The organism is Acinetobacter sp. MD2 (assembly GCF_035615575.1).
GTDB lineage: Bacteria > Pseudomonadota > Gammaproteobacteria > Pseudomonadales > Moraxellaceae > Acinetobacter.
Map to the genome: position 1 here is coordinate 173,015 of NZ_VTDK01000001.1, position 57,671 is coordinate 230,685.

57 protein-coding genes (1 of these 57 cut by a window edge) are annotated in these 57,671 nt (G+C 39.4%); 32 read left to right on the forward strand and 25 right to left on the reverse strand.

Annotated elements, in window-relative coordinates:
* Window positions 1–380: 380 nt before the first annotated feature.
* The 3 genes from FXN70_RS00800 to FXN70_RS00810 form a co-directional block, all read right to left on the reverse strand.
* Window positions 381–1,181, reverse strand: coding sequence for a hypothetical protein (locus tag FXN70_RS00800; protein ID WP_324645519.1), 801 nt, complete (start codon window positions 1,179–1,181; stop codon window positions 381–383).
* Between the two features lie 14 nt (window positions 1,182–1,195).
* Window positions 1,196–2,098 carry a 50S ribosomal protein L11 methyltransferase gene (prmA, locus tag FXN70_RS00805; protein ID WP_324645520.1) on the reverse strand — a complete coding sequence of 301 codons (903 nt, stop codon included), beginning with the start codon at window positions 2,096–2,098 and terminating at the stop codon, window positions 1,196–1,198.
* Between the two features lie 116 nt (window positions 2,099–2,214).
* On the reverse strand, window positions 2,215–2,430 hold the full coding sequence (locus tag FXN70_RS00810; protein WP_324645521.1) for a hypothetical protein: 216 nt from the start codon (window positions 2,428–2,430) through the stop codon (window positions 2,215–2,217).
* 601 nt (window positions 2,431–3,031) lie between these two features.
* Here FXN70_RS00810 and FXN70_RS00815 point away from each other — a divergent pair.
* The gene (locus tag FXN70_RS00815) at window positions 3,032–3,196 is read left to right on the forward strand and encodes a hypothetical protein (RefSeq protein WP_324645522.1); all 165 of its coding nucleotides are present in this window, start codon (window positions 3,032–3,034) and stop codon (window positions 3,194–3,196) included.
* Window positions 3,197–3,229: 33 nt separating this feature from the next.
* A complete protein-coding gene (locus FXN70_RS00820) occupies window positions 3,230–4,537 on the forward strand; it encodes a solute carrier family 23 protein (protein WP_324645523.1) in 1,308 nt (435 codons plus the stop codon).
* Window positions 4,538–4,619: 82 nt separating this feature from the next.
* Here FXN70_RS00820 and trmA read toward each other — a convergent pair whose 3' ends face one another.
* Window positions 4,620–5,705: a tRNA (uridine(54)-C5)-methyltransferase TrmA gene (trmA, locus tag FXN70_RS00825; protein ID WP_324645524.1), complete on the reverse strand. Its 1,086-nt coding sequence runs from the start codon at window positions 5,703–5,705 to the stop codon at window positions 4,620–4,622.
* Between the two features lie 180 nt (window positions 5,706–5,885).
* Window positions 5,886–9,650, reverse strand: a complete 3,765-nt coding sequence (gene putA / locus FXN70_RS00830) for a trifunctional transcriptional regulator/proline dehydrogenase/L-glutamate gamma-semialdehyde dehydrogenase (protein ID WP_324645525.1) — start codon at window positions 9,648–9,650, stop codon at window positions 5,886–5,888.
* A 114-nt stretch (window positions 9,651–9,764) separates the two neighbouring features.
* On the opposite strand from putA, the gene FXN70_RS00835 reads away from it, so the two are divergent.
* Entirely contained in the window at window positions 9,765–10,256 is a 492-nt protein-coding gene (locus FXN70_RS00835) for an Lrp/AsnC ligand binding domain-containing protein (RefSeq protein ID WP_324645526.1), read from the forward strand.
* A 38-nt stretch (window positions 10,257–10,294) separates the two neighbouring features.
* On the opposite strand, the gene putP is transcribed toward FXN70_RS00835, so the two are convergent.
* Window positions 10,295–11,788: a sodium/proline symporter PutP gene (gene putP, locus FXN70_RS00840; protein WP_324645527.1), complete on the reverse strand. Its 1,494-nt coding sequence runs from the start codon at window positions 11,786–11,788 to the stop codon at window positions 10,295–10,297.
* Between the two features lie 129 nt (window positions 11,789–11,917).
* On the reverse strand, window positions 11,918–12,484 hold the full coding sequence (locus FXN70_RS00845; RefSeq protein ID WP_324645528.1) for a PadR family transcriptional regulator: 567 nt from the start codon (window positions 12,482–12,484) through the stop codon (window positions 11,918–11,920).
* Between the two features lie 168 nt (window positions 12,485–12,652).
* On the opposite strand from FXN70_RS00845, the gene FXN70_RS00850 reads away from it, so the two are divergent.
* A complete protein-coding gene (locus tag FXN70_RS00850; protein ID WP_324645529.1) occupies window positions 12,653–14,680 on the forward strand; it encodes an NADPH-dependent 2,4-dienoyl-CoA reductase in 2,028 nt (675 codons plus the stop codon).
* 76 nt (window positions 14,681–14,756) lie between these two features.
* On the opposite strand, the gene FXN70_RS00855 is transcribed toward FXN70_RS00850, so the two are convergent.
* Complete coding sequence (locus FXN70_RS00855; RefSeq protein ID WP_324645530.1) at window positions 14,757–15,233, reverse strand: hypothetical protein; 477 nt, start codon at window positions 15,231–15,233, stop codon at window positions 14,757–14,759.
* Window positions 15,234–15,460: 227 nt separating this feature from the next.
* Between FXN70_RS00855 and FXN70_RS00860 the strand changes: the two genes are divergently transcribed.
* From FXN70_RS00860 to ispD, 5 genes are read left to right on the forward strand one after another with little or no spacing between them, the layout of a single operon-like run.
* Window positions 15,461–17,101: a CTP synthase gene (locus tag FXN70_RS00860; RefSeq protein WP_324645531.1), complete on the forward strand. Its 1,641-nt coding sequence runs from the start codon at window positions 15,461–15,463 to the stop codon at window positions 17,099–17,101.
* 28 nt (window positions 17,102–17,129) lie between these two features.
* A complete protein-coding gene (gene kdsA / locus FXN70_RS00865; protein WP_324645532.1) occupies window positions 17,130–17,987 on the forward strand; it encodes a 3-deoxy-8-phosphooctulonate synthase in 858 nt (285 codons plus the stop codon).
* A gap of 44 nt (window positions 17,988–18,031) precedes the next feature.
* A complete protein-coding gene (gene eno, locus FXN70_RS00870) occupies window positions 18,032–19,321 on the forward strand; it encodes a phosphopyruvate hydratase (RefSeq protein ID WP_324645533.1) in 1,290 nt (429 codons plus the stop codon).
* Window positions 19,322–19,326: 5 nt separating this feature from the next.
* Window positions 19,327–19,725, forward strand: coding sequence for a cell division protein FtsB (ftsB, locus tag FXN70_RS00875; protein ID WP_324645534.1), 399 nt, complete (start codon window positions 19,327–19,329; stop codon window positions 19,723–19,725).
* Window positions 19,694–20,413 (forward strand): 2-C-methyl-D-erythritol 4-phosphate cytidylyltransferase, encoded by a 720-nt coding sequence (gene ispD / locus FXN70_RS00880; RefSeq protein ID WP_324645535.1) that lies wholly within the window; start codon window positions 19,694–19,696, stop codon window positions 20,411–20,413. The genes ftsB and ispD overlap by 32 nt, the downstream gene beginning before the upstream one ends.
* On the opposite strand, the gene FXN70_RS00885 is transcribed toward ispD, so the two are convergent.
* Complete coding sequence (locus FXN70_RS00885; RefSeq protein ID WP_324645536.1) at window positions 20,410–21,069, reverse strand: A1S_1983 family putative colistin resistance protein; 660 nt, start codon at window positions 21,067–21,069, stop codon at window positions 20,410–20,412. The two genes, ispD and FXN70_RS00885, sit on opposite strands and share 4 nt — an antisense overlap.
* A gap of 98 nt (window positions 21,070–21,167) precedes the next feature.
* Between FXN70_RS00885 and ispF the strand changes: the two genes are divergently transcribed.
* The gene (ispF, locus tag FXN70_RS00890; protein WP_324645537.1) at window positions 21,168–21,650 is read left to right on the forward strand and encodes a 2-C-methyl-D-erythritol 2,4-cyclodiphosphate synthase; all 483 of its coding nucleotides are present in this window, start codon (window positions 21,168–21,170) and stop codon (window positions 21,648–21,650) included.
* Here the strand turns inward: ispF and FXN70_RS00895 are convergent.
* From FXN70_RS00895 to FXN70_RS00915, 5 genes are all read right to left on the reverse strand, one after another.
* Window positions 21,647–22,198 (reverse strand): protein tyrosine phosphatase family protein, encoded by a 552-nt coding sequence (locus FXN70_RS00895; protein WP_420714345.1) that lies wholly within the window; start codon window positions 22,196–22,198, stop codon window positions 21,647–21,649. The two genes, ispF and FXN70_RS00895, sit on opposite strands and share 4 nt — an antisense overlap.
* A 24-nt stretch (window positions 22,199–22,222) precedes the next feature.
* Window positions 22,223–23,314, reverse strand: coding sequence for a 3-deoxy-7-phosphoheptulonate synthase (locus FXN70_RS00900; protein WP_324645538.1), 1,092 nt, complete (start codon window positions 23,312–23,314; stop codon window positions 22,223–22,225).
* A gap of 106 nt (window positions 23,315–23,420) precedes the next feature.
* The gene (locus FXN70_RS00905) at window positions 23,421–24,299 is read right to left on the reverse strand and encodes a sulfite exporter TauE/SafE family protein (RefSeq protein WP_324645539.1); all 879 of its coding nucleotides are present in this window, start codon (window positions 24,297–24,299) and stop codon (window positions 23,421–23,423) included.
* Window positions 24,300–24,691: 392 nt separating this feature from the next.
* Window positions 24,692–26,242: a PepSY-associated TM helix domain-containing protein gene (locus FXN70_RS00910; protein WP_324645540.1), complete on the reverse strand. Its 1,551-nt coding sequence runs from the start codon at window positions 26,240–26,242 to the stop codon at window positions 24,692–24,694.
* Window positions 26,243–26,631: 389 nt separating this feature from the next.
* Window positions 26,632–28,755 (reverse strand): TonB-dependent siderophore receptor, encoded by a 2,124-nt coding sequence (locus FXN70_RS00915; RefSeq protein WP_324645541.1) that lies wholly within the window; start codon window positions 28,753–28,755, stop codon window positions 26,632–26,634.
* Window positions 28,756–29,055: 300 nt separating this feature from the next.
* Here FXN70_RS00915 and lpxB point away from each other — a divergent pair, with 300 nt between their 5' ends.
* Window positions 29,056–30,243, forward strand: coding sequence for a lipid-A-disaccharide synthase (gene lpxB, locus FXN70_RS00920; protein WP_324645542.1), 1,188 nt, complete (start codon window positions 29,056–29,058; stop codon window positions 30,241–30,243).
* Between the two features lie 109 nt (window positions 30,244–30,352).
* Here lpxB and FXN70_RS00925 read toward each other — a convergent pair whose 3' ends face one another.
* Complete coding sequence (locus FXN70_RS00925) at window positions 30,353–31,225, reverse strand: DUF2797 domain-containing protein (protein ID WP_324645543.1); 873 nt, start codon at window positions 31,223–31,225, stop codon at window positions 30,353–30,355.
* A 38-nt stretch (window positions 31,226–31,263) separates the two neighbouring features.
* On the opposite strand from FXN70_RS00925, the gene FXN70_RS00930 reads away from it, so the two are divergent.
* Complete coding sequence (locus tag FXN70_RS00930) at window positions 31,264–31,728, forward strand: DUF6231 family protein (protein ID WP_324645544.1); 465 nt, start codon at window positions 31,264–31,266, stop codon at window positions 31,726–31,728.
* A gap of 168 nt (window positions 31,729–31,896) precedes the next feature.
* Window positions 31,897–32,469, forward strand: coding sequence for a YidB family protein (locus FXN70_RS00935; RefSeq protein ID WP_324645545.1), 573 nt, complete (start codon window positions 31,897–31,899; stop codon window positions 32,467–32,469).
* 70 nt (window positions 32,470–32,539) lie between these two features.
* Here the strand turns inward: FXN70_RS00935 and FXN70_RS00940 are convergent, their stop codons facing one another.
* Entirely contained in the window at window positions 32,540–32,959 is a 420-nt protein-coding gene (locus FXN70_RS00940) for an HIT family protein (protein ID WP_324645546.1), read from the reverse strand.
* A 24-nt stretch (window positions 32,960–32,983) separates the two neighbouring features.
* Window positions 32,984–33,256, reverse strand: a complete 273-nt coding sequence (locus FXN70_RS00945; RefSeq protein WP_420714355.1) for a YARHG domain-containing protein — start codon at window positions 33,254–33,256, stop codon at window positions 32,984–32,986.
* Between the two features lie 344 nt (window positions 33,257–33,600).
* Here FXN70_RS00945 and FXN70_RS00950 point away from each other — a divergent pair, with 344 nt between their 5' ends.
* From FXN70_RS00950 to FXN70_RS00985, 8 genes are all read left to right on the forward strand, one after another.
* A complete protein-coding gene (locus FXN70_RS00950) occupies window positions 33,601–34,788 on the forward strand; it encodes an O-succinylhomoserine sulfhydrylase (RefSeq protein ID WP_324645548.1) in 1,188 nt (395 codons plus the stop codon).
* Window positions 34,789–34,804: 16 nt separating this feature from the next.
* The gene (locus tag FXN70_RS00955) at window positions 34,805–35,134 is read left to right on the forward strand and encodes a YbaB/EbfC family nucleoid-associated protein (protein ID WP_324645549.1); all 330 of its coding nucleotides are present in this window, start codon (window positions 34,805–34,807) and stop codon (window positions 35,132–35,134) included.
* A gap of 12 nt (window positions 35,135–35,146) precedes the next feature.
* Window positions 35,147–35,743: a recombination mediator RecR gene (gene recR, locus FXN70_RS00960; RefSeq protein ID WP_324645550.1), complete on the forward strand. Its 597-nt coding sequence runs from the start codon at window positions 35,147–35,149 to the stop codon at window positions 35,741–35,743.
* Between the two features lie 217 nt (window positions 35,744–35,960).
* Complete coding sequence (locus tag FXN70_RS00965; protein WP_324646041.1) at window positions 35,961–37,103, forward strand: ribonuclease D; 1,143 nt, start codon at window positions 35,961–35,963, stop codon at window positions 37,101–37,103.
* A gap of 142 nt (window positions 37,104–37,245) precedes the next feature.
* Complete coding sequence (locus FXN70_RS00970; RefSeq protein WP_324645551.1) at window positions 37,246–37,539, forward strand: YcgL domain-containing protein; 294 nt, start codon at window positions 37,246–37,248, stop codon at window positions 37,537–37,539.
* Window positions 37,532–37,930 (forward strand): hypothetical protein, encoded by a 399-nt coding sequence (locus FXN70_RS00975; protein ID WP_324645552.1) that lies wholly within the window; start codon window positions 37,532–37,534, stop codon window positions 37,928–37,930. The genes FXN70_RS00970 and FXN70_RS00975 overlap by 8 nt, the downstream gene beginning before the upstream one ends.
* Window positions 37,931–37,956: 26 nt before the next feature.
* Window positions 37,957–38,808, forward strand: coding sequence for a MoxR family ATPase (locus tag FXN70_RS00980; RefSeq protein WP_324645553.1), 852 nt, complete (start codon window positions 37,957–37,959; stop codon window positions 38,806–38,808).
* Window positions 38,809–38,816: 8 nt separating this feature from the next.
* Window positions 38,817–40,004 (forward strand): vWA domain-containing protein, encoded by a 1,188-nt coding sequence (locus FXN70_RS00985; RefSeq protein WP_324645554.1) that lies wholly within the window; start codon window positions 38,817–38,819, stop codon window positions 40,002–40,004.
* A gap of 49 nt (window positions 40,005–40,053) precedes the next feature.
* Here the strand turns inward: FXN70_RS00985 and FXN70_RS00990 are convergent, their stop codons facing one another.
* Both FXN70_RS00990 and FXN70_RS00995 read right to left on the reverse strand, forming a co-directional pair.
* Window positions 40,054–40,485, reverse strand: a complete 432-nt coding sequence (locus FXN70_RS00990) for a CBS domain-containing protein (protein ID WP_324645555.1) — start codon at window positions 40,483–40,485, stop codon at window positions 40,054–40,056.
* A 134-nt stretch (window positions 40,486–40,619) separates the two neighbouring features.
* Window positions 40,620–40,853 (reverse strand): hypothetical protein, encoded by a 234-nt coding sequence (locus FXN70_RS00995; protein ID WP_324645556.1) that lies wholly within the window; start codon window positions 40,851–40,853, stop codon window positions 40,620–40,622.
* A gap of 224 nt (window positions 40,854–41,077) precedes the next feature.
* Between FXN70_RS00995 and FXN70_RS01000 the strand changes: the two genes are divergently transcribed.
* The 4 genes from FXN70_RS01000 (at window position 41,078) to FXN70_RS01015 (ending at window position 43,906) form a co-directional block, all read left to right on the forward strand.
* Complete coding sequence (locus tag FXN70_RS01000) at window positions 41,078–41,440, forward strand: hypothetical protein (protein ID WP_324645557.1); 363 nt, start codon at window positions 41,078–41,080, stop codon at window positions 41,438–41,440.
* Between the two features lie 102 nt (window positions 41,441–41,542).
* Complete coding sequence (locus tag FXN70_RS01005) at window positions 41,543–41,872, forward strand: hypothetical protein (RefSeq protein WP_324645558.1); 330 nt, start codon at window positions 41,543–41,545, stop codon at window positions 41,870–41,872.
* An 83-nt stretch (window positions 41,873–41,955) separates the two neighbouring features.
* A complete protein-coding gene (ftsY, locus tag FXN70_RS01010) occupies window positions 41,956–43,038 on the forward strand; it encodes a signal recognition particle-docking protein FtsY (protein ID WP_324645559.1) in 1,083 nt (360 codons plus the stop codon).
* Window positions 43,039–43,309: 271 nt separating this feature from the next.
* On the forward strand, window positions 43,310–43,906 hold the full coding sequence (locus FXN70_RS01015) for a nitroreductase family protein (protein WP_324646042.1): 597 nt from the start codon (window positions 43,310–43,312) through the stop codon (window positions 43,904–43,906).
* A 62-nt stretch (window positions 43,907–43,968) separates the two neighbouring features.
* On the opposite strand, the gene FXN70_RS01020 is transcribed toward FXN70_RS01015, so the two are convergent.
* From FXN70_RS01020 to cydP, 5 genes are read right to left on the reverse strand one after another with little or no spacing between them, the layout of a single operon-like run.
* Window positions 43,969–44,265, reverse strand: coding sequence for a cyd operon YbgE family protein (locus FXN70_RS01020; protein ID WP_324645560.1), 297 nt, complete (start codon window positions 44,263–44,265; stop codon window positions 43,969–43,971).
* Between the two features lie 4 nt (window positions 44,266–44,269).
* Window positions 44,270–44,371 carry a cytochrome bd-I oxidase subunit CydX gene (cydX, locus tag FXN70_RS01025; protein WP_000270276.1) on the reverse strand — a complete coding sequence of 34 codons (102 nt, stop codon included), beginning with the start codon at window positions 44,369–44,371 and terminating at the stop codon, window positions 44,270–44,272.
* 16 nt (window positions 44,372–44,387) lie between these two features.
* Window positions 44,388–45,533 (reverse strand): cytochrome d ubiquinol oxidase subunit II, encoded by a 1,146-nt coding sequence (gene cydB / locus FXN70_RS01030; RefSeq protein ID WP_324645561.1) that lies wholly within the window; start codon window positions 45,531–45,533, stop codon window positions 44,388–44,390.
* Window positions 45,530–47,122: a cytochrome ubiquinol oxidase subunit I gene (locus FXN70_RS01035; RefSeq protein ID WP_324645562.1), complete on the reverse strand. Its 1,593-nt coding sequence runs from the start codon at window positions 47,120–47,122 to the stop codon at window positions 45,530–45,532. Before FXN70_RS01035 ends, cydB begins: the two co-directional genes overlap by 4 nt.
* On the reverse strand, window positions 47,122–47,313 hold the full coding sequence (gene cydP / locus FXN70_RS01040) for a cytochrome oxidase putative small subunit CydP (RefSeq protein WP_324645564.1): 192 nt from the start codon (window positions 47,311–47,313) through the stop codon (window positions 47,122–47,124). The genes FXN70_RS01035 and cydP overlap by 1 nt, the downstream gene beginning before the upstream one ends.
* 617 nt (window positions 47,314–47,930) lie before the next feature.
* Between cydP and mnmG the strand changes: the two genes are divergently transcribed.
* The gene (gene mnmG / locus FXN70_RS01045; protein ID WP_324645565.1) at window positions 47,931–49,817 is read left to right on the forward strand and encodes a tRNA uridine-5-carboxymethylaminomethyl(34) synthesis enzyme MnmG; all 1,887 of its coding nucleotides are present in this window, start codon (window positions 47,931–47,933) and stop codon (window positions 49,815–49,817) included.
* 320 nt (window positions 49,818–50,137) lie between these two features.
* Here the strand turns inward: mnmG and FXN70_RS01050 are convergent, their stop codons facing one another.
* Window positions 50,138–51,127 (reverse strand): WYL domain-containing protein, encoded by a 990-nt coding sequence (locus FXN70_RS01050; RefSeq protein WP_324645566.1) that lies wholly within the window; start codon window positions 51,125–51,127, stop codon window positions 50,138–50,140.
* 234 nt (window positions 51,128–51,361) lie between these two features.
* On the opposite strand from FXN70_RS01050, the gene FXN70_RS01055 reads away from it, so the two are divergent.
* From FXN70_RS01055 to FXN70_RS01080, 6 genes are all read left to right on the forward strand, one after another.
* On the forward strand, window positions 51,362–52,909 hold the full coding sequence (locus FXN70_RS01055) for a circularly permuted type 2 ATP-grasp protein (protein WP_324645567.1): 1,548 nt from the start codon (window positions 51,362–51,364) through the stop codon (window positions 52,907–52,909).
* Between the two features lie 17 nt (window positions 52,910–52,926).
* Window positions 52,927–53,529 carry a hypothetical protein gene (locus FXN70_RS01060; RefSeq protein ID WP_324645568.1) on the forward strand — a complete coding sequence of 201 codons (603 nt, stop codon included), beginning with the start codon at window positions 52,927–52,929 and terminating at the stop codon, window positions 53,527–53,529.
* On the forward strand, window positions 53,526–54,314 hold the full coding sequence (locus FXN70_RS01065) for a transglutaminase family protein (RefSeq protein WP_324645569.1): 789 nt from the start codon (window positions 53,526–53,528) through the stop codon (window positions 54,312–54,314). The genes FXN70_RS01060 and FXN70_RS01065 overlap by 4 nt, the downstream gene beginning before the upstream one ends.
* 22 nt (window positions 54,315–54,336) lie before the next feature.
* Window positions 54,337–55,071, forward strand: coding sequence for a proteasome-type protease (locus tag FXN70_RS01070; RefSeq protein ID WP_324645570.1), 735 nt, complete (start codon window positions 54,337–54,339; stop codon window positions 55,069–55,071).
* Window positions 55,072–55,476: 405 nt separating this feature from the next.
* On the forward strand, window positions 55,477–56,640 hold the full coding sequence (locus FXN70_RS01075; RefSeq protein WP_324645571.1) for an efflux RND transporter periplasmic adaptor subunit: 1,164 nt from the start codon (window positions 55,477–55,479) through the stop codon (window positions 56,638–56,640).
* A protein-coding gene (locus FXN70_RS01080) for an efflux RND transporter permease subunit (protein WP_324646043.1) crosses the window boundary here: on the forward strand, window positions 56,637–57,671 show its start. 2,070 nt of this gene lie beyond the right edge of the window; only the first 1,035 of its 3,105 coding nucleotides appear in the window; it begins with the start codon at window positions 56,637–56,639; its stop codon lies off the right edge, out of view. Before FXN70_RS01075 ends, FXN70_RS01080 begins: the two co-directional genes overlap by 4 nt.

Below are 57,671 nucleotides of genomic sequence, written 5' to 3' on the forward strand. Positions count from 1 at the left end.
TCTATGTTGTAGAACGTCAACATTAAAAATTAAGTAGCTAGCTTGCCACAAACTTCTCGTTTTGACTAAAAAATAAGCGTAACAGTTATTTAAAATTTGTTACAGCCTTAAAATCAAAACAAAAAAAGCCACGCCATGTGCAAAAAATATTGATGCACATTCTGTAGTCATTTAGTTTTGGAATTTATACGAGATGTTTGTGGGGTCATGCTTTCGTGGGGCGTATCATACCATTGTCATAAAAAAAGTGAGTAAATTTGCTGCAAAAAAAATACAAATTTTATCGTTTTTTTAGATAAATAGTTAAATTTCGATCTTTTTGTTTGATCGGGTTGTCTGAACTGGTTTTTTTATCTGCAATTTTGGCTGCTGTTGCTGTGTTATTCATTTGGTGTGGAACTAAGATAAACTTCTAGCGCATGAATGTTATTGAAAGATATAGGCAGTTGTACGGTTACATTAAGTACTTGTTTGGCTGCTAAGGTTGGTTGTTTGGTCATAGATGATGTTAAATATTGCTTAGGAGTAAAAGTAAGCGTTTTATAGTTATTCACTTCTATATTTAAAAAAGGTAAATGGTATGGACGTGATCCTGTATTTCTGATTTGAACTGTTAATAAGGGTTGATGTTTGGGATTGTCATCCATTTTAATAATTGTTGCAGCTAAATCTGAGGTTTGTTGGTGATGAGTACCGAGGTGAAAAAGGTGGGCATGCTGATGAAGTGCACGATGATGGATGAAAAATTGACATAAAATTATAAAAATGAAAACCAAAATAAAAATTACAAGCAATAGGGTTCTGAACCGATTTGATTCAGTTGGTATTTTTGGCTGTGGTAAGGGCGTGGAAATAGGCTGACCGATTGGGTTAAAAGTAAAAGACGGTGTATTGTTTAAATACGCTTTAAAGTCAATATTTGATGTGGCGATGGTTCGAGTAAAAATTCTAAGCTCAGGATGATCTGCAATATCTTGTGTTGGATCGTTATAATTGTTGTACAACTCGACTTCATGGGGCGGTATTTTGTGTTCAACTGGTTTTAAATGCAAATGAGGGTAAGCATTAAAATTAAAGTGACATGCAACACAGCAGACCTGCCCGCGTGAAAGTGAAAGCTGAATGGGGGAGGCCAAATAGCGACGCTGACATTTTGGGCACTTAATTTGAAGGTCTGACATGTGTGTTGCCTAGATTACACGCTGTGACGTTTACCTGAAATACGACACCAGTTTTCTTCACGCTTTTCGATGTTTAAAATATCAAAAAATGCGTTATATACATTTGAGACATCTTCAACTTGTTCTTCAATTACACCCGCTAAAGCAAATTCACCTTCAGGCTGAATAAGGTTAGCAAATTCGGGTGCAAGTGCCATAAGTGGTGCAGCTAAAATATTGGCAACCAAGATATCTGCTTTTTGACCATTAAATTCTGCATTAAATTCTTCTGGTAAACCAACAAAAAGCTGGTCTAAGACGCCATTTAATTCGGCATTTTGTTTGGTTGCCAGCACAGCTTGTGGATCGATGTCGGTTGCATAAACTTTTTTTGCACCTAAAAGTAAAGCGGCAACGCCTAAAATACCTGAACCACAGCCATAATCGACCACAATTTTATCTTTTAAGTTGGTTTTACCAAGCCATTGTAAGCATAGGAATGTACTGGCATGGTTACCTGTACCAAAAGCCAAACCTGGGTCAAGTTTAATATTGACTGCATCGGCTTCAGGTGCTTCTAACCATTCGGGTACAATCCAAAACTTATTTGCAATTTCAATTGGCTCATAGTAGTCCATCCAAGCGCGCTCCCAAGCTTGATCTTCAAGTTCATCAAAGCGGATTGGGGCATTAGGGAGTTGATCTGTGATGAATTGCATTAATAATTCAGCATCGACAGGCGCATCATCGGTATGTTGATAAATCCCTGTCACAATCACTTTATTCCAAAGTGGTGTTTCCCCTGGCAGTGGTTCAAGTAAATCTTGATTCTCTGCATCATCTAAAGTCACACTTACTGCACCTAAAGATAAAAATAAGGTTTCTGCAAAATCAACTTGTGCTTGATCAACTGTAATATGTATTTGGAGCCACTTCACGTAGATATAACCTAAAAGAATCGTTTGGGCTATTGTACGGAATCAGCAACGCTTGGGAAAGCCACAAAGCAGAATAACCTACAAGCGTCGGCGATGTAATGTATTTGGGAGGTAGGCTAACTTGGACGTTTACTGAGTTCTTTGCGGCTAAAACCACGCGAGGTGAGAATGCGAGTAATTCCTTTAATGACATCTTGATCTTGAGTTTGTTGTAAGGTCTGTAGCAACTGTTCATTGGTTTTGCATAGGCTGTGGTTTGCAATCCATGCCACATGATTTTTATGCACATTCTGTTCTGTACGAGAAGCAAATAATTTTTGCAAAAAACGCATAGCGCCTTCATTTAATAGCTAAACAAAGTCGGAAATATAATTGAAAAGCTAAAAAATACAAGATAGACGATCGGCTTAAGAATTGTTGAATATCAGGTAAGGAAGTTGTGTTTTTATAAAATTATAATGAAATACAAATGAATAAACGTCACATGAAAAACATAAAGTGTTACAAATTTAATCGGTGCTCTTTGTTTTTGTTTGATCTTAATTGTTATAACAACGTGAAAATAGGTAATGAGCATGGCTTTGAAGTTCTAAAACTGTGAGTAATAGAACACCTTCCATGTCTTAGAAACCATTAAAAAGATCATTTGAAACAGCAGAGGGAAACATGGATGATGTCTTTTAATTCAATCTTCCTTCTTCCTTAAAATTTGGGCAAGTTATGGTGCTATTAATACTGTTACGCTGCTCACTTTATTGGTGTATTTGAACCGTAATGCTTCGGTTTATCGTACATTTAAACAAAACCGTGTTATGTGTAAATACTTTGGCACAACATCATCATGCGCGCGCTCATTTGTTTGGTAGGAAAACCTCAATGAATGGTTTTTTATAGGGAACATGGCATCAATTATGCACAGGTTCACCTGTACTTATGGATGCAGTGGTGGCATTCGACTGTCAAATTCGTGAAATTAATACAGTAGGAACACATGATGTTTTTTTGTGGTGTAATGGAAACACACATCAATCGTGGCGAGCAAGGATTGGTTTAGGTTTTTTTGACCGTGCTTATCATCATCTTACACTGCAACAATAAATGAATCGCACCAATACGATTAGGGGAAGTTTGATGAAAGAGCGTTGGTTTAGTACGTGGCAACCCTATAAGGGCGATTTAGAAACAACGCCTGTGGCCATGAATGAATATTTGCCGCTTGGACACAGCATAATGCTTGGGGCACAGCATGCCTTTGCGATGTTTGGTGCTACGGTACTTGCACCCTTGTTAATGGGGTTTGACCCAAGTTTAACCATGTTAATTACAGGAATTGGCACAATCTTATTTTTCCTAATTACAGGTGGCCGTGTTCCCAGTTATTTGGGTTCGAGTTTTGCATTTATTGGTGCTGTTGCTGCTGTGACGGGCTATAGCGGTACAGGGGTGAATCCTAATATTCCAGTTGCTTTGGGCGGGATTATTGCCTGTGGTGTGGTCTATGCCGTGGTTGGTTTGGTGGTAATGAGATCGGGTACAGCATGGATTGAAAAATTATTACCGCCCATTGTAACAGGTTCAATTGTGATGATTATTGGTTTGAATCTTGCACCTGTAACCATTAAAGGAGTGTCATCCAATAGTTTTGATACGTGGATGGCATTGGTCACAGTATTGTGTATTGGCTGTATTGCAGTTTTTACTCAAGGGATGTTGCGCCATTTGCTCTTGTTGGTCGGGCTAATTTTGGCTTATGTACTTTATTTTTTGTGTGCAAATGTACTCGCACTGGGTAAGCCGATTGATTTTGCACCGATTTCCGCTGCTGCATGGTTTGGTCTGCCGACATTTCATTCGCCTGTATTTAGCATGAATGCAATATTGTTGATTGCACCTGTCGCTATTATTTTAATTGCCGAAAATTTGGGTCATTTTAAAGCGGTAAGTGCCATGACAGGGCAAGATATTTCACCTTATATGGGGCGGGCATTTTTTGCCGATGGTTTATGTACCTCATTGTCTGCTCTGATTGGAGGAACGGGTATGACCACCTATGCCGAAAATATTGGGGTGATGGCAGCAACCAAAATTTATTCAACTATTGTTTTTGTTTTTGCAGGCATCTTCGCCATGTTATTGGGATTGTCACCTAAATTTGGTGCTGTCATTAGTACTATTCCTGTGGCAATCTTAGGTGGTGCATCAATTATTGTCTTTGGTTTAATTACCATTGCAGGTGCACGAATTTGGATGAATAATAAAGTTGATTTTAGCCAAAATGGTAATATGTTAGTGGCAGCTGTCACTCTTATTATGGGTGCAGGCAATTACTCGATTCATTTAGGTGGCTTTGACTTGGGTGGAATTGGTACGGCAACTTTTGCAGCAATTTTGCTGAACGTATTATTAAACCGAAGTGAAAAGCAGTCGGTAAAATGTTAAATGACGATCGGTCATCCTTATTTAAATAACGCTTTAACCATTAAAAAGCCGATCAAATGATCGGCTTTGTTGTATGTCGTGTTTAGATTTTTTCTAATAACACACCTGTTTCAACATGATGGGTATAAGGAAATTGGTCAAATAAGGCAAAGCGTTGAATTTTGTGGGTTTGGCTTAAGACTTTTAAATTGTCATGCAAAGTATCTGGATTACATGAAATATAAATAATATGTTGGAAACCTTGTAAAAGCTTTAAGGTGTCATCATCAATTCCTGCACGTGGTGGGTCGACAAAAATAGTTCCGAAGTCGTAACTTTTTAAGTCAATTTGCGCTTCTTGTAAACGTCTAAACTCACGCTCGCCGTTGTAAGCTTGGGTAAATTCTTCTGCGGCTAAACGTGCAATTTGAATATTGTGAATTTGATTTTTTTCAATATTCCACTCAGCAGCATAGACTGACGATTTAGCCAGTTCGGTGGCCAATACGCGTGGAAATTTTTGTGCAAGTGGTAGGGTGAAATTACCATTGCCGCAATAAAGTTCGAGTAAATCGCCTGTACAATCTTCGGCAACGTCACATGCCCACTGCAACATTTTTTGGCAGACTTTTGCATTCGGTTGGGTAAAACCATTTTCAATTTGCTTGTAATGGAAAGTTTGTGCGTTAACTTGCATGCTTTCAACTACAAAGTCATCACTCAGTACCCATTTCTGCCCACGGCTACGACCAATCAGTTTAATATTTAAATCGTTTGCTAATTGCTGTGCCAATGCTTGCCATGATTCATCAAGCTTACGATGATAAATCATGCTCACTAACATCTCGCCACTTAAACTAGCTAAGAAATCAATTTCAAATAAACGGCGGTGCAATTCAGGTTGTTGCTTGAGTGTATCGAGCAATTTTGGCATTAACTCATTAATGCTATGGTCTGCAATGGGGAAGTCATCCACACGTACCACAGTTTTTTGCTTTTCATCGCCGTTGCGTTCAAACATCGCATAAAATAGGTCATCTTCTGTATGCCAAATCCGAAATTCAGCGCGCATACGGAAATGTTGTTCTGGCGAGTCAAAAACCTCAATTTCAGGTGCTTGATAATCCGAAAACTGTGCGCGAATACGTTCAACTTTGGCTTGCAGTTGTTGCTGATATGCTGATGTCATAGACCTAAAGATCACACAATGAAAAACAAAGGCGCAATTTTAGCAAAAATTCGGGTTAAGGGCGAAGGGATTTTTAGCTGTTTTACGGGCAGCGATCAAATAACAAATTTTGTATCAGATAAAACACACAATGCCCAATCACGATGAATGGGCATTGTAATGACAATGAAATAACAAAGATTAGTCAGCCATGGTCATCAGGCTTGCATTGCCACCTGCCGCAGCGGTATTCATGCTCACGGCACGTTCAATCACTAAGCGTTCCAATGGAATACTGCTGCTCATGTATTCAAGGTGAGTAATACCCACAATTGCTCCTTTGCGTTCACTCATTTTAGCTTGTAAAACTTCAAGTTCTGCACTTGAACCATGATGTAGTACAGCCTCATAGTCCGCTTGTACAAGGTCAGTGCAAATATGAATAGCTGCTAAAATTTGTGCAGGCAAGCTGTTTTTGTACGTCTGATAAAAAGCATCATCTTGCTTTAATACGGCTTGTGAATTGACCGCAAAAATTGCTAACAATTGTTGCGCTTGCTGCTGCATATCGGTACTGATCGATAAAACACGTTGACGTGCCAACATCATATATTGATTACTTTCGCCTGTTGGACCTTGTAATTCAAACAGTTGATTGACCATCAATGGCTGAATTCTGTCTAAGTTAAGCTGAGTAAACTGTTCACTTGCCCATGCTTTAAAACATTTGAAGTTATTTAATGTTTCTTGCGACTGCGCTGCCAAAGTTGCTTTGACTGCAAATGGTGTTTTAAGTGTGTCTGATGCACCTTGTTGCATTAAGCGGTACAAATACAAAGGGCCGCCTGCTTTTGGCCCTGTGCCAGACAAGCCTTCGCCGCCAAAAGGTTGTACGCCAACCACAGCACCAACAATATTACGGTTAATGTATAAGTTACCTACATGTGCTGACTCAACTACCGTTTGAATGGTTTCATCAATACGAGTGTGTAAGCCCATAGTTAAGCCGTAGCCTTTGTCATTAATTTGTTTCATCAATGCATCAAGTTGACCGTAAGCATAAGTAATGACATGTAAGACAGGGCCAAATACTTCTCGTTCTAAGTCATTTAAATTTGGCAATTCAATTAAGGTTGGTGCAATGAAGGTGCCAACACCTAAGCGTGGTTGAACTTGGGCTTGGTCGAACATGAGCTGATGTACAGGGTAGCCTTTTTGACGCATTTTTTCGATATGACGTTGAATATTTTGTTGCGCTTCATCGTCAATGACTGGGCCAATATCAGTGTTGAGTGTAAGTGGATTGCCCACACGTAGCTGTTGCATCGCACCTTTTAACATACCAATGACAGCATCGCGGCTGTCTTCTTGCACACATAAAATTCGCAGAGCAGAGCAGCGTTGACCTGCGCTGTCAAATGCTGAGTTAATTACATCTGCAACGACCTGTTCGGTCAGTGCAGAAGAGTCAACGATCATGGCATTTTGACCGCCTGTTTCAGCAATTAAAGTGACGGGTTGACCATTTGGATTTAGGCGTTTAGATACGGTTTTTTGTAAAATTTTAGCAACTTCGGTTGAACCTGTGAACATAATCCCGTGAATACGTGCATCACCACTTAACTGTGCACCAATGGTTTCACCTTGACCCGCTAAAAATTGTAATGCTGCGCTAGGAATGCCTGCTTCATGCAAAATTTGTACGGCTTGGTAAGCAATGAGTGGCGTTTGTTCGGCAGGTTTGGCAATCACGCAGTTTCCTGTCACCAATGCAGCAGCGACTTGTCCAAGGAAAATTGCCAATGGGAAGTTCCACGGGCTAATACACAGCACTGTACCTAAGGCTTTTAATTGACTCTTTTGTGGGAAGAATTGCGCTTGCTGTGCGTAATAACGTAAGAAATCGACTGCTTCACGTACTTCTGCAATGGCATTGGCATAGGTTTTACCACTTTCACGTGACAACAACACCATCATCTCTAATAAGCGAGATTCAAGTGTATCTGCTGCTATTTCAAGTGCTTGGGCGCGTAAGGCAATTGGTGTATTCTGCCAGTGGTCTTGTTGTGCTTGTGCTGAAACTAAAGCTTGTTCGACCTGTTCAGTAGTTGCCTCCAGTACATGACCGACCACGTCTTGATGATTGGCAGGATTATGAAGCTTTTGTGGCGTCGCTGTAGATTCACTTGCGACTGTTTGTGCAAGTAAGCTTTGTGCATGCCATTGGAAGTTTGAATATTCGGTTGCAACGTGGTCTAACCGTGTTAAACATTGGTCGTTGGCTAAGTCAAAACCTTGTGAGTTTTTACGTTCTAAACAGTATAGATTGCGTGGATACGGAATTGCAGCATGTTTTAAGCCAATTGTCTGACCTTGCTGTTCATCATTAAGCAAGGTTTGCATCGGAGATTGAATTAAATCATCAATTTGCAAATTTTGGTCAGCAATACGGTTTACAAACGAGGTATTTGCACCATTTTCTAGTAAACGGCGTACCAAGTAGGCAAGTAAAGTTTCATGGCTACCAACTGGTGCGTAAATACGACATGGTACGCCCAGTTGTCCTGCATTTTTGTCACCAACCACTTGCTCATATAAAGGTTCACCCATGCCATGTAAGCATTGGAATTCGTATTGACCTACATAATATTTTTCAGGTTCTGCCATTTGGTAAATGGTGGCAAGGCTTTGTGCATTATGGGTCGCAAATTGTGGGTAAATTTGATCAGGCGCAGCCAATAATTTTTTGGCACATGCAACATAAGATAAGTCGGTGTGAATTTTACGGGTATAAACAGGGTAGTCGCTCATCCCATCAATTTGGGCTTTTTTAATTTCGCTGTCCCAATATGCACCTTTGACCAAGCGAATCATAATACGACGTTGACTGCGTTTGGCTAAATCGACCACATAATCCGCCACAAAGAAGCAACGCTTTTGATAGGCTTGAATTACAAAACCAATGCCTTTCCAATCGTTAAGTTCTGGTTCAAAGCAAAGGCGTTCTAGTAATTCAAGCGACAATTCAAGGCGATCGGTTTCTTCGGCATCAATATTTAAACCAATGTCATAGCTTTTTGCCAAGCGTGCCAGTTCTAAAATGCGTGGATACAATTCATTATGCACACGGTCGTATTGCGCACGTTGATAACGTGGATGAATGGCAGATAATTTAATTGAAATACCTGCACCATCATATACCCCTTGTCCTGCGCTAGCTTTACCAATGGCGTGAATTGCGCTGACATAATCATTCATATAACGCTGTGCATCGGCTTCGGTAAAGGCAGCTTCGCCCAACATGTCGTAAGAATAACGAAAGCCTTTTTGCTCTAAAGTTTTTGCATGATCTAGCGCTTGTTCGATGGTTTCGCCTGTTACAAATTGCTCGCCCATCATTCGCATCGCCACATCAACCGCTTTACGGATAATGCCACGCCCACTACGGGCAAGCAGTCCTGTTAACACGCTCGACAAACTGCGTTGCTGTGGGGTGTGCATGAGTTTACCTGTCAACATGAGTCCCCATGCTGCGGCATTCACAAACATTAAGCTGCTTTGCCCAACGTGCTCTTTCCAATTGCCTTGGTTGATTTTATCTTTAATCAGTAAATCACGGGTTGCAGCATCAGGAATACGTAATAAGGCTTCTGCCAAGCACATTAAGGCAATACCTTCTTGAGAAGACAGCGAGAACTCTTGTAGCAAACCTTGCACAATACCTGCTTTCCCTGTAGAGCCTTTACGCTCACGTAAATGCTTCGATAATTGATGTGCTAAGGCATGAATTTTTTGTTCTTCTGCTTCGGGTAAACGGGCAAAAGCCAATAATTCTTCTACAGCTTCTGCTTCAGGACGACGCCAAGCTTGATTGATTAGACTTAACTGATTACTTTTAATACCAAAATCGGTAATAAGTGCAGTTGTTTTTGGCTGAAATTCAGCAGTCATTGACGTCTTGATCATGGCGTTGTCCTTAAGCGAGCAGGTATTGCAGTATGAGTGTAATAAAAACTATAATTGCAGAATAATTGGTGAATAACTCACTATAATATGGATATTATTTAGAGAATAACTCAAATGGCAGAGAGCGTTTTTCAGCTAGATCGGATTGATCTTAAAATTTTGGATTTATTACAGCGCGATGGGCGAATTTCAAATATTAAATTAGCTGAAGCCATTAATCTGTCCCCCACAGCAGTTATTGCACGGGTGCAAAAACTCACCAAAGAAGATTTTATTTTGGGTTATCACGCCAGTTTGAACCCTGACAAACTCAATGCAAGTTTTTTGGTATTTGTAGAAATTATGTTGGATAAAACCACACCGCATGTTTTAGAAGACTTTATTGAAGCGGTACACAATTATCCTGAAATTATCGAATGTCATATGACCAGTGGTGGATTTGATTTTTTAATGAAAATCCGCAGTAAAAATATGGAAGAATTTCGCCGCATTGCAGGGCAAGTGCTATGGCAACTGCCGGGAATCAAGGAAACGCGGAGTTATCCTGTTATGCAGGTAGTAAAAGAAAGTGCTTTGCTTAAACTTAATCCAAAACAAAAGTCATAAAAAATGAGCCATGATTGGCTCATTTTTTTGATACGGCTTTATTTTTCTGCATGATAACGACGATCTGCTTGTTCAAAGCGTTCTACAACCGTTGCATTCGGTGCTTTGTCTAATAAGCTTACGACTATAATTGCAATAGCAGAAAAGACGAAGCCCGGAATAATTTCATAAATGCCTGTAGCTGCAAATAAATTTTTCCATAAAATGACGGTAATTGCCCCTAAGATCATGCCTGTTACCGCACCTTTTAAGGTCATGCGCTTCCAAAACAACGAAATTAGAATCAGTGGGCCAAAAGCAGCACCAAAACCTGCCCAAGCATAAGACACTAAGCCTAAAACTTTGCTGTCAGGGTTACTTGCAAGGAAAATTGCAAACACTGAAATTGCAAGTACCATACCACGACCGACCCAAACCAATTCTTTTTGGCTGGCATTTTTACGGAAGAAAACTTTATAAAAATCTTCGGTTAATGTACTTGAACAAACTAATAATTGGCAGCTTAAAGTACTCATCACCGCAGATAAGATTCCTGCCATGACAATACCTGCAATCCATGGGTTAAATAAAATTTGAGTCAGTTCCATAAAAATCAACTCAGAGTTTTTATTTACTGCGCCTGATAATTCAGGATGTGCTTGGAAAAATGCAATTCCAAAGAAGCCTGCACCGACTGCACCTAATAGGCACAGAATCATCCATGCCATACCAATACGACGTGCGGCAGGAATGGATTTAACCGAATCGGCTGCCATGAAGCGCACTAAAATATGTGGTTGACCAAAATAGCCTAAGCCCCACGCCATGGCTGAGATAACAGCAACAACACTAATATTGGACATCATTTCAAATGCATGTGGACGTGCAGCTAAAATATAGGCGCTAAATTGTTGTTCATTACCTGTAACGGCCAAGTAAGTAAATACAGGGGTTAAAAACAAGGCAAATAGCATCATGGCTGCTTGGAAGGTATCAGTCCAACTAATTGCAAGAAAGCCACCAATACAAACATAGCTAATTGTTGCTATTGCACTTAACCATAATGCAAGGGTGTAATCCATATGGAAAATGGTTTCAAATAAACGTGCGCCTGCGACCATGCCCGAAGCACAGTAAATCGAGAAGAAAATTAAGATAATGAGTGCGGAACTAACGCGTAAAATTCGTGATTGATCATCAAAGCGATTGGTGAAATAGTCGGGTAAAGTTAGAGCATTGTGCTGAACTTCGGTGTGAACACGCAGTCGTCCTGCAACTAAGCGCCAATTTAGCCAAGCGCCAATAATTAAACCAATCGCAATCCATGCCTCAGACAATCCAGTTAAATAAATGGCGCCAGGAAGTCCCATTAACAGCCAGCCACTCATGTCCGATGCGCCCGCAGATAATGCGGTGACAAAAGCCCCAAGGCTACGTCCGCCTAAAATATAATCTGAAAAATTCGTTGTAGCTTTATAGGCATAAAAGCCAATACACACCATGGCTGCAATATACAGCACAAAGGTAATAACGGTAGGATTCGCATAATTCATATATAAGGGTATCCTAATGGTGTTGAATGCCAGCCTTCCGTGTTGCAATGAAGGGAATGTAACAAAAGTCGGCTATTCTAAAAGAGTTCTGTTAATGTTACAAAAATAAATCAATACGCGATTTAAACGTTAAAAAAATTCTGGTTTTGTGACATTATTTTCTAGTGAAAAAGATTTAAGCTGTGGAATGAGATTTTCAAGCCAATCAATCCATGTCTGTTCCATTTGTATGCCTAATTCTAAAATCATCCGATGAATGAACAAGGTCCGTTGTTTGGGTGCGGCGCGTGTAAAATCTTTGGCAAAAATCTGTTGATAAATATTGAGTGTTTGGCGATGGATATTTAAATGTTGTTCTAATTCTTGTAGCAGTTGATTACCACCTAGCTGGGCTTCAGCACGTAAGCGTACCATTAAATCATCCCGTACTTGGGCCGGTGCGCTATGTTGGCTCAGCCATTCGGTCAATGCTATTCGTCCAAGTTGCTCGACTTGATACGTTTTACTGCGCGTAGATGTAATATCTGGTGTAATTGAAATCCAATCTTTTTTTAGCATTTGCTTTAATTCACGATAAATTTGTTGATGACTGGCCTGCCAAAAATACCCCATCGAATGATCAAAACGCCGTGCCAATTCAAAGCCCGTACTGGGCTTTTCTAATAAAGATGTGAGTAGAACATGTGCCAAAGACATAGTTGCTCTGTTTAGCAAATCAATATATCGATATTAAATAGAAGATTAAGATGACTGTCGAGGTTATGCAAAAAGTTGCATAAAAAACACCGCTTCGCATATAAATAATCTCAATAAGTTGCATAAAAAATCATGCAAGCATGACGCTAGCGAAATAAGGAGTTGGAAATGTCAAACTATCCGCATCTGTTTGCACCTTTAGATTTGGGATTTACCACTTTAAAAAACAGAATCATTATGGGGTCGATGCATGTCGGCTTAGAAGAAGCCCCACAAGGCTTTGAACGCATGGCAGCCTTTTATCGTGAACGCGCTGAAGGTGGTGTTGGTTTGATTGTAACAGGTGGTATTTCCCCAAATGCTGCAGGTGTGACCTTCATGGGTGGTTCGAAATTGGACGACCTTCACGAAGCCGAACAACATAAAGTCATTACGCAAGCTGTACATGAGGCAGGTGGTAAAATTGCCATGCAAATTTTACATACAGGGCGTTATTCGTATCAGGCCGAAATAGTTGCACCATCTGCGCTTCAAGCACCAATTAATCCTGTAAAGCCACACGCATTGTCATCTTCTGAAGTTCAACAAAGTATTGATGACTTTGTGAATTGTGCCAAGTTAGCGCAATATGCAGGATATGATGGTGTAGAAATTATGGGCTCAGAAGGCTACTTAATTAATGAATTTATTGCCGCAAGAACCAATCATCGCGAGGATGAATGGGGTGGAAGCTATGAAAATCGGATTCGGTTTCCAATTGAAATTGTGAAACAAGTACGTGCGGCAGTAGGTGAAAATTTCATTATTATTTATCGAATTTCAATGCTTGACCTAGTCGAGGGCGGTTCGACTTTTGCAGAAGTGGTACAGCTTGCAAAAGCCATTGAACAAGCAGGCGCAAATATTTTAAATACAGGCATTGGTTGGCATGAAGCGCGTATTCCAACCATTGCTACCCAAGTGCCTCGTGCGGCTTTTACATGGGTGACGAAAAAATTAAAAGGTTTGGTCAATATTCCGTTGATAACGTCAAATCGGATTAATAACCCTGAAACGGCTGAAAATGTATTGGTGGAAGGGCATGCAGATATGGTGTCTATGGCACGTCCAATGCTTGCCGACCCTGAATTTGCTTTAAAAGCCGAGCAAGGTCGTGCTGATGAAATTAATACGTGTATTGGTTGTAACCAAGCTTGTTTAGACCATATTTTTGCGATGCGTACCGCATCATGTTTAGTCAATCCACGTGCATGTCGTGAAACAGAACTGATTTTTAAAACGGCTGAATTGAAAAAGAACATTGCTGTGGTAGGGGCGGGGCCAGCAGGATTGAGCTTTGCTGTACATGCGGCTGAACGCGGGCATCAGGTCACTTTGTTTGAGGCAAATGCTCAAATCGGTGGGCAGTTTAATGTTGCAAAACAAATTCCGGGTAAAGAGGAGTTTTATGAAACACTGCGTTATTTTCAGCGCAAAATTGAGTTGCTAGCAGACCATATTCACTTAAAGCTGAATCATTGTGTAAGTTTTGATGAGTTACAACAGCAAAACTTTAACGAAGTGGTGATTGCAACAGGTGTTACGCCTCGTCCATTAGAGATTGAAGGTATTGATCGTCCCAATGTTTTGACTTATTTAGATGTACTTCGACATAAAAAACTTGTTGGACAACGTGTTGCGATTATTGGCGCAGGAGGCATTGGTTTTGATACGGCTGAATATTTAACGCAGATGGGTGTTAGCGCGAGTTTAAGTCCACAAAAATTTTATGACACGTGGGGAATTGATACCGAATATGCACATGCAGGTGGGTTAAAAGCCGCTAAACATGAAGCATCACCACGCCAAATCTATTTATTGCAGCGTAAAAATAGTGCAGTTGGGGCAAATTTAGGTAAAACGACTGGTTGGATTCATCGTGCTGAATTGAAAATGAAACACGTGAAAATGCTTGCTGGTGTAAGTTATGACAAAATTGATGATGCAGGTTTACATATCACCATAAATGGCGAATCGACTGTATTGGAGATTGATCATGTGGTGATTTGTGCGGGGCAAAACCCATATACGGCAATGTATGATCAATTATGTCAACAAGGTCAATCGGTGCATTTAATTGGTGGGGCAAAAGAAGCAGGCGAGTTAGATGCAAAACGCGCAATTCGTCAAGGTGCTGAATTGGCTGCAACAATTTAAAATATGCATCTATCTTTCATATGAAATTTATTTAAAAAACAAGCATCCATTAAGGATGCTTGTTTTTATTGGATCTTTAGTTTTTCAGCGCAGGTGTTGCTGCGGCAATTGCTGCGGCAACGGCATCATCTTCAGAAAGTTTAGCTGAAGTATGTTTCTTCGGTGCATCCACTTTTTGTGTTTTTACAGGTGTTGGGTCGGTATTGTCGGTTTTTGGGGGTGCATCTGTAGGTGTAGGGGTGTTATCTGTATTTGTTTGGCTTGGCTCAGTTGGTTGGGTAGGTGGAGTGTCTTTTGTTTCACGGCGAATGGTTGTTGTCGTGTTGTTGGTCTCTTGGTGTTCAACTTCCACTTTTGCAGCAGGGGCTGGTGGTGTTGGTGCAGTCGCTTCGCTTGCAGCAAGTGGGTGGAACTGCTCTGTTGCAGGGTTCGTATTGCTTTGTTCAGACTGTGCTTGTTGGTCTTGAGGCTCAGAAGTATTTTCTTTTTTTGAACATGCAACCAAAAGTACAGTTACGGCAATCGCACCGCAGATAAGAAGTTTTTTATTCATCGTTAAAAACATTTTAAATAGATTAATGACAAGAGCCATTATAGCAAGAAATTTGAGATTAAAAATGTTCAGTTATGTCACTAAATTAAGGTAAAAACGATGTTAAAATAGCCGATTATTTATTGTTGGATGAATAGATGCGGATTGCCTTTGCTTTATAGGGGCATAGTAAAGTAAAATTGTCCAGCATTGCATGCCTATTTTGGCTTGATTGTACGAGAAACCAAATGACCCATTTTATTTTCGTTACTGGCGGTGTTGTATCATCGCTTGGTAAAGGTATTTCAGCTGCTTCAGTTGCTGCACTTTTAGAAGCACGTGGTTTAAAAGTGACCATGGTCAAAATGGATCCATATATTAATGTCGATCCAGGCACAATGAGCCCATTCCAACACGGTGAAGTCTTTGTTACAGAAGATGGTGCCGAAACTGACTTGGATTTAGGTTATTACGAGCGTTTCTTACGCCGTGCCAAAATGACGAAACTCAATAACTTCACCAGTGGTCGTGTTTATCAAGACGTACTTAACAAAGAACGTCGTGGCGATTATTTAGGTGGAACTGTTCAAGTTATTCCACATATTACCGACAACATTAAAGAACGCGTACTTCGTGCAGGCGAAGGTTATGACGTTGCGATTGTTGAAATTGGTGGCACAGTGGGTGACATCGAATCATTGCCGTTTATGGAATCAGTGCGTCAGCTTTTAGTTGAGCTTGGTCATAAACGTAGTATGCTCATGCACTTGACTTTATTACCATATATTAAGTCGGCAGGTGAGCTTAAAACGAAGCCAACACAACACTCTGTAAAAGAATTACTGTCAATTGGTATTCAACCAGACATTTTAATTTGCCGTACAGAACATGATGTTGATGCCGACACCAAACGTAAAATTGCGTTGTTTACTAACGTACAAGCGCGTGCGGTTGTGGTATGTCAAGATGCAAAAACGATTTATGAAATCCCACGTAAGTTCTCTGAACAAAATGTTGATGATTTAATCTGTGAACGTTTTGGCTTTAACGAATTACCAGAAGCTGATTTAAGCGATTGGGATCAAGTTTGTGAAGCTTTATTGAACCCTGAACACATTGTGCGTGTTGCAATGGTGGGTAAATATGTTGAATTACCAGATGCTTATAAGTCGGTAAATGAAGCACTTGAGCATGCAGGCATTCAAAATCGCGTTAAAGTTCAAATTGACTATGTGGATGCAGAGCAACTTGAATCTTTAGATGTTCAGGCAACCTTAAAAGATGCCGATGCAATTTTGGTTCCGGGTGGTTTTGGTGAACGTGGTACTGAAGGCAAAATGAAAGCGATTCAATTTGCACGTGAAAACCAAGTGCCATTCTTAGGTATTTGCTTAGGGATGCAACTTGCAGTGATTGAATATGCACGCAATGTTGCTGGTATGCCTGAAGCAACGTCAACAGAATTTAATCGCTCTACAAAATACCCATTGATTGGTTTAATCACTGAGTGGTTAGATGAGCGCGGTGAATTACAACAGCGTAGCGTTGAATCTGATTTGGGCGGCACTATGCGTTTAGGTGCACAAAGTTCTGAATTGGTTGCAGGCACAAAAACCCGTGAAGTGTATGGTAAAGCTGAAATTACTGAACGTCATCGTCATCGTTATGAAATGAATGATCGTTTCATTGCACCGCTTGAAGAAGCAGGCATGAAAATTTCGGGTTATTCAACTGCACAGCACTTAGTTGAAACAGTTGAAATTCCTGCACATCCATGGTTTATTGCGGTACAGTTCCATCCAGAATTTACTAGCTCGCCACGCGATGGTCATCCATTATTTGCAAGCTTTATTGATGCGGCAAAAGCGCATTATCAAAATACCAAATAATGGCGAATACACACTTAGGATAGTTTAAATGTCACAATTAAAACCACAGCAAATTGTACGTTTAGGCGATATACAAATGGCAAATCATTTGCCATTTGTACTATTCGGCGGCATGAATGTACTTGAGTCAAAAGATTTAGCTTTTGAAATTGCAGAAAGTTATATCGAAATTTGTAAACGTTTAGACATTCCTTATGTCTTTAAGGCGAGCTTTGATAAAGCCAACCGTTCAAGCCTGCATTCGTTTCGCGGACCAGGCTTTGAAAAAGGTGTGGAATGGTTAGGCGAACTTAAAGCTAAGCTGAATGTACCTATCATCACCGATGTCCATGAGCCTCATCAAGCTGAAGCGGTTGCAAGTGTTGCTGATATTATTCAGTTGCCTGCATTTTTAAGCCGTCAAACCGACTTAGTTGAAGCAATGGCAAAGACTGATGCGATTATCAACATTAAAAAAGCACAATTCCTTTCACCACGTGAAATGAGCCATATTCTGAATAAATGTTTAGAAGCAGGCAACGACAAACTCATTTTATGTGAGCGCGGTACAGCATTTGGTTATAACAACCTTGTGGTGGATATGCTTGGTTTTGACACCATGAAAGCCATGAATGTCCCTGTATTTTTTGATGTGACCCATGCATTACAAACCCCAGGTGGTCGTGAAGACTCTGCTGGTGGTCGCCGTGCCCAAATTACCACGTTGGCACGTGCAGGTATGGCAACAGGTTTAGCTGGTTTATTTTTAGAAGCACATCCAAACCCAGATATTGCAAAATGTGATGGGCCATGTGCTTTACGTTTATCTCAACTTGAACCATTTTTGGCGCAGTTAAAAGAGTTAGACACATTGGTAAAAGGATTCAATGCGTTAGACACCCACTGATGCAATGATCGCATCAGTTTAATTACTTAACAGAGGAACAGTTCATGAGCCAAATCGTTGACATTCGTGCGCGCGAAATTTTAGATTCGCGTGGTAACCCAACTATTGAAGCAGACGTGATTTTAGAATCAGGTATTGTAGGGCGTTCATGCGCACCGTCAGGCGCTTCGACGGGTTCGCGCGAAGCATTAGAATTGCGTGATGGCGATGCATCTCGTTATCTTGGCAAAGGTGTACGCCAAGCGGTTCAAAATGTAAATCAAGATATCCGTGGTTTATTGCTGGGTCAAAGTGTTTTTGAACAAAAAGCACTTGATGACCAAATGATTGCGTTGGATGGCACTGAAAACAAAGAGAAGTTAGGTGCGAATGCAACGTTGGCGGTTTCTTTAGCAGCTGCACGTGCAGCATCGCTTGAGCAAGGGCTTCCTCTGTACCAATATATTGCGAACTTACGTGGACAAGAAACTTTGTCGATGCCTGTTCCAATGATGAATATTCTAAATGGTGGTTCGCATGCGGATAATACCGTTGATATTCAAGAATTTATGATTGAACCTGTAGGTTTTTCAACGTTTGCAGAAAGCTTGCAAGCAGGTGCAGAAATCTTCCATTCACTTAAATCTGTATTAAAGAAAAAAGGCTTAAATACAGCAGTGGGTGATGAAGGTGGTTTTGCACCGAACTTACGTTCAAACGAAGAAGCAATTACCGTTATTTTAGAAGCCATTGAAAAAACGGGCTATAAAGCAGGTTCAGACATTATGCTGGCACTTGATTGTGCTGCGTCAGAATTCTATAAAAATGGTCAATATGTGCTTGAAGGTGAAGGCAATCGCGCATTTACTAGCAATCAATTTGCAGACTATTTAGCTGGTTTGGTGAAGCAATATCCAATTATTTCAATTGAAGACGGTTTGGATGAGTCAGACTGGGAAGGTTGGGGTTATTTATCTTCGATTTTAGGTGATAAGATTCAACTGGTTGGTGATGATTTATTTGTAACCAATCCAAAAATCTTACAGCGTGGTATTGATCAACGCATTGCTAACTCAATTTTGATTAAATACAACCAAATTGGTACCTTAACTGAAACGCTAGATGCGATTTATCTTGCTAAAGCTAATGGTTATACTACAGTAATTTCGCACCGTTCGGGTGAAACTGAAGATTCTACTATTGCTGATTTAGCAGTTGGTACAGCAGCGGGTCAAATTAAAACAGGTTCACTCAGCCGTTCAGACCGTGTTGCAAAATATAACCAATTGCTACGTATTGAAGAGGCGACTCAAGCCATTTATCGTGGTAAAGCTGAATTTAAAGGTTTGAACTAAACTTTATGCTGACTTATGTAAAAGAAGCCTTTGATTCTTTTTCAAGTCGCTGTATTTTGGTGCTTGCGATTGCTTTGATCGCAGGTTTCCAATACATGTTCTGGTATGGTGAAGGTGGTTATTATGATCACCAACGCTTGATGCAGCAAATCCAGCAACAGGGCGATGTGAATACAGACTTGAAAGAACGTAACCGTATTTTGGCGGCAGAAGTCTATGATCTTAAAAATGGTGTAGAAGCAGTCGAAGAGCATGCACGTTTAGATTTGGGCTTGATTAAGCCAAATGAAACTTTTGTGCAAATGAGCACCATCAGTACCCAATATCAATCGACGTATGTCGACCCAAATAATGCCAAAGATTCAAAAAATAATGAAGATGAAGACAGCCCAGACCTCCACTAAATTGTGGGCCATTATTCCGGCAGCGGGTTCAGGGCGGCGTTTTTCTGCGACAGAATTAAAACAATATCAGCCTTTGTTAGGCAAAACTGTGCTTGAACATAGCGTTGAGCGTTTAAATCATTTACCGTTACAAGGTTATGTTCTTGCTATTGCAGAAAATGATACGCTTGCTCAAACTTTGCCTTTAGCATGTGTTGAACGTGCCCATTTTTGTTTGGGGGGATTAGAGCGTGTTGATTCAGTATTAAATGCGCTTAATTATTTACTCACGATTGCAGATGAGCAGGATTATGTTTTAGTTCACGATGCAGCGCGTCCCTGCGTTACAACTGATAATTTAACCAGTTTGGTTGATTGTGCCGTACAGCTGCAATGCAGTGCAATTTTGGCAGTTCCAGTGCGGGATACGCTTAAAAAAGTAGCAAATCAGTGTATTGAAACAACAGTAGATCGTTCACATTTATGGCAAGCACAAACGCCACAAATTGCCCAAATTGGCTTATTAAAACGCGCCATTGAGCAGGCTTTGGCAGCTCATGTTGCTATTACCGATGAAGCAAGTGCACTTGAGTGGTGCGGGTATGATGTGACTGTGGTAGCAGGTCGCTCTGATAATTTGAAAATTACTTTTCCTGAAGATCTCGTGCTCGCAAGCCTGATTTTAACTGCTCAGCAAGAGAGCCATTAGTCATAAAGTCGATAATTTCCAACAAAACGGTCACAAGATTGATGCGGTTGGTTTTTGATTAACCGTATGGTTAAAATGGCTTTTTGAAAATTAAAACCATATTGGCAAGCAGTTTCATTATTTGTTACTTGGTTTTTTTGATCTTGATTTTGATAAGCTAAGAAAGCCACACTTTGCTTGTTGCGGTGATTATTTGGATTACGATAAGCAATCCCTTCGATTTTAATTCTATTTTGATCGAGTTGATGAATTTGCAAATGGACTTGAGGGTCGGCGGTTTGACCATTTTTATATTGAATAAAATGTTGAGTAAGATTTTGATTTAAAGAGCTATAGCTATTTAAGTCATCACTTCGCGTTTCAAATTGTTGTTGTATACAGCGTTTATTTTTGCATTGTTGAATGCGTTTTTGCCATAAAATTTGTGTGTCTATAATTAAACGTGGTGGGGCATTGGTACTTAAATAAGTATTAAATAAGAGCTGATTGAGTTGTTGCTTTTGTTTTAGGGTTTCTGCATTACAGAGTAAACGTGGCTTGGCTTTAAATGGGCATACCAATTTTTGAGCATAACTTGGAGTTGCCCACAGCACAAGGCTTAAGCTGATAAGAGATTGGCAAATTTTAAACCGATTAAGCGCAAACTTCCAATGCATGATCGCGTATACTTTTAGACTATAATGCTAGCGCTACTATAGCGAACCTATAACTGTAAACACAAGCAATCAACATGATTTAAATGAGAGATTCAAGCATGCTAAAGCTAAGAATTGGACAGGGAATGGATGTTCATGCCTTTGAAACAGGTGATTTTGTGACACTCGCAGGTGTACGTATTCCACATACACATGGCTTAAAAGCACATTCTGATGGCGATGTGGTCTTACATGCATTGGCTGATGCTTTACTTGGTGCGGTTGCATTGGGAGATATAGGGCAGCATTTTCCTGACACAGACCCTGAATTTAAAGGTGCAGATAGTAAGAAGCTATTACAACATGTTTATCAATTAATTCAAGCAAAGGGATATCAGCTAAATAATGCGGATATTACGGTGGCGTGTGAACGTCCGAAACTTGCACCACATAACCTTGTAATGCGTCAAAGTATTGCCGATGCTTTGCAGGTTGAATTGGATCAAATTAGTATGAAAGCGACAACGACAGAAAAGTTGGGTTTTACGGGTCGCCAAGAAGGGATCTTAGCGACCGCAACCGTTTTATTGGTTGCTATTTAATAAAAATGGCGTGTTTGCAACAAGGCATGTTGTAACTCTTGGGTTGCTCGTCGCCCCTTGAGTTGCAAATCTACCCCATGAATGAGACCTGTCCAAGTGTCGTTGGGTGTCCAAATTTGATGCATTAAATCTTGCGCTGCAGGAAGGTCAATATCCATATAATATTGACGGTACAGATACATCAAAGCACTCACGCGATAATTTTTGGCACAGTGCAGCCAAACGGTATGCTCGTGGGTGAGCGAGCTGAGCATATCAAGGACTAAAAGTGCTTGTTCAGGGTCAGGTAACTCCCATGAAATTGGAAGTTGAATATAATTTAAACCGAGTTCAAGGCAAATTTTATCTTCATTTTTCAGTGCATTATTAGCATCGCTTAATGCAATGTTAATAACGGTATTAATGCCATAGGCTTTAATATGTTCAAGCTCTTTGGCGGTAGGCTGTCCAGAAGTAAATAAATGCTCGTGAATAAATTGGAAGTTTAAAGTTTGGCTAAGCGCTTGTTCTAAAGTATTCATAATATTGACGTTCATAAAAAACGCCATCAAATGATGGCGTATAGAAATAACTTAACGACGAGGTAAGACATCCTTAAGTGCTTCATGCATGTCTAGAAGGGTTTTTTCGGTGGTTTCCCAATCAATACAGCCATCAGTCACTGATTTTCCATATTCTAAATCACATAAGTTTTCTGGAATATCTTGGCGACCACCTTTTAAGTGACTTTCAACCATTAAACCAACAATTGATTTGTTACCATCTAAAATTTGTTCAGTGACATTTTTTAGTACAAGTGGTTGCAAGTATGGGTCTTTATTTGAGTTCGCATGGCTTGCGTCAATCATAATTTTGTTGCTAACTTTTGCTTTTGCCAAAGCTTGTTCTGCTTCAAAAACTGAAGTTGCATCATAATTTGGTTTGCCATTGCCACCACGTAATACTACATGCCCATAAGCATTGCCACTGGTACGAATAACAGAAACTTGTCCTTCATTGCTTAAGCCTAAGAAGCTGTGACCATGTTTCACTGCTTGCATTGCATTGGTTGCAACAGTTAAGCCACCGTCAGTACCATTTTTAAACCCAACAGGGGATGATAACCCCGATGACATTTCACGATGGGTTTGGCTTTCAGTGGTGCGTGCGCCAATGGCAGACCATGCAATTAAGTCTTGTAAATATTGTGGTGAGTTCGGGTCGAGTGCTTCGGTTGCACACGGTAAACCTTTTTCATTGAGTTCAAGTAAAAGTTGACGACCTAAACGCAAACCTTTTTCGATATTAAATGAGTCATTCATGTCTGGGTCATTGATTAGACCCTTCCAACCTACTGTTGTACGTGGTTTTTCAAAGTAAACTCGCATTACAATATATAAAGTATCCTTGACTTTTTCACTTAAGACTTTTAAACGGTCGGCATATTCATGTGCTGCTTTAGTGTCATGAATAGAACATGGTCCAATCACAACAAATAAACGCTTGTCTTCACCATCTAAAATTTTACGAATCGTTTCACGTCCTGTGAAAACCGATTGAGATGCAGTTTCAGATAAAGGAAGCTCAGCTTTAAGTTGCGCTGGAGTCACTAAAGGTTGAATACTTTGAATATTGATGTCATCAATATCGGTAGAGGTAATAGAATTGGACTGTAAACTATTCATTGCCGTCACTGAAAAAATACAATTATTGGATATTTTATCAATATAGCACGCTTTGTTCGATAAGCGTGCGATATTCGCTAAAATTGATGTGCTAAGAAAATATGGATTATTTGGTGCTGCTTTGTGGTGAATTTTGTAGCTGTGTCACGGCTGTTGCAATTGGTTTAGGTTTATCTTTAATTGGATGTAAAATAAAATTAATACCCAATAAAAATAAGGTGATACCGAGTACTTTACGAATTATGCGCTCAGGCATTTTAGAGCTGATTAATGTGCCAATAATAATTGATGGAATAGAGCCAATCAGAAGATAGGTCAATAGCTGAAAGTCCACGTTACCAGAACTCATGTGTGCCATGCCTGCAACAAAGGTCAGTAATACCGCATGGGCCACGTCCGAGCCAATAATACGAATCATTGGTAAATTCGGGAACAGTAAAATCAGAGCCATTACACCAAACGCACCCGCACCCACAGAAGAAAGGGTGACGAATACACCTAACACAATGCCCATAATGATGATGTAAAGCACACGGTTGGTTGTAAAAGAAATTTGCTCGCTTTCAATTTGTTGTGAAGAACGAAAACGGCTAAAGAATTTTTCAATTTGCGCTCTAAAAACAATTGAAATACCTGTTAGTGTGAGCATAAAGCCAAGCACAATTGTCAGGACTTTTTTGTATTCGTTCGATTGGCTTAAATAGTTTTCAAGCACCCAATGTGTTCCAAACGATGCCGGTATACTTCCAACCGAAAGCCAAAAAACCAAAGGCCAAACAATATTGAGTTTTTTTGCATGCACCATCGAGCCACAGAATTTAGAAATAGAGGCATAAAGCAAGTCCGTGCCAATGGCAATGTGTGGTTCTATTTTAAATAAACCAATGAGTATTGGGGTCATCAGTGAACCGCCACCCACGCCTGTAATTCCAACACAGAAACCAACCAGTACGCCTGCAAGTATAAATTGGATCGCATCAACCATTTTGAGTATGCCATTATTCTAAATCTTGGATATGGTATGATTTTTTATGAAAAAAAACAGTCATAAAAAATGATTTGCTTATTCAAAAAAAGAAAAAGCAAATAGGAATCATTTCTATTTTTTGGGGCTTAACTGGTTGGAATATAAAATAAAAATGAAAATCACAGGACTTGCAAATACCCAAAAGCTGACAAAACCGACTGAAAATCGATAATAATGGCTAAGTAAGGCCGTTGAAATCAGATAAAAACTTAAACTTAAGCCACGACACAACCGTGGTCGCTGGTTTAAGAATTGAAACATCGCATAATGACGCTGGGACTTTTTTTTATCGCTAATAATGTATACGCAAAAAAAGACCAGAAAAATGCAGATTAGACTGATCATTAGCATTATGTTTGCCTCTGTTTCTGTTGTATTTTTTGCATGATTTTTTGTCGTGCTTGCTGTTGAATCGGTTTGATTTTCAAATAGATGAAAATGGCCAAGGCTGAAAATGCCCATAAAAATGCATCAAAATATAGATAATGCAGATAATCTTGCACCGATTGAACCCAACCATGTTTAAATAAAATGAACATATTTAAAAATGGCAAGCAGCTTGCTAAAACAATAAAAATGATTAATTGGCTTCGCCAAAGTTTTTCTTTGGGGGTTAATAAAGCCAAAAGAATGCTAATGAGCCATGCAGTAAAAAAACTCGCAACTTCATAATTCGTTGGTTGGGAAATCGTCCATAAGCGATTCGCATAGAAATAAACTAAGGTTGCAATAGGCATTCCAACACAGGTGCTTACATTAAGTCGGTCGACCAAATAGTGACCAAAGTGGAATTTGGATTGTTTGTTTTGCAGTTGTCTTTTTAAACTCCAAAGCAGCATGCCAGATGCAATCATAAAACAACCTAATAGTCCGCTAAAAAATAATGCAAAACGTAGCAGTGGCTGTGCAAATAACGCCATATGTAAGCCATAAACACCCGCATATAAAGTACTAATCGGGGTTTCGCGTCTGGTATTTTCAAGCAGTTGTCCATTGCTTCCCATTAAACTCAGTTGGGGGCTATTGATGGTAATACTTTCATCTTTGGTTTGTTTTATCGTAATTTCGGCTTGTGTTGTATTCGGCTTTTTAATGCGGATACTTTCAATTTCAGGGTTTTCTGACCATTGTTGCTGAACAATATGTTGTACTTGTGCTAAAGATAACATCGGTGCTGCGGCAAGTGGCGGCTGTGTAGTTTTAATCGGTTTCTCTGCAATCTCTTGGAAAAACTGGCGTGAATTATCTGGGTAGTTTTTTTGAATCCCATAAGGTAGATAAATATAGAAAAAAATTGCCAATCCAGTAAAGGTAATGGTTAAAAAAAAGGGCAGCGCAATGACTGAAACGACATTGTGAAAATCGAGCCATGAGCGTTGTGATTTAAACGTGCGTAGCGTGAAAAAGTCAGTAAAAATTTTTTTATGGGTAATAATTCCTGAAATAAGTGCAATTAACATTAAAAATGCGGCAATACTGGTAATGATACGCCCCAATACAATGGGAATAGCATAGAGCTGAAAATGAAAATTATAAAAAAAATTGCCGCCTTCAGTGGTATTTTTAACTTCTAAGCCTGTTTTATAGTCTAAACTTTTAGATTCATAGCTATTGTCAGCTTTTTGCCAGTAAATCTGGTTAAATGGCTGTTCTGGACGGGCTGGGTAGATATACCAATTTTGCGCATCGGAGGCATTTTTTTGTAGATAGTCCCATGCCGAAACAACGGCCTTTTGCTGAGAAATTTCGCTATTTTGCCATTGGGGTTGCATCCAATGAGTAATTTGGTTTTTGTAATAAGACAGCGTTCCAAATAAAAAAATGCTAAACAACAGCCAACCCAATAGAAGACCGACCCAAGAATGTAACCATGCCATCGATTGGCGAATAGATTTGTGCATGACAGTTTAGCCTATGACAAAGTAAGCGGTATACGAAATCACTCCAATTAAGATGCTGTATAAACTCAGCTTTTTAAGAGAATTGACACAAAACCCAATAATGAAAAAACAGAGGTAGAATAAAATAGCAATCATTGCTGCCAAATACACAGCATCTGCTTTTTGAAACCACGGTTGTAATGCCATTGATAGGGTCGACGTAAGTAAAGCAGTACAGGCATACCCAACAACTAGCACAAGTATTAATCGATAAAAGACTTGTAAACGATAGGAGAGCACCGCGCACCTCTTAAATACAAATAATAATTATTCGCAATATGATTACTCATTGCGCATAAAGATGCAACAAGCAATTATCAGAAAATCCAATAAAGCTGTGAATGTAGAACTTAGTATTTAAATTGAACAGCAATGTTGTAATTGGCTGGTGCACCGTAATAACCTTGACCACCTGACAACCCTGTTAAATACTTTTTGTTGGTTAAATTATTGCCATTAATTTGTAGTGCAAGATGATCATTTACTTCATAGCTTGCCATAGCACTTAACAAAGTATACGCATGTTGTTTTACAGTGCTATAGCTTGTATCGGTAATTTGGTCTTGCCATTTTAGCCCTGCACCAATTTTCAGTTTTGGTATTTGTGGGATGGTGTAGGTTGTTAACAGGTTAAATGATTGTTTCGGTAAGTTGGGATTTGGGTCGGTGCCATCTAGACGACTTTTCAGCGCATATTTGCTATATCCAACACTTAGGTCAAGATTGTCAGATACTTGTCCCGCAAGATTCGCTTCAATACCTTGAGATTCAACATTATATACATTGAATAAAGATACCGAGCCTAACAATTTCCCGCTATCAACGGTGTAGTTATTTTGGGTTGTTTTAAATACGGCAAATGATCCCGTAAGTCGGTCATTGAACCAACTTGCTTTTAAACCAAGTTCATAGCTTTTACCTTCTTTAGGTCCAATTGTTTTTTTTGAAGTATTAAGTTTTGAACCATTAGGTAAGAAAATAGAGGTATAGCTGAGGTAAGCGGTATAATTTGGTGAAAAATTATATGTCAGTCCCACATAAGGGGTTAACTTATTTTTAGTATATTTTTCTGCGCCTTGGTATGCAGTATAGTCAAGTTGATTATAGCTTGCGCCTAAAATGGCTTTAAGTTTATCGTTTATATTCAAACGAGTAGTTGCATAAGTTGTTTTTAAAGTTGATGCGCCATTCGCTGTCCAATCATTAATTTGATACCACGTAGGTTCCGCATAATTGGTACTTGGCTGGATAGATGTTGGAATCAAATGAGTAACATCATAATCTTTAAGATATTCAAGCATTTCTGTTGAAACAGAGTTTGAAAATTTTTCTTTATATTGTGCCCAATTATAACCCATCACAATGTCATGTGTTTTTCCAAATAAATCAAATTTTCCATCTACATTGATGTTGGCATTTTTATTGGTAATTTTTTGATTGTAAATTGATGGATATAAATAATCGATATTATTTACAGTGTTGATGTAAAGCATTTTATTGGTATTTAGAAAGCGCTTATCGTCGTAACTGAGCTTTAACTTCCAATTATCACCAAGTTTTTGTTCAACATTTGCAAAGTAATTGTCGATATCATAATCATAATATGTCCAAGAGGGTACATAGTTGTAATGAGTTGCATAGCTGAACGCGACCCCATTTTTTAATAATGGATTAGAGCCCCATTGTGCACCATTAGTATATTGATGCATCTTTGAGTATCCGATTGAAGCCGTAGTTGCATCGGTTATATCTGCTTCTAAAATACCTTGAATACCATTTTTTTCTTCAGAATTACGATCTAGATATGAATTTCCTGTTTTTTCAAAACCAACCAGTCGCCCACGAACACGGCCATCTTGGGTGAGTGAACCTGAAATATCCGCTTCATAGCGTTGTGTATTCCAAGAACCATAACTGATGCCTGCATTGGCTTGGAATTCCTTGGTTGGACGTTTACGTACATAATTAATGGTCGCACCTGGAGATCCCAATGCATTGGTTAAAGCATCCGCACCTTTAACCACTTCTACGCGATCATAAAAATAACTATCAGGATCATAATTCCAATAATCATAGCCATCTAATTGTGGGAATCCTACGCCATCAACCAAAATATTAGAGATATTAAAACCTCGCGCAGTATAGGTTGTACGGTTGGTTTCTAGCCCTGTAACAGTAACGCCGGGGGTATTGTTCAAAATATCGCGTGTGGTGTGCAAAGAGAAATCATCCATTTGCTGACGCGTGACCACATTTAAGGTTTGTGGAGTTTCTTTGACATCAATATTGAGTTTGGTGGCACTTTGACTGTTTTTAATCGTATACGTTTTTGTACTGTCTGAACTTGGTGCTGTATCTGCTTTTACTGTAATGGTGGCTAAAGTTGGCTGTCCATCTGTGTCATTGGCATAGGATGTGGTGCTTCCCATAATACTAAGTACAGCAAAAGACAGTGCAGAAAGATGATAACGCATCAAGTAATCCTTAGTGCAAATTTAAATGATTCGCAATACTATTATTATTTAATTATTTTTCCAATAAAAATCTGTAGCACTAAGATTAAAAATGAAGAGCATAAAATGAATGAAAATTGTAAAATAATATTTATATCAATAATTTATTGTTTGATTTTTCTTGCATGTATTTTTTGTATTGATCAAAAATAAACTTAAAGAAAATGATCTGTGCATTGACTTGGTTGAAATTCTTTTGTGAAAATCTCGAACTGTTTTATTATAGCGAGCATAAGTTTTTGATCAATACAGGGCATTCTTTTGCAAAATCGTAAATTAAAAATAGGCATTGTTGTGGGGGAGGTTTCAGGAGATACCTTAGGCGCTGAACTCATGCAACGTTTTCACGATTTAGGCATAGATGTCGAATTTGAAGGAATTGGCGGCCCGCAAATGATTGCTGCTGGCTTTAACAGTTTATATCCTATGGAAACGTTAGCCGTAATGGGTATTGTTGAAGTTTTAAAAGATTTAAAACAATTATTTGCAGTCAGAGATGGATTGATTGAGCGTTGGACGAAACAGCCTGTCGATATTTTTATTGGTATTGATGCACCCGATTTTAATTTAAGAGTGTCGAAAAAAATTAAGCAACAACAATTGCCGATTAAAACTGTACAGTACGTTAGTCCATCGGTTTGGGCGTGGCGACAAAAACGAGTCTATGGCATTAAGCAAAATATTGATTTGGTAATGTGCTTATTTCCTTTTGAAAAAGCCTTTTATCAAAAATACCAAGTCCCTGCAATTTTTGTTGGGCATCCGCTGGCGAAGCAATTACCGTTACAGCACGATATCTTACAGGCAAGACAAGCGTTAAATTTAGATGAAGCGGGGCAATATATTGCCTTGTTGCCGGGTAGTCGCCGCAGTGAAGTTGAGCGACTTGCGCCATTGGTATTTTCTGCGGGGCAAATTCTGGCAAAAAAATATCCAAATTATCAGTTTTTGGTGCCTGCAATTAATTCACAACGGCAGCAGCAAATTGCGCAAATTTTACAAGACTATCCTGAGAGTTTTCAGCACAAAGTTCATATATTGGAAAACCAATATACTGAGTCTAAAATTGGTCGTATGGTGATGCAAGCCAGTGACATTGTGGCTTTGGCATCGGGGACGGCAACTTTGGAAGCAATGTTGCTGCATCGCCCAATGGTCACATTTTATAAGCTGCATTGGTTAACATACCAAATTGTGAAATTCTTGGTAAAAATTCCCTATTATTCGTTACCCAATATTATTGCAGGGAAAAAGGTTATTACCGAATTGGTACAAAGTCAGGCAACACCTGAAAAATTGGCTGCCGAAATTGAAAAATTGATGCAGCTTGAGCAAGCAAAAATTCAAAGTATGCAGCATATTTCAATGCATAAACAGCTCATTTCGGGTGATACCGAAGACCCTGTACATGCTATTTTAAACTTAATTGGTACAGTGCCTGCTGAATGAAAGCCGAATAATGCTGCCTAAATTGACAGCATTATTAAACTCATTGCATAAATCTTTTTTCTTCTTTGATATAGAAGAAAACTACATTGGGGAAGAACGTCTATTGTGTTTATTCGGTACGAATAATGAGTTGATAACCTGTATATTTACGGATATTAATCACACCTGAATCCATAATAAGATATTGCCCTTTAATGCCTTGTAGCTTGCCACGAATGGTTGGGGTTTTATCTAAATTATGAGATTTAATTTTTTCTGGGTATAAATCAACAGGGTATACAAATTCACGCATTTGTTCATGTTCTAGAATTTCTATTCCTTCGGAAAAATCTAAATTTTGGCTAAATTCATCGCGGATTTTCTGAATTTTAGGCGTGAACTCAGTCAGAATTTCATTACGAATTTCAGTTAAATTGAGCGGTTCAGCTTCACCTTTTAATAACTTGCGCCAATCGGTTTTATCTGCCAATTGTTCGGCAAACATGGTTTCAAGTTGTCCTGAAAGTCTGCGTGAACCTACTTGCATAATTGGTAATGCTTGGGTTGCACCTTGGTCGAGCCAACGGGTTGGCATTTGGCCTAAACGCGTAATCCCAATTTTCAGCGCGCTAGAATTGGCTAAATAGACAATGTGTGGCTGAAAACAAACATTTTTGGCAAAGCTTTCTTCGCGGCAGGTACCTAAATGATAATGACAGGTTTCAGGCTTCATAATACACAGGTCACAAGACGCTTTAGTTTTAAAGCACTTAAAGCAATGACCTTGAGAGTAAGATTTAGGAGTCTTAGTGCCACAAGAGGTGCAATAGATTTGCCCTGTCCATTCAATTTCAACCTCTTGCCCAACTTGGATGGGTAAATGAACGATTGACGCATCTAACGTAAATTGATATTCAACATCTGCCTTTTGGGTCTTGTGTTCGGTTACACTTAAGTTGGCTAAACTGGCATGCATTTTATGGCAAATGCCTTGTAATTCCATACAAAATTTCTCTCTTACAATTTTAAAGGTGCAGTTTCATGGCAGAACATCATGTCATCACTTCTATGCTAGACGATTTATGTCAGGAACAGCAGATTCAAACTGGATTGTGTATTGGTGAGAACCTCGCACCTTTTACGTTGGTAAACACAATTCAATGGCAGCATTTTAACGTATCTGAATTACTAAGTCTGCCTTTTAGCCAGCGTTATGACTTAGCGGTGGTGTTGTTGGATCGGGTTGAAAATGTCACTGAAATTCATAAAACACAACTGTTGGTTCGACTGCGTGATTTATTTGCAAAACGGTTGATTGTGGTTTGTTTACAGTCTGATACGCAATTAATGCGTGCGTTGGGTTTAACCCAAATTTTAGATCAAACGCAACCCGAGGCCGATTTAAGCTTATGGCAATTTAATATTTTAACCTATAAGCATGTGCCAGATTGGTTTAATTCTAAGTTCTGGGCAAACCCTGAAAATTGGAATAAATTTAGATGGTAAAACAAAAGTTAGAGGATATTTGGGACTAGATAGGTTTTCAGATAAGCCAAAGTTGATATGAAAAAATCTTCGTGGGTATAAGTAAATCATTTAAATACTAAATCTAAACACTTTTGTTAAATTAAAGCGTTATATTTTGATGTGATAATCAAATATAGAGAGATATACATGTCGGATTTAACTAAATTAGTTGAGCAATTAGCAGCTCAAGCATTATCAGGTCAGCAAAATTCGAATGGTGGTGGCTTAGGCGGTGTGCTTGGTAATGTCTTTGGTCAATTGACTGGACAAAATCAAAATACAGGTTCGAGTGGTGGGATTTTAGGTTCTGTGCTGGGGCAATTGACAGGGAATACCGCTCAAAGTACGGGTTCATCTGCTTTATTGGTTGCGGTGATTCCTTTAATTTTAAATTGGATTCAACAACAAGGCGGCTTAAGTGGTGCTTTGGATCAACTGCGTAATAGTGGTTTAGCCGAACATGTTCAAAGTTGGATTGATCCAAATCAGGAAAATCAAACTGCTGTGGTCGATAAAATCCAGTCATTATTTAATCATGAAGAGGTTAAAAATGTTGCTGATCAGACGCAAAGCCAACCGCAAGATGTGTATGCAGCAATTGCAAGTTTGATTCCGCAAGTGATTGATCGCTTAACACCACAGGGTGAGCAAACCGATACGAGCGCGGCAAATCTTGACATCCAAAAAGTGATGAATTTAGCTTCACAATTTTTGAAATAAAAGTATTTGGCTTGAGTGCAATAAAAAACCTGATCATGGATCAGGTTTTTTTTGCATAAAGCGCTGTTATTTAAGCCTCAATTGCCGCTTTAATTTTCTCTGCATTGGCTTTAATTTGTTCCATATCACCCATTTGGGCCGCGTGATTACGCATGGCTTGAATTGAGCTTGGGACCAAATGGAAGTGAACATGTGGTACAGTTTGACCTGCCGCTTCACCTGAAAGTTGCATTAAAACAATACCCTTAGCATCTAAAGCTGTTTCAATGGCGCGCGCAATTTTTTGTACAATTTGGATGGTATAAGATGCATCTTCAGCGCTCAAGTCGAGCAACGTGACTGCTTTTGCTTTTGGAATGACCAGCGTGTGACCATCAGCTTGAGGCATGATATCCATAAACGCAAGAACACGTTCATCTTCATAAACTTTAATTGCAGGAATTTCACCACGTAAAATTTTTGCAAAAATATTTTGGTCATCGTATGCCATTTTAGAAAATCCTTGAAATTAAACTTATTTACAGTTTAATTCTTTCTGATTTGCCTTAATTTGGTCAAGGCGTTGTTGCTCTTTGTCTGAAAATTTTGGTTTGGTGGTAAAGCAATTTTGATTGCCATATTTAGCTTTTGCAGCGGCATCGCTAAAACAATAGCCTTTGGCTGCATAAATTAAGTTGTAATCATCTTCAAGTTTCTGACATTCAGTCGATGCTGCATAAGCACTAGAAACACCTATAAAACCAATCAGACTGGCAAAACTTATACTTAGAACGGTTTTCATATTTATCCTCTTGTGTAACAAGATATGTAAATTACACAATTTCTAATATGGCGGCTCATGGGGAAAAATGCAATGTCTAAAGCGCTCACAATTGTAAGTTATCCTCATTATTTCTCCATTTTTATTGGTATAAAAGATCATTTATTCATCTTTAAATCTTAAATTTCCACTTTAATTTTAATTATGCTTATCATTATTTTTCATAAGCTTATCTGTATTTGAACTCGGCTTATTGCACCTAAATGCTATTGCCTTAAAATTGTACTGTTCTTTAATATTAAGGCTTGACCTTATTGGCGTTCGGCGCTCAAAATGTTGCCAATTCTTTATTTATATCATTCGAGCGACCCATGAGCCAACATGATGATGTGCCATACCAATTAGATACGTTAGCGATTCGTTCAGGTCATACCCGTACCTTTGAAGGCGAGCATGATGAACCTATTTTTTTAACCTCATCTTTTGTGTATGCAAATGCCGAAGAAGCTGCCAATAAATTTCAGGGCAAAGAAGCAGGCAATATTTATTCACGCTTTACCAATCCAACGGTCGCCATGTTTGAAAAACGTCTTGCAGCTTTAGAAGGTGCAGAACGTGCTGTGGCAACGGGTTCGGGCATGGGTGCGATTTTGGCGATTGCAATGGCCTATTTAAAAGCAGGCGATCATGTCATTTGCTCAAGAGATGTCTTTGGCTCAACTGTAGGCTTGTTTGAACGCTATATTGCTAAGTTTGGAGTTGCAGTTGATTTTGTTGATTTAACCGACTTGGCTGCATGGAAGGCGGCAATTCGTTCGACCACTAAATTATTGTTTATTGAGTCGCCATCAAACCCGTTAGCAGTAATTGCCGATATTCCTGCTTTAGCAGAAATTGCCCATGCCAATAATGCCTTGCTTGCGGTAGATAACACCTTATGTACGCCTGTATTGCAAAAACCATTGCAACTTGGTGCAGATTTGGTGGTGTACTCGGCGACCAAATATATTGATGGGCAAGGGCGGACTTTGGGTGGTGCTGTGGTTGGTGGGCATCAACTGTTAGAAGAAGTGTTTGGTGTTGTGCGTACACTTGGCCCATCAATGAGTCCATTTAATGCATGGGTGTTCTTAAAAGGTCTAGAAACATTGCGTTTAAGAATGAATGAACATTCACGCAATGCACAAATTCTTGCAGAATGGTTAAATAGCCATGAAAAAGTGGACAAAGTCTATTATGCAGGCTTACCTCACCATATTGGGCATGAACTTGCGAAAAAGCAGCAGTCAGGTTTTGGTGGGATTGTGTCTTTTGAAGTGGCAGGCGGCCGTGAAGCTGCATGGAAAGTCATCGATAGTACCCAATTTATTTCGATTACTGGCAATTTAGGCGATGCAAAATCAACCATTACTCATCCTGCAACAACTACACACGGTAAATTATCACCCGATGCGAAAATTGCAGCAGGAATTGGTGAAGGATTAATCCGTGTTTCTGTTGGTCTAGAGGATATCCGTGATATTATCGCAGACCTTTCACGCGGACTTGATCTGATTTAACTTTTGGAGAGATTAAATGAATATTAATATGTTGATGCAACAAGCACAGCGTATGCAAAAAGATATGGAAGCCAATGTTAAAAAGGCGAAAGCACAACTTGCAGAAACTGAAGTGCATGCAGAAGCAGGTGGTGGTTTAGTGAAAGTGACAATGACGTGCCGTCATGTGGTGAAACGTATTGAAATCAATCCTGAATTGTTGCAAGACGAAGCAGATATGATTGAAGATTTAATTGCCGCAGCAATGAACGATGCTGCACGCCAAGCAGAAGCGATTACCGATGAAACCATGAAGGCCGCGAATGCTGGCACTGGTTTACCACCAGGTCTTTCAGGTTTATTCTAAGGTTATTACACTGTGTTTAGTCAACGTTTTGAAGAACTTGTCCAAGCACTGCGTGTGTTGCCAAGCGTTGGGCCAAAGTCGGCTCAGCGCATGGCATTGCATTTGGTGATGAAAAATCGTGAAGGTGCGGTATTCTTAGCGCAAGCTTTACATGAAGCTGCCAATTATATTCATGCCTGCCAAATCTGTAATTCATTAACTGAACATGATATTTGTGCCATTTGTGCATCGAATGAACGTGACGAACAATTGCTTTGCGTGGTGGAATCTCCTGCTGATGTCATGGCGATTGAACAAAGTGGCAGTTTTAAAGGTAAATACCACGTTTTAGGTGGGCACTTATCGCCGTTAGATGGCATTGGGCCTGAAGAAATTGGTATTCCTGCTTTGGTTGCACGTTTAAATCAACACATGGTTCAAGAGGTGATTATTGCCACCAATGCGACTGTAGAAGGACAAGCAACGGCACATTATTTACTCGAATCGTGCAAGCATTTAGCTTTAAAAATGACCCGAATTGCACAAGGCGTGCCACAAGGGGGGGAACTTGAATATGTCGATAGCCATACCTTAAGTCAGGCAGTACATAATCGAATGCAATTAAAATAAGCTTGAAATTGAGTAAAAATTATCAGCTTGAGCGGCAAAAACAATAAAAATGCATTTAAAGATGTCAAAAAAATAGTTTTTGATAGATAATTTGCACAGAACGACATTTATCACATGGTGATGATAAGTGAATCACAATCAATTTGCTTAAGATGAGCAGTTTGATATCTCATTAGCCATTAAAATATGAGTAATGCGTCAAGCATTTGCACTTCCCATGTATCAATTTATTCAAGATCAACACCAATTAAATACTGTTTTGGAGATCATGAATCAGAGTGATATTTATGCACTCGATAGTGAATTCATTAAAGTCGATACATTTTGGCCGAAACTTGGCGTGTTTCAAATTAATGTAGCCAATCAAGTTTATTTACTTGATGGTGTCGCTTTAGATTTAATGCCATTTTGGCAAAAAATTTGTAATGCCAAGCAGAATATGTTTCATGCATGTAGTGAAGATATTGATTTAATTTATCATTATGCCAAAGTGAAACAACTGAATAATGTATTTGATACACAGGTTGCCATGTCTTTTTTAGGTTATGGTTTACAAGTCAGTTACCAAAATGCGCTGAAACATGTATTAGGCATTGAAATTGAAAAAGACCAAACCCGTTCTAACTGGTTGGCGCGTCCTTTAACGACAGAACAAATGTGTTATGCTGCGAATGATGTTATTTATCTACAACAGTTGTCACATACTTTACAGCAAGAATTAAAACAAAAAAAATTACTCGATTTTGTCTTAGAAGATTGTGTGAGCTTAACCCAAGAAATTGCGCAAGAAACCCCAACCGAATGTTTATATTTAGATGTTGGGCATTATCGCCATTCACGCCGTCAGCTCATGCAATTACAACAGCTTGGCGCTTGGCGTGAGCAGTTGGTTAAAGTCTTAAACCTGCCACGTAGCTTTATCTTAAAAAATGCGACGATGATTGATTTGGTGGAAAAAAATCCGAAAAACCATTTTCAATTGTCGGCAATTAAGCAAATTAGACCAAATATTATTCGTGAATATGGTAAAACTATTTTAGATTTATTAAAATTCTTGCCTGAAAAAGAGTATTGGCCATTGCCGATTTCACGACCAATCAAGCATGTGACGCCTGAAATTGCGGCACGTGTCGAGGCGCATGTTGAAGCGACAGCGATGCAATTGTCGATTCCGAAAGATATTTTGATGCGTAAAAAATGGTTAAATGAACTATATCATCATGTGGTGTTTCAGAAATCAGAAACGCAATTTTCACCTTATTTGCTCGGTTGGCGTTATGAGTGGGTCACACGTCCGTTGCTGAATATATTACAACACGATGTGGCGAATTTGTCAGCGCAAATGAAAGTCCAATATTAGACTCTGTGTATTACATATATAGCAGGTATTGGCAATCTACAATTATGTCGACAGCGATGTTATTTACGACTGATGCGTCAATCAACAGCGCTATCGACAGATTTTAATTTCTTATATGCTTTCAACCAAGGGTGCTGTTTTTATGCATTGTGATATTTACCGTTCTAGCAAAAAAGACGAAATGTATTTATATGTGGCAACATCTGCCCAAGAACATGCAGATCCATTTGAAAAAGTGCCTGAAGCAGTCATGTTGGCATTTGGTAAACCAACCTTTGTGATGCATTTGGAGCTTAGCGAAGCACGTAAATTAGCACGCGTAAGTGTGTTACATGTGATGGATTCATTACAGACCAAAGGCTTTTTCATGCAAATGCCGCCAGAAGGATTAATTAATCCAAATGCAGTAGAACCAGAAGGATTACGCGGTGCTTAATACAACAGGCTTCTTTCATAACATTGGATCGGTTTTGGATGTTGTTCCTGAGGCGACACTTGCTGTGAGCGTGTATGTGATTGGTGCAGTGTTGGTGTTATGGGCTTGGTATTCAATGACTAAGCCTTATCCACGTTTTTGTTTTGTTTCGACTTTACTTGCTTTTGCTTGTATTGCAACACCTACGGTGTCCGATGGTCATAATGCCTCGCTAGCTCCTGCTATTTTCGGCTTATTATTTGGAATCTTGACCCATGACAAGCAGTTGATTGAGCTGAATTTAGGTTCAATTTTATTTGTCATCGGTTTGGGCTGTGTGGTGGGCTTTTGTTGGAGCAAATGGAAAAGTCGTCAGGTGAAAGTCATCACTAAAAAGAGTGCCCCACTGTAAATTTCATTGATCAATGAGGGGCCTACATGTCTGCCAATACCATGTCTTTTCAGGGAACTGAACAATATATTGCAACCGAAGCTTTACAACTTGCTGTAAATGCAGCAATTTTTTTGCAAAAGCCACTGTTAATTAAGGGTGAGCCTGGAACAGGTAAGACTTTATTGGCAGAACAGGTGGCACAAAGCCTTGGGCTGAAGTTGATTACTTGGCATGTGAAATCAACCACTAAAGCCCAACAAGGCTTATACGAATACGATGCAGTTTCTCGATTGCGCGACAGCCAATTGGGCGATGATCGGGTTTATGACATTAAAAATTACATTCGACCCGGCAAGTTGTGGGAAGCATTTCAAAGTGCTGAACGCTGTGTGTTATTGATTGATGAAATTGATAAAGCGGATATTGAATTTCCAAACGACTTGTTACATGAACTCGATAAAATGTCGTTTTATGTGTATGAAACTGATGAAACGATACAGGCTGTCGAGCGTCCCATTGTAATTATCAGTTCAAATAATGAAAAAGAATTGCCCGATGCTTTTTTAAGACGTTGTTTTTTTCATTATATCGATTTCCCTGATGCCGAAACCATGCAACACATTGTATCTGCACATTTCCCCAATATCGCTTATGACTTGGTACAACATGCCTTAGCGGTGTTTTTTAAACTGCGCAGCATCCCAAATTTAAAAAAACCGCCGTCTACTTCAGAATTGATTGATTGGTTAAGTTTATTGATGGCTGATGAATTGGCTGAACAACAATTACAACATGCCAATCCGCAAGCTGCTTTGCCGCCGTTGTATGGTGCTTTAATTAAAAATGAGCAAGATTTACAATTGCTAGAGCGTTTAGCCTTTATGTCACGCCGCTGAGGTGTTGAATGTTTATTCGATTTTTTTATACCTTACGAAAATTTGGTGTGCCTGTTAGCACGCAAGAATTGTTGGATTTAAATGCTGCGGTTGCACATCATTTAGCTTTTGCAGATATGACGCAATTTTATCAATTGTCACGCCTGATTATGGTTAAGGATGAGCGCTACTTTGATAAGTTTGACCGCGCATTTCAGGCATATATGCAACAGTTATCGGACGTAGAAATTGATAACCTGCTTGATCAATTAGATAAAATTCCGAAAGATTGGCTTGATTTGGAGCTGCTTGAGAAAAATTTGACTGCCGAACAGCGTGCTGAATTAAGTCAAGCGGGGTCTTTAGCTGAGCTATTGCAACAACTTGAGCAACGTTTGCAGGAACAACACAAAAAGCATCAAGGTGGTAATAAAATGATTGGCACAGGTGGTACATCGCCATTTGGTGCTTATGGTGATCATCCGCAAGGAATTCGGGTTGGTGGGCCAAGCCGTAAACGCAGTGCAGTTAAAGTATGGGGGCAGCGTCAATATCAAAATTTAGATGCCGACCATGTTCTTGGAACACGACAAATGCAAATGGCATTACGCCGTTTGCGTAAATTTGCCCGCCAAGGCATGCCACAAGAGCTAGATATTCAGCAAACTATTCAAAAAACGGCACAAAAAGGCGTGTTAGATATTCAGATGGTTGCCGAGCGTAGAAATGGCATTAAGGTTTTGATGTTGTTTGATGTGGGCGGTTCGATGGATGCGCATATTCAGCAATGTGAGCAGCTATTCTCTGCGGCAAAACAGCAATTTAAAAGCTTAGACTATTTTTATTTTCATAATTGTATTTATGAAATGTTATGGAAGGACAATCAACGCCGCCAAGACAGTAAGATGTCGACTTGGGATATTTTGCATAAATATGGACAAGATTATCGGGTGATTATTGTCGGAGATGCGAGCATGGCAACTTACGAATTAAATGTCGCTGGTGGTTCGGTTGAATATATGAGTGATGAAGCTGGACGAGTTTGGTTGCAGCGGATACAGCAGCATTTTAGCAAGACAGCATGGTTGAATCCTGAGTTACAGGAACATTGGCAATATACCCAAACCATTGGTCAGATTCAGCAAATTTTTGAGCAGCACATGTATCCACTGACTTTAAGTGGTTTAGATGACATGATTCGACATTTGGCAAAATAAAGAAAGGTGAAAAACAAGTGCGTGATCGCACTTGTTTTTTAGTTCATGTTTAGCTGGAAATATAGTGTTGAAGTTGTTGAATGAGGTTGTGTTGGTCTTCAATGGTGGCTTTGACAAGGTCGCCAATTGCGACTAATCCGACAAGGTGACCTTGGTCTAAAACGGGTAAGTGTCGTAAATGTCGGTTAGTCATTAAAGTAAGACATTCTTCAACCGTATTGTTTAAGTGAACACTAATCACATTGGCGGTCATAATCTCTTGAACCAAGGTTTCTTCAGCAATTAGGCTGTGAATAATCACTTTTCGTGCGCAATCACGTTCGGACAAAATACCGACCATTTTTCCTTCATTTGTTACAATTACCGCACCAATATCTTTGCTTGCCATGAGGTTAACGGCATCGACAATTGAAGCAGTGGGGGAAATGGTATAAACTGAGGGATCTTTTTTCTGTTGAATGACTTGGGCTACACTGGTCATAATGTGGCAATCCTTATTTTTTGTTTTATTTAGCTTGGAACGAAATGTATGGTTTTGCAAGTCAGAAAATGAAAAAAATATGTACGCACAAGGTGAAAAATAGGCATTAAAAAACGCCACAAAGTGACGTTTGATTAGGCGGTCATCGTGGCTAAACTCTGCCAATATTGTGCCTTTAAGCTGTCTCGTTCTACACGAAAACCTTGATAATAAAGTTCTGCGAGAAACAATGCTGCTTTGCCATGTCCTGCACGTGCTACGTTTTCTAAATCAATTACAGCATCAGCAAAATTCATTTGTGATTGAATTGTATTTACAGCACTTGAATATACATGCTCTAAGTCGTGTTGAGAAAATTGTTGAATCATATAAAGCTCCTTATTTTAATTATGATTACAATATAACTTCATCTGAAGTAAGTCTAAAATAACTGAATGATATTTAAGTATTATTACAGTTTAAACGTGAAGTCAATCTAGATATGGGGATAAAGACCAAATTTTCAAGTTATTTATAGTTTACATGATTAAACATTACTTAGGGCGGTTTTTAATTAAAATATTGAGATAAAAATAGAACAAGGAGTAAAAAGATGATGACAATAATTGATGGTTTAGAGTTCTCACATCCGCTAAGTTCTGAGACTATTCGAGCGCTTGCTGCATTGCACCGACAGCAACTTGGTGAAGCGATTTACCATGAAGATCAGCATATTGGGAATTTAGGGCTGTTGCATCGGGCGAAAATTGCGGCATTTACCCACAATTTAACATTGTCTGAACAGCACTATTTTTATGATGTGTATAATCAGGCATTATATGAGTCTGCAATTGATGATCCCATTCATCCACCACATGCCGAACAGCGGGTTAATGTGTTTCTTTTTGTTGTTGTTCTAGCGATGATTGCGGCAATGCTATATTTCGCATTTGTTCATCACATCACCTCTTATTAAGTCTATACCGATATTTTTCGAGTGTCTTATAAGGGTGTAGATACATTTTGATGTTGTAGTTTAAGCATGATCAACTATACTGAACTCGAATCGAGGTTGATCATGTTTAAAGTAATAGAGCATTTAAATTTATTTAAGGCAAAGTTTTCTTTTGCTTATTTTGTGCATTATTTGGTTGTTTTTATAATTGTTGGTGTTTTTTCATTTGCTTATGTTTTATTGCTGTCACCCATTCAGTCGGCACAGTATATTCAAATTCAACAATTTTCCTTAATGGGGCAGTATCCTCAAACACAAAGTTTAGCAAAATCTTTGCTTGAACAATCAGCAATTAATAAACAGCAATATTTCCGTTTGCTTCGCGCATTTCAGTATGAGCAACAGGGTATTCAGCAATATCCAGCTTTAGATCCACAGCGCCGTGTACGATAAGCCATAGATCTGCTTATCAGCAGTAAACACAATTAATTTATGTTAAAATTTTATTTTAATGCGATGTTTTTTGAAGGATTAGCATGCAACACAACACACACGGGCAAACAAAACTTTTGATTGATGCAGAAATTGGTGACGATGATGTAACGTTACCAAGTTTAGCTGCTGTGAATGTTCCGATTATAGAGCAAAATGTAGCACCTGTTCGTGTGGCTGAATCCGAAGCAGAACAACCGAAAAAAGGTTTTTTTGGGCGTATGAAAGAGGGTTTGACCAAAACCCGTAAAAGCTTTGCCGATGGGATGGTGAATATCTTAATTGGTGGTAAAGAAATTGATGATGAACTATTAGAAGAAGTTGAAGAACAACTTTTGGTAGCAGATATTGGTGTTGAAGCCACTAAAACGATTATTACGAATTTAACCGAGCGTACTGCGCGTGGTGATTTAATTTATTCACATGCACTTTATAAAGCTTTACAAGAAGAATTAGTCACTTTGCTTGCACCGCGTGTCAAGCCATTACACATCGACAGTCATAAAAACCCGTATGTAATTTTAATGGTTGGTGTAAATGGTGTGGGTAAAACCACCACTATTGGTAAGCTTGCGAAACGTTTGCAGGGTGAAGGTAAAAAAGTGATGTTAGCTGCGGGGGATACGTTCCGTGCTGCTGCGACTGAACAATTACAAATTTGGGGTGAACGTAATAATATCCCCGTTGTTGCACAAGGGCATGGAGCAGACAGTGCATCGGTAATTTTTGATGCATTTGAAAGTGCGCGTGCCAAAGGTGTGGATGTATTAATTGCTGATACCGCAGGGCGTTTACATAACAAAAGTAACTTAATGGAAGAGTTGAAAAAAGTTAAACGTGTGATGCAAAAAATTGACGCCACTGCACCGCATGAAATTATGTTAGTGGTCGATGCAGGAACAGGGCAAAATGCAATTAATCAGGTGCAAGAGTTTGACCAAGCTGTTGGTTTAACAGGGATTACCATTACCAAGTTAGATGGTACAGCTAAAGGCGGTGTACTGTTTAATATTGCAAGTCGTACACATGTACCGATTCGCTTTATTGGTGTGGGTGAGAAAATTGATGATCTACGTCCATTCTCGGCTAAATCATTTGTAGCTGCGTTGTTTGAAACAGATAAATAAAAGTTTTTTCTAAGATACAATTAAAATCTCCTTCATAGCAAAGGGGATTTTAATGACATTCACGAATGCTTTTTATTTCTCTTCAAGGAAGAGAAATAAAAAGGGTGTGAAGCATTATGTAGCTAATCTATAGTGAGTTGCAAATCTTCACAATCTAAAATAATTCTAAAAATAGAACACTGTGTTAAGTTAAATAGACTTTGTCTGTTTTTTATAAAATCATACACTGCACAATATCAAAACTTATATTCCAATATATTTTAGGAGTTATCTGATGTCTTTTATTGATCAAATTGAAAAACGCCGTACGATTTATGCTATTGGTAACCAAGTTGCATTGTCAAATGACCAAATTGAAGCGTTGATTAAGCAAGTTGTTCGTCAAAGTCCATCGTCATTTAACTCACAGTCATCACGCGCTGTGATTTTATTTGATCAAGCACACCAAAACTTTTGGTCGATTGTACGAGAAACACTGCGTAAGTTAGTACCTGCCGAAGCTTTTGCTTCAACAGAAGCTAAAATGGCAAGCTTTGCTGCGGGGAAAGGTACGGTATTGTTTTATGAAGACCAAGCAGTGATTCAAGGCTTGCAAGAAAAATTTGCAGCGTATGCAGATAATTTTCCTGTTTGGTCAGAACATTCAACAGCGATTGCACAGTTTGCGGTGTGGACGGCATTGTCTGAACAAGGAATTGGTGCGTCATTACAGCATTATAATCCGATTGTTGATGCAGAGGTTGCACAGACTTTTGATGTGCCAGCCTCTTGGAAACTCCGTGCACAATTGGTGTTTGGTTCAATTGAAGCACCTGCATCAGAAAAAACTTATATGGCAGATGAGCAACGCTTCAAAACGTTTGCATAATTTGAAGTTTCAAAAAAACCAGCATTTGCTGGTTTTTTTGTTTTTGTAAGACCGATATAAATTTAAGATAACCAAATAAAATAACCGAGTCCCATGAGTGGCCAAGAAATAAATGGACTAAATAACCATTTCCATAGCCAAAATTGTGGTTTAAAGCCAACGCCATAAATGAATCCACCTGAAATCCCAAGCATCACAAGCATTAACAGCGGATGACTATAATGCCCATTGGCATCTAACATAAGGGATGGATAAATCATTAAAATAGCAGCAAGAGGCAATGCCAACGTAAAGGAGGTGATCATAATGAACATCCGCATCGTCTCTTTGCTTTGAGGTGTTGTCATTGCATCTGCCATGGGGTTATTCCTCATCTAAATTTTGATGATGTTCGATATATAACGCACTGAGTACACCAGCAAAACAAGCCATTAAAATGCCAAGAATCCAAGCAAAATACCACATTTTTAATGCTCCTGTGTTAGTACAAGCTATGTGAGTGGGTTTCGATATGTTTGTTGCTGATTACGCCCCACATTTTGTAGTAGCACCATGTGGTGTAACACAAAATTAGAGGGACAAAAATACAAGCAGCAACGGTCATTACACCAAGGGTTTTATGGCTTGATACTGCATCCCACATAGTAAGGCTTGATGTTGGGTCTATGCTTGATGGAAGCAGGAAGGGAAATAAGGCAAAGCCCGCTGTTAAAATCGCACCCACAATACTTAAACTGGTGCCTGTGAAACTTAAGCCGGCTTTATTTGAACCTGCGGAGAAAATCGTAATGATACCGCCTAGAACGGCAATAATCGGCGCAAGCATAGTGATGGGGTAGGTTGAATAGTTATTCATCCAACCCGCATTGGCATTGGTCACAACATGTTTGGTAAGTGGATTGATTGCAGCATTGGTTGCCACAGGTTCAGCCAAGCTATAGCCATGAATTGATCCGAAATATAGCCAAGCGCCTGCCGCAAGGAAACAGACTAAAAATACAAGTCCCATTAACTGCGTTGCTTTGGCTGAACGCTTGCGTAAAATGCTGTCGGTGCGTAGCATTAACCATGCGCCGCCATGTGCCGAAAGCATAGATAAACTGACAATACCGCAAATTAATGCAAATGGATTAAGCAGTGCAAAGAAGCTGCCTGTGTAGGTTGAGCGTAAGGTGTCATCAAATTGAAATGGAACACCTTGGAACAAGTTACCAAAAGCGACACCAAAGACCAGTGCAGGTACTGCACCGCCTATACATAAAGCCCAATCCCAAGCGGTACGCCATTGTGTGTTTTCAAGTTTAGAGCGATAGTCAAAACCAACAGGGCGTAAGAACAGTGCAAAGAGGACTAAGAGCATTGCCCAATACATCCCTGAGAAGGCCACAGCATAAACCATGGGCCATGCTGCAAATAGTGCGCCGCCTGCGGTAATAAACCAGACTTGGTTGCCATCCCAGTGAGGGGCGATGGTGTTGATAGCAGCGCGGCGTTCGTTATCGGTTTTACCCACAAAAGGCATAATGGCCATCGAACCCATGTCGAACCCATCGGTAAGTGCAAAGCCAATTAGCAATACACCCACCAATATCCACCAAATGATTTTTAATAGTTCGTATTCAATCATGACTGAGGCTCTCCAACAGAAGAATCATGTAGTTGTGGCGCATTTTTTTCGAAATGATATTTGCCTGTATGTAATGAACTTGGGCCAAGGCGTGCAAATTTAATCATTAAATACATTTCAATAATCAGAAGCGCGGTGTAGAACACCACCAAAGCGAGGATGGATCCACCTAAATCGGTTGCACTTAAAGTCGAGGCAGATAAATGCGTTGGTAATACTTCACCAATGGTCCACGGCTGACGGCCGCCTTCTGCTACATACCAACCTGTTTGTGCGGCAATCCAAGGTAATGGCAATGAAAATAATGCAAATTTAAGTAGCCACGGTTTTTCTTCAGCATTACGTTTTGCAACAGACCATGCGGTTAAAATAAATAGCAACAGCATTAAAAACCCTGCAACGACCATGGCACGGAAGCTAAAGAACAATGCTTTTACATTTGGAATGCTGTCTTTGACTGCTGATTGAATTTGTTCATCAGACGCGGTTGTGACATCGTTATTGTATTTTTTCAGCAATAAACCATAGCCTAAATCTTTTTGGCTTTCTTTGAAGGCAGCTAAAAGTTCAGGTGTACGATCGCCTGCACGAAGTTGTTCAAGTTGACGATAAGCGACCATCCCATTCCGAATACGTCCTTCGTGCTGATGCATTAAATCTTTAATGCCTGTGACTTGTCCATCGGTTGATCGTGTTGCAATTAAGCCTAAAGCATAAGGAATTTTAATGGCGTAATCTGTACGCATTTCTTGCTGATTAGGGATACCAAATAAGGTAAAGCTTGCAGGTGCAGGTTCGGTATTCCACTCGGCTTCAATGGCTGCTAATTTGGTTTTTTGTACATCGCCAATTTCATAGCCAGATTCATCACCGAGTAAAATGACCGATAACGTCGATGCAAGACCAAAAATTGCGGCAATAGCAAAAGAGCGGCGTGCAAACGGTAAATCACGTTTTTTGAGTAAGTAGTAGCTTGAAATGGCTAAAACAAAAATGGCACCTGTGACATAACCTGCCGAAACAGTATGTACAAACTTCACTTGAGCAACAGGGTTAAAAATAAGTGCACCGAAGTCGGTCAGTTCCATACGCATGGTTTCAAAGTTAAATGCAGCACCAACTGGGTTTTGCATCCAACCATTTGCGACTAAAATCCAAAGCGCAGACATATTTGAGCCAATGGCAACCAACCATGTCACAGCTAAATGTTGCCCGCGGGAAAGTCGATCCCATCCAAAGAAGAATAAGCCAACAAAGGTGGATTCAAGGAAGAATGCCATAAGTCCTTCAATGGCAAGCGGTGCACCAAAAATGTCACCTACGTAGTGAGAATAGTAGGCCCAGTTAGTTCCAAATTGGAATTCCATGGTTAGACCTGTGGTGACGCCAAGTGCAAAATTAATCCCAAATAGTTTGCCCCAAAATTTGGTCATATCCTTATAAATTTCTTTGCCAGAAATCACGTAGGTGGTTTCCATAATGGCAAGTAAAAACGCCAAACCAAGGGTGAGTGGAACAAATAAAAAGTGATACATCGCGGTCATTGCAAATTGCAAACGCGAAAGATCGACCACGCTTTCAGAAATCATCAACGTGTCTCCTTAGTTTCAGGTGGATTGCCCGAAATGTGTTGGGCAGTTTGGGTGTCAAAATCTTGAGGAATGGTTGGTGCATTGAACCAAATCGATTTAATGAGCATTAAAATTGCAATTTTAATAACGAGAATAATTGCAATTTCTCTCACTAGTTTTTGATTGGGAGTTTTGTTTTTTAAGCTCATTTTTAATAAGCCTATAATCATTTGTTAAATTATTATCGAACAAAAAATAATAAAAATAAACAATAAAATATAGATAAAATAAAAAATATTTATTTTCTTTTAAAACAATGTCTTATTGTTTATTTTGAATGTTATTTATTCTAAAATAAAACCAAGTAAAATGATATGAATTTACATAAATTAATATGAGTAAAATACTCGGAATTTCATTTTTAAATTTGACTAAAATGCTCGGAATAATAAAAATTTTGTTTTTAAGTGGATTAAATAAGTTGGATTTTAATTTTTACTCCACCTGAAATTTATATAGATCTTCTAAAATGATCTTTTGCAAATCAAAATCATAAAAAGTAATTTCAGATAAACTTGTGTTTAGGTTGAAGCTATAAAAGATGGAAATTTCACTATGGCTGAAAAAATGATAAGAGGGTTCTGAGATGAAAAGATGCAAATTGTAGGTAATTGAGCATCATTTGCTATAGTGGGTGAATCTTTAATGTGGTCTGAATTAAATTTGCATTTAAGTTGTTGTAATTTTTAGGCTTTATTTTCTATATCCGATTTGTAATTTCTGCTATAATTTTGGGTCGTTTTTATTAGTTTAGACTGAAAAGATTATGCATTATCCTAAAGTGTACGATGTTATTGTAATTGGGGGCGGTCACGCAGGTACCGAAGCGGCACTTGCTGCTGCGCGTATGGGGCGACAGACCTTGCTTTTGACTCATAACATTGAGACTTTAGGGCAGATGAGCTGCAACCCTGCAATTGGTGGAATTGGCAAGTCGCATTTGGTGCGTGAAATTGATGCTTTGGGTGGTGCAATGGCATTGGCTGCTGACAAAGGCGGTATTCAATTTCGTATTTTAAATTCACGTAAAGGTGCGGCAGTTCGTGCAACACGTGCCCAAGCTGACCGCGTGCGTTATAAAGCGGCTATTCGTGAAACCTTAGAAAACCAAGCCAATTTGGATATTTTCCAACAAGCGGCAGATGACTTAATTGTAGATGGCGATACCGTAAAGGGCGTTGTGACTCAAATGGGCATTCGTTTTGATGCCAAAACAGTAGTACTTACCACAGGGACTTTCTTAGGTGGTGTGATTCACGTTGGTTTAGAAAAATCGAGCGGTGGTCGTGCAGGCGATCCACCATCAATTGCTTTGGCGCATCGTTTACGCGAACTAAATTTACCTGTTGGTCGTTTAAAGACGGGAACACCACCTCGTATTGATGCGCGTTCGGTTGATTTCTCTGTGATGACCGCACAGCCAGGCGACTTTCCATCGCCAGTGATGTCATTTATGGGCGATGCGTCTATGCATCCTGAACAAGTCAGCTGTTATATCACGCATACTAATGAAAAAACCCACGATATTATTCGTGGTGGCTTAGATCGTTCACCGATGTATACGGGGGTGATTGAAGGTGTTGGTCCACGTTATTGCCCATCAATTGAAGATAAAATTCATCGTTTTGCTGACAAAGATTCGCATCAAGTATTCTTAGAGCCAGAAGGTTTGGATACTCATGAGCTTTATCCAAATGGTATTTCGACTTCTTTACCATTTGATGTGCAGTTTGAGTTGGTGCGTTCAATTCGTGGTATGGAAAATGCACATATTTTACGTCCAGGTTATGCGATTGAGTATGATTATTTTAATCCGCAAGCCTTGAAATTTACCTTAGAAACCAAAGCCATTAATAACTTGTATTTTGCTGGTCAAATTAACGGTACAACGGGTTATGAAGAAGCGGGCGCACAAGGTTTGCTTGCGGGCTTAAATGCGGCTCGCCGTGCGTGGGATCAAGAGCAATGGACACCAAAACGTGATGAAGCGTATTTGGGCGTGTTGGTTGACGATTTAATTACGCTTGGTACGAAAGAACCGTATCGTATGTTTACTTCACGTGCGGAATACCGTTTGATGTTGCGTGAAGACAATGCCGATCAACGCTTAACAACAGTTGGGCGTGAAATGGGCTTGGTCGATGATGCACGTTGGGTGGCATATTGTGAAAAAATGGAAGCCGTAGAAACCGAATTGGGTCGTTTAAAACATTTGTGGGCTGCACCAAATAACCCAATGGGTAAGCAGTTTGTAGAAATGACAGGTGCAGATTTAAGCAAAGAGTGTAGCGCGGTTGATTTGTTAAAGCGTCCAAACATTAACTTTAGCCAAATTGCAGCATTAACCAACTCGCAAGTATCTGAGCAAGTGGGTGAGCAAATTGAAATTGCGGTGAAATACGAAGGTTATATTAACCGTCAGCATGAAGATGTGGCGCAAATGAAGCGTCTAGAAGAAACGCGTATCCCTGCTGACTTTGATTATGATGCAGTTTCAGGTTTATCACGTGAAATTACCTTGAAGCTGAAAGACATTCGTCCTGAAACCTTGGCACAAGCCAATCGTATTCCGGGCGTAACCCCTGCGGCAGTGCAATTGGTGATGATTACCATTCGTAAGAATGCTCAAATGAAGAAAGCTGCAACCGTTTAAGTTATTTACGGTGTTAAAAAACCTGCCACTGTGCAGGTTTTTTATTTGCAGAGTCATAGGGAAAAATAATTTCAATCGCTTTGGGGTAAATTCTAAGAGTTTTTTACACTAAGCACAGTAGATTTGCTGATTTAGTGAGCGGGTGAGTACTTTGTATAGTGATGATATTATCAAGCAATTTGGAGAATGCCATGCTTGTTAAGTTGATTCGTTATAACCGTGCCGATTTAGCTTGCCTATGTTGTTCTGTTTGCCAAAGGATGTGCTTAATAATAAACCCATAAAAATAAAATGATTCAGAGCATCTAAAACGCTCTTTTTTAAAATTGCTCATTCACTTGCTGTGCAACTTCATTAGGCTCAATTTTAATTATTTTTTTACCAAAACTACGTAGCCACCATACTAGTTGTGAGGTAAAGGGCACGGTTGCGGATATTTCGATTTGTTGCTGCCCGAATGCTGTAATGGTCTGGTCTTGACTGAGTTGCGATTCATAAAACGTCTGTGCATCATAATCATGCATAGTCAGTTTAAGTTGCACTAATTCTGAAGGTTTATGGCTATCAATTCTGAATCCTAAGCCACCTGCATCGATATAACGGTCAATATCGAAGTTAACAGGGTGCAATGCGCGTTGATTAGATAAGCTAGCTGCTTTAAAACGATGCAATGCAAATGTTTGTACATCGCTCCCATCGCTTCGGGTACAAATTAAATAAATAATTGCCCCTTTTTGCACCAAGCCTAAGGGGTTCAGACTATAGGTTTTTTCTTCACGGCCACGACCTTGGTAAATACAATCAATTTGTTTGTCTTGTAATAAACCTTCATAAATGACTTGTTGTGCGTCTTGTTGGATGGTGGGAGGGATGAGTGGTTGGCTTGCGGGTACAATACGTACGCGGTTGACCCATTGTCTTACGTTGTTCTGGTTTGACAGGCTACGTCGTGCAAGATCAAACCAAGGGGTCATTTCATTGATCAAGCTTGGCGGCAGCAAATGTTTAAGGTGCTCTTCAACCATCATGAATGTAACAGCCTGGGAGCTGGTCATATGCGGAAGGCTTTGAATAGGTGCATCCGATTTCCAGCGCCAACCCTGAGGGGTTTCTTTATTACTTTCAATGAGAAAACGCTGTGCCAACTGATTTAAATCACGTTGAATTGTACGTAAGCTGACCTCAACCCCTTCACGTGCTAAAGCCTCTTGAATTTGCCGCGTGCCTGTCCATTTTCCTGTGCTGAGTAAAGATAAGGTTTGCCATTGGCGATAAAGGCTATTGGATGTTTCTTTTTCTTGGGCTGACATAAAGTGAAAAAATTAAGGAATAAACAGGTATTTAACCATAGAAAAATTGTGGTGACTTTGCAAGGTATTAAGTGCTTTTTGTAAGGTGAAAAAGCGTTGTATTTTTGTGTGTTTTATGAGATAGATAGAAAAAGTGTGACCGCTATAGTTCATTAAATATGCCTTGCATTTTTATTTATGGCACTTATTTTGCTTATTTTATGACGACCTTCACAATAAAAGGGAGAGGTTGGTATGCTAAAAGATAATAAAGAACCTTTAAATAGATTAGAAACAGTTGCGACAGGAGCAATACTCAATCATCTAAGCCCACAGCATGCCTCAACTCAAGCACTCTGTTCAAAAACAATGTTTCAACAAATAAAGTCTAAGTTTTTTAATGAAATGCTTGATGATCCACATATGTCTGCCGATGCTTGCCGTAATATCGAAAGATGGTTATATGATCGTAATTTAGAAGAACTCAAATTTTTAAATCAGCAAGCCAAAGAATTTTTTCTTTATCATGGCATTACGTTTACGGTTTATGGTGATGAAGAAGGCACTGAACGAACCATTCCTTATGACTTAATTCCACGTGTGATTGCTAAAAAACAATGGGATAAAATTTCGGCAGGTTGTGCACAGCGGGTACGTGCATTAAATTACTTTTTAGATGATATTTATAACAGCCAAGATATTTTAAAGTCAGGAATTGTTCCTGAGCTGCAAGTGCTCAGTCATGAAGCTTTTCAACCACATATGTTGAATTTTAAGTTGAAAGGAAAAATCTATTCACAAATTAGCGGTATTGACTTAATTCGTGACAATAGTGGTGAATTTTATGTGTTAGAAGACAATTTAAGAACGCCATCGGGCGTATCTTATATGTTGGAAAGCCGTAAAATTAGCAAGCAATTAATGCCAGACTTATGTGCGCAAACCAATTTACATGAAATAGAGCAGTACCCACAACTATTACGTCAAATCTTAGAAGAAAATGCGTTGGTTGATAAGCCTTGTGTCGTGGTACTGACGCCAGGTCGTTTTAATAGTGCTTTTTATGAGCATGCTTTTTTAGCACGTGAGATGGATATACCTTTGGTTACAGGGCAAGACTTATTTGTTGAGAATGATCATGTTTATGTAAAAACGATTCGGGGCAAGCAACGAGTAGATGTGATTTATCGCCGTATAGATGATGCTTTTATCGATCCACTATGTTTTAGACCTGACAGTTGCTTAGGTGTTGCTGGGTTAATGTCGGTATATTTAAAACAAAATGTGGTGATTGCCAATGCACCAGGTACAGGTGTGGCAGATGATAAATCTATTTATCCTTATGTCGATAAAATGATTTCATATTATTTAAATGAAACGCCTATTCTTAAAAATGTACCGACCTATCAATGTCGTGATGCACAAGACTTAGACTTTGTTTTAGAGAACATGTCGCAATTGGTGGTGAAGGAAGCACAAGGTTCAGGGGGTTATGGCATGCTGATTGGGCCGCAAGCCAGTGCAAAAGAAGTTGCTGAGTTTAGACAGAAAGTACAAGCGAAGCCGCATTTATATATTGCACAGCCGACTTTAGATTTATCCGTTGCACCCACTTTAACTCAAACAGGCATTGCCGAGCGTCATATCGACCTGCGTCCTTTTGTTTTAAGTTCACCTGAGCAAACAGTGATTGTGCCGGGTGGTTTAACTCGCGTAGCAATGAAGGAAGGTTCTTTGGTGGTGAACTCATCACAAGGTGGTGGGATTAAAGATACTTGGGTGGTTGAAACCTTAAATGGTTGAAAATAAGGAGAATAACAATGCAACTACTCAGTTCAAATGTTTATAACATCTTATGGATGGGGCGTTATTTAGCGCGAATTCAGTTTTGGTGTGGGCAAGTGCCATTTCAAAATGATCAATACGCGGAACGCCTTGCCAAAGCCTTTTATTTACCTGCATACGATGCAGTAACATTAAATGCACTGTTAATTAACTCTGAACAATTATGTTCATTTCAGCAACTGTTTTATACGGTGAATGACAATATTCAAGCGCTACGTGGTGTATTGTCGCGTCCAAGTTATGCCGAGTTAAACCGTTTATTTCAATCTAGCCAAAATAATTCAGTGGCTATTTGTACTGCTGTGAATGAATTTGAGCAAATTTTAGAAGGTGAATCACAAGATTTATTTGTGTTTTTTAGTTTGGGGCAAACATTAGAGCGACTCGATCATCGTGTGCGTTTGGATGAGCCATTGAATGATTTAATAGCGATAATGGAACAATTAATGCAATTGCTTCAGGATTATGCTTGGTCAGAACTTGAAAAGAGTTGGCAAGCCTTTAAAGCGGCGCCAAATGCAGCGCAATTTTTTAACATGCTTAATCAATTGCAACGTGTCTTTGAGATGAATGTATGAAATTAATGGTCAATCATCAGACGCATTATCGTTATACCCAACAGGCTGCCAACAGTATTCAGTCAATTAAAATGATGCCGAAAAATAGTTCGCATCAACACGTACAGCGTTGGGATATGAGTGTTCCTGGGCAATATACCATGCAACGAGATGCCTTTGATAATGTATGGATGATGAGTACACAGCGCTATGCTTATCAGCAATTAACCATTATGGCACAAGGCATTATTGAGTTCGATGCAAGACATGAGTTGGCAAATTATGCAACCCACTTGCATCCCTACATTTTTTTACAGCCAACGCAAGTGACCACATGTAGTACCGAAATGCTCGCCTTTGCAGCAGCTTATCTTCAAGTGAAAGATCGGCACCACGTCCAAGCTTTGGCAGAGGCAATCTTAGATTATATTCCGTATACGCCATCCGCTACGCGGGTGCATAGTTCTGCAATTGATGTATTTAGACAGCATGAAAATGGAGGGGTTTGTCAGGATCATTCGCATGTTTTGATTGCGATGTGCCGTGCTATGGGTTTACCTGCCCGTTACGTGTCGGGCTATTTATATGTGCCTGATATGACCCACCTTGCAAGCCATGCTTGGGTTGAAGTTTACCTAAATCAGGCATGGTATTGTTTTGATGTGAGTAATCAATTATTTCGTCCCAGTGCTCATGTGTACGTGGCAGTTGGGCGAGATTATTATGACGTTGCCCCAATTCGTGGTATACGTGAGCAAGGTGGGGAAGAAAGCATGAGTTCTGTGGTTCAGGTACTGGCATGTTAGTTTTGAGTTAAGGATAGTTGTCATGACCTATTGTTGTGCTTTACGTTTAAAAGACGGTCTGGTTTTTATTAGTGATACCCGTACCAATGCAGGAGTCGATCAGATTTCAGTGTTCCGTAAGTTGTATACCTTTGGGGTAGAGCAAGAGCGTTTTATTGCAATTCAAACTGCGGGAAATTTAGCGACAACACAGGCGGTGATTGGGCATTTGCGTAATCAAATTACTTTAAACCAAGAACCAAACTTATATAGCGTGAGTACGATGTTTGAAGTGGCGCAATTGGTCGGGCGAACGTTACGACAAATTATTGCCGATGTGACTGACAATACTCAAGAGCAGAGTAATTATTATTGTAGTTTGCTTGTGGGTGGGCAAATTGGCGATACAGAATTGCAGCTTTATAATATTTATGCGCAGGGAAATTTTATTTGTGCCACCAAAGATACACCTTTTTTCCAAATTGGCGAAAGCAAATATGGTAAACCGATTTTAGACCGTGCACTGACCTATGATATGCCTTTAGATGAGGCTGTACGTTGTAGTTTAATTTCGTTTGATTCAACCTTACGTTCTAATGTTTCGGTGGGGCTACCTTTAGATTTGTTGGTATATAAAGTAGATAGCCTACAAGTGCCAAAAGGTAAGCGAATTACACAAGACAATGAATACTTTAAAGAAATAAGTCGGCAATGGTCTGAAACCTTACGCCGTGGATTGCATGAAATTCCAAAACCCTCAGAAGACTATTTGGTATAAATCATAAAATAAAATAGAGAGCTTTGGACGAGGTATTTTCTAAGGCATAAAGGTGTTTTGAGTGAATTCATCATACTGTGTTGATTACTAGTGGGCTTGGTTTTAAGTTATTCCCCTCGAAAATTAGCCCTCATCAATAAGATTACTTTGTTTATATTGATTATTTTATTGCTCATTTTAATTGGGCAGATTATTTAGATATTTTAATAGATGGCGATTTGTTAATGATACTCAATTACTACAAAAAATGATCTCAATTTTTTGTGGTGATTGGGCAATCTGCACTCTAAACTATGCGCCAAGCTTAGGTTGATCATTGTTGAATATTGAACATGGATAACGTATATGGGCGATTTCTGATCTTCCGTCTTAATGATATTAACTGAAAATTCTCTTGTGAAAACTATGAAAAAAAACGATAAACTTTTGACTCTCATACTCAGTATGACTGTACTGTTAGTTGCTTGTGCAAAGCCAAAAGATGCAGAGCAAGCAGCATCTGAGTCTGCCGTTACCGTCAGTGCAATGACCACACAGATGCAATCGATTAAATTAATTGAAAATTTACCCGCTCGTATTGCAGCCTATCGTGTGGCAGAAATTCGTCCACAAGTGGGTGGTATTGTCGATAAAGTCTTATTCCAACAAGGCTCTTATGTACAAGCAGGGCAACCGCTATTTAAATTAAATGCTGAGATTTTCCAAGCCGATGTAAAAAGTAATGTAGCAAGTTTACAACGTGCGCAGGCTGAAGTTGCACGCTTAAAAACGCTATTAAAACGCTATGCAGAATTGGTGCGCGTCAATGCCATTAGCCAGCAAGAATATAACAATAGCGAGGCAGATTATCGCAAAGCTCAAGCAGATGTGAGTCAAATGCAAGCCACACTTGCCAGACAACAGCTTAATTTAAAATACGCCACGGTTACTGCACCAATTTCAGGAATTATTGGGCAGATTTTGGTGACCGAAGGTGCATTGGTCAGCCAAGGCGATAGCAAATCGATGGCGGTGGTGCAGCAAATTGATAAAGTCTATGTTGATGTTAAACAGTCTTTAAGTGACTATGAAAAACTCAAAGATGCCTTACAACAAGGCAATTTATCTGATACTACACAGCAAGTTGATATCTTAAATAGCCAAGGCAAACCTTATCATGCAACGGGTAAAATTTTATTTTCAGATACCAATGTTGATCCTGATACAGGCGATGTGACCATTCGCATCTTGGCAGATAATCCCAATAAAGAATTATTACCGGGCATGTATGTGCGGATTAATCTGAGCCGAGCGCAAATTGAACACGCGATTTTAGTGCCAGAACAAGCCATTCAGCATGATATCAATGGTAAAACCCAAGTGATGGTGATCAATGCAAAAGGGCAAGCGCAAACTAAATCGGTTACCGTTGGGCAACGTTATGAAAATAGTTATGTGATTACACAAGGATTAAGTGCAGGTGAGCGTGTGATTGTAGAAGGTCTTGATCGTATTCAGCCACAGCATCCTTTAAAAGTAAAAGAATGGCAAAAAACGGCAAGCAACACACACGATAAGGAACAAAAATAATGTCTCAGTTCTTTATCCACCGCCCCATCTTTGCATGGGTAATTGCGTTATTTATTATTTTATTTGGCGTACTCAGTATTCCAAAATTGCCAATTGCTCGCTTCCCAAGTGTTGCACCGCCACAAATTAGCATCACCGCAACTTATCCGGGTGCAACACCCAAAGCATTAAATGATAGCGTGGTGACGTTAATTGAACGTGAAATGTCAGGTGTTAAGCACTTACTTTATTATAGCTCGAGTTCGGATAGTTCGGGCACCGCAACCATTACCACCACTTTTGCACCGGGTACTGATGTAGAACTGGCGCAGGTTGATGTACAAAATAAGATTAAGGCAATTGAATCACGATTACCACAATCGGTACGTCAGCAAGGTTTGATGGTCGATGCGACATCGTCAGGTTTCTTGATGGTGGTGGGACTGAATTCACCCAACAACAAATACTCAGAAATTGACTTAAGCGACTATATGACACGCTCTGTCATCGAAGAGCTTAAACGTGTAGATGGCGTAGGTAAAGTACAAAACTTTGGTGCCGAAAAAGCCATGCGTATTTGGGTCGACCCAGATCGTTTGGTGGCATATGGGTTGAGTATTAAAGATGTCAATACCGCAATTCAAACTCAGAATTTGGCGATTTCACCGGGGCGCACAGGAGATGTGCCGACCTTAAAAGGACAGCAAATTACCGTGCCTTTAACTGCTCAAGGGCAGTTAGAAACCGTCGAGCAATTTAAAAATATTAGTTTACGCTCCAATAAAAATGGTGCCAATGTCCGTCTTGAAGATGTGGCAAAAGTTGAAATTGGCGCGCAGTCATATAGTTTTGCTATTTTAGAAAATGGCAATCCATCGACGGCAGTGGCGATTCAAATGAGTCCGGGTGCCAATGCTGTTAAAACAGCGGAAGGCGTCAAAGCCAAAATCGAGCAATTGAACCTGTCTTTACCAGAAGGCATGAAATTTTCTACTCCTTACGATACTGCACCTTTTGTGAAAGTGTCGATTGAAAAAGTGATGGAAACTTTG

Coding starts and splice junctions, on each gene's coding strand:
- FXN70_RS00800 (WP_324645519.1), bottom strand. CDS start 1,181: ATGTCAGACCTTCAAATTAAGTGCCCAAAATGTCAGCGTCGCTATTTG.
- FXN70_RS00810 (WP_324645521.1), bottom strand. CDS start 2,430: ATGCGTTTTTTGCAAAAATTATTTGCTTCTCGTACAGAACAGAATGTG.
- FXN70_RS00815 (WP_324645522.1), top strand. CDS start 3,032: ATGGATGCAGTGGTGGCATTCGACTGTCAAATTCGTGAAATTAATACA.
- FXN70_RS00820 (WP_324645523.1), top strand. CDS start 3,230: ATGAAAGAGCGTTGGTTTAGTACGTGGCAACCCTATAAGGGCGATTTA.
- trmA (WP_324645524.1), bottom strand. CDS start 5,705: ATGACATCAGCATATCAGCAACAACTGCAAGCCAAAGTTGAACGTATT.
- putA (WP_324645525.1), bottom strand. CDS start 9,650: ATGATCAAGACGTCAATGACTGCTGAATTTCAGCCAAAAACAACTGCA.
- FXN70_RS00835 (WP_324645526.1), top strand. CDS start 9,765: ATGGCAGAGAGCGTTTTTCAGCTAGATCGGATTGATCTTAAAATTTTG.
- putP (WP_324645527.1), bottom strand. CDS start 11,788: ATGAATTATGCGAATCCTACCGTTATTACCTTTGTGCTGTATATTGCA.
- FXN70_RS00845 (WP_324645528.1), bottom strand. CDS start 12,484: ATGTCTTTGGCACATGTTCTACTCACATCTTTATTAGAAAAGCCCAGT.
- FXN70_RS00850 (WP_324645529.1), top strand. CDS start 12,653: ATGTCAAACTATCCGCATCTGTTTGCACCTTTAGATTTGGGATTTACC.
- FXN70_RS00855 (WP_324645530.1), bottom strand. CDS start 15,233: ATGAATAAAAAACTTCTTATCTGCGGTGCGATTGCCGTAACTGTACTT.
- FXN70_RS00860 (WP_324645531.1), top strand. CDS start 15,461: ATGACCCATTTTATTTTCGTTACTGGCGGTGTTGTATCATCGCTTGGT.
- kdsA (WP_324645532.1), top strand. CDS start 17,130: ATGTCACAATTAAAACCACAGCAAATTGTACGTTTAGGCGATATACAA.
- eno (WP_324645533.1), top strand. CDS start 18,032: ATGAGCCAAATCGTTGACATTCGTGCGCGCGAAATTTTAGATTCGCGT.
- ftsB (WP_324645534.1), top strand. CDS start 19,327: ATGCTGACTTATGTAAAAGAAGCCTTTGATTCTTTTTCAAGTCGCTGT.
- ispD (WP_324645535.1), top strand. CDS start 19,694: ATGAAGATGAAGACAGCCCAGACCTCCACTAAATTGTGGGCCATTATT.
- FXN70_RS00885 (WP_324645536.1), bottom strand. CDS start 21,069: ATGCATTGGAAGTTTGCGCTTAATCGGTTTAAAATTTGCCAATCTCTT.
- ispF (WP_324645537.1), top strand. CDS start 21,168: ATGCTAAAGCTAAGAATTGGACAGGGAATGGATGTTCATGCCTTTGAA.
- FXN70_RS00895 (WP_420714345.1), bottom strand. CDS start 22,198: ATGGCGTTTTTTATGAACGTCAATATTATGAATACTTTAGAACAAGCG.
- FXN70_RS00900 (WP_324645538.1), bottom strand. CDS start 23,314: ATGAATAGTTTACAGTCCAATTCTATTACCTCTACCGATATTGATGAC.
- FXN70_RS00905 (WP_324645539.1), bottom strand. CDS start 24,299: ATGGTTGATGCGATCCAATTTATACTTGCAGGCGTACTGGTTGGTTTC.
- FXN70_RS00910 (WP_324645540.1), bottom strand. CDS start 26,242: ATGCACAAATCTATTCGCCAATCGATGGCATGGTTACATTCTTGGGTC.
- FXN70_RS00915 (WP_324645541.1), bottom strand. CDS start 28,755: ATGCGTTATCATCTTTCTGCACTGTCTTTTGCTGTACTTAGTATTATG.
- FXN70_RS00925 (WP_324645543.1), bottom strand. CDS start 31,225: ATGGAATTACAAGGCATTTGCCATAAAATGCATGCCAGTTTAGCCAAC.
- FXN70_RS00930 (WP_324645544.1), top strand. CDS start 31,264: ATGGCAGAACATCATGTCATCACTTCTATGCTAGACGATTTATGTCAG.
- FXN70_RS00935 (WP_324645545.1), top strand. CDS start 31,897: ATGTCGGATTTAACTAAATTAGTTGAGCAATTAGCAGCTCAAGCATTA.
- FXN70_RS00940 (WP_324645546.1), bottom strand. CDS start 32,959: ATGGCATACGATGACCAAAATATTTTTGCAAAAATTTTACGTGGTGAA.
- FXN70_RS00950 (WP_324645548.1), top strand. CDS start 33,601: ATGAGCCAACATGATGATGTGCCATACCAATTAGATACGTTAGCGATT.
- FXN70_RS00955 (WP_324645549.1), top strand. CDS start 34,805: ATGAATATTAATATGTTGATGCAACAAGCACAGCGTATGCAAAAAGAT.
- FXN70_RS00965 (WP_324646041.1), top strand. CDS start 35,961: ATGTATCAATTTATTCAAGATCAACACCAATTAAATACTGTTTTGGAG.
- FXN70_RS00970 (WP_324645551.1), top strand. CDS start 37,246: ATGCATTGTGATATTTACCGTTCTAGCAAAAAAGACGAAATGTATTTA.
- FXN70_RS00980 (WP_324645553.1), top strand. CDS start 37,957: ATGTCTGCCAATACCATGTCTTTTCAGGGAACTGAACAATATATTGCA.
- FXN70_RS00985 (WP_324645554.1), top strand. CDS start 38,817: ATGTTTATTCGATTTTTTTATACCTTACGAAAATTTGGTGTGCCTGTT.
- FXN70_RS00990 (WP_324645555.1), bottom strand. CDS start 40,485: ATGACCAGTGTAGCCCAAGTCATTCAACAGAAAAAAGATCCCTCAGTT.
- FXN70_RS00995 (WP_324645556.1), bottom strand. CDS start 40,853: ATGATTCAACAATTTTCTCAACACGACTTAGAGCATGTATATTCAAGT.
- FXN70_RS01000 (WP_324645557.1), top strand. CDS start 41,078: ATGATGACAATAATTGATGGTTTAGAGTTCTCACATCCGCTAAGTTCT.
- FXN70_RS01005 (WP_324645558.1), top strand. CDS start 41,543: ATGTTTAAAGTAATAGAGCATTTAAATTTATTTAAGGCAAAGTTTTCT.
- ftsY (WP_324645559.1), top strand. CDS start 41,956: ATGCAACACAACACACACGGGCAAACAAAACTTTTGATTGATGCAGAA.
- FXN70_RS01020 (WP_324645560.1), bottom strand. CDS start 44,265: ATGGCAGATGCAATGACAACACCTCAAAGCAAAGAGACGATGCGGATG.
- cydX (WP_000270276.1), bottom strand. CDS start 44,371: ATGTGGTATTTTGCTTGGATTCTTGGCATTTTAATGGCTTGTTTTGCT.
- cydB (WP_324645561.1), bottom strand. CDS start 45,533: ATGATTGAATACGAACTATTAAAAATCATTTGGTGGATATTGGTGGGT.
- FXN70_RS01035 (WP_324645562.1), bottom strand. CDS start 47,122: ATGATTTCTGAAAGCGTGGTCGATCTTTCGCGTTTGCAATTTGCAATG.
- cydP (WP_324645564.1), bottom strand. CDS start 47,313: ATGAGCTTAAAAAACAAAACTCCCAATCAAAAACTAGTGAGAGAAATT.
- mnmG (WP_324645565.1), top strand. CDS start 47,931: ATGCATTATCCTAAAGTGTACGATGTTATTGTAATTGGGGGCGGTCAC.
- FXN70_RS01050 (WP_324645566.1), bottom strand. CDS start 51,127: ATGTCAGCCCAAGAAAAAGAAACATCCAATAGCCTTTATCGCCAATGG.
- FXN70_RS01055 (WP_324645567.1), top strand. CDS start 51,362: ATGCTAAAAGATAATAAAGAACCTTTAAATAGATTAGAAACAGTTGCG.
- FXN70_RS01060 (WP_324645568.1), top strand. CDS start 52,927: ATGCAACTACTCAGTTCAAATGTTTATAACATCTTATGGATGGGGCGT.
- FXN70_RS01065 (WP_324645569.1), top strand. CDS start 53,526: ATGAAATTAATGGTCAATCATCAGACGCATTATCGTTATACCCAACAG.
- FXN70_RS01070 (WP_324645570.1), top strand. CDS start 54,337: ATGACCTATTGTTGTGCTTTACGTTTAAAAGACGGTCTGGTTTTTATT.
- FXN70_RS01075 (WP_324645571.1), top strand. CDS start 55,477: ATGAAAAAAAACGATAAACTTTTGACTCTCATACTCAGTATGACTGTA.